The sequence below is a fragment of the Corynebacterium sp. MC3 genome, from assembly GCF_900099485.1.
Classification (GTDB): Bacteria; Actinomycetota; Actinomycetes; order Mycobacteriales; family Mycobacteriaceae; genus Corynebacterium; species Corynebacterium pseudogenitalium.
The window spans coordinates 159959-217159 of record NZ_LT622815.1 but is presented as its reverse complement, the minus strand read 5'-3'; the positions used below and the strand labels follow the sequence as shown (position 1 = coordinate 217159).

The 57201-nt window shown below is 60.8% G+C and carries 54 protein-coding genes, 1 tRNA gene, 1 pseudogene and 1 riboswitch (1 of these 57 running past the window's edge); of the genes and pseudogenes, 25 read left to right on the top strand and 31 right to left on the bottom strand.

The window, feature by feature from the left end:
* Positions 1-72: the final stretch of an Rv1157c family protein gene (locus BQ4436_RS07845; RefSeq protein ID WP_070976243.1), read on the top strand. It extends 618 nt beyond the left edge of the window; only the last 72 of its 690 coding nucleotides appear in the window; its start codon lies off the left edge, out of view; it ends in the stop codon at positions 70-72.
* 7 nt (positions 73-79) lie between these two features.
* A complete protein-coding gene (locus BQ4436_RS07840) occupies positions 80-616 on the top strand; it encodes a ribonuclease FAU-1 family protein (protein WP_070362697.1) in 537 nt (178 codons plus the stop codon).
* Here the strand turns inward: BQ4436_RS07840 and BQ4436_RS07835 are convergent.
* From BQ4436_RS07835 to BQ4436_RS07800, 8 genes are all read right to left on the bottom strand, one after another.
* Positions 613-1092: a nucleoside/nucleotide kinase family protein gene (locus BQ4436_RS07835; protein ID WP_070362698.1), complete on the bottom strand. Its 480-nt coding sequence runs from the start codon at positions 1090-1092 to the stop codon at positions 613-615. The genes BQ4436_RS07840 and BQ4436_RS07835 overlap by 4 nt on opposite strands.
* Before the next feature lie 3 nt (positions 1093-1095).
* Positions 1096-1857: an energy-coupling factor transporter transmembrane component T family protein gene (locus BQ4436_RS07830; protein WP_070362699.1), complete on the bottom strand. Its 762-nt coding sequence runs from the start codon at positions 1855-1857 to the stop codon at positions 1096-1098.
* Positions 1854-3212, bottom strand: a complete 1359-nt coding sequence (locus BQ4436_RS07825) for an ABC transporter ATP-binding protein (protein WP_070976241.1) — start codon at positions 3210-3212, stop codon at positions 1854-1856. The genes BQ4436_RS07830 and BQ4436_RS07825 overlap by 4 nt, the downstream gene beginning before the upstream one ends.
* A gap of 5 nt (positions 3213-3217) precedes the next feature.
* Positions 3218-3817: an ECF transporter S component gene (locus tag BQ4436_RS07820; RefSeq protein ID WP_070362701.1), complete on the bottom strand. Its 600-nt coding sequence runs from the start codon at positions 3815-3817 to the stop codon at positions 3218-3220.
* A riboswitch (TPP riboswitch) is annotated at positions 3813-3928 on the bottom strand. (Overlaps the previous gene by 5 nt.)
* 97 nt (positions 3929-4025) lie before the next feature.
* Positions 4026-5705: a dipeptide ABC transporter ATP-binding protein gene (locus BQ4436_RS07815; protein WP_070976240.1), complete on the bottom strand. Its 1680-nt coding sequence runs from the start codon at positions 5703-5705 to the stop codon at positions 4026-4028.
* Complete coding sequence (locus BQ4436_RS07810; protein ID WP_083290976.1) at positions 5702-6667, bottom strand: ABC transporter permease; 966 nt, start codon at positions 6665-6667, stop codon at positions 5702-5704. The genes BQ4436_RS07815 and BQ4436_RS07810 overlap by 4 nt, the downstream gene beginning before the upstream one ends.
* Entirely contained in the window at positions 6660-7586 is a 927-nt protein-coding gene (locus BQ4436_RS07805; protein WP_070362704.1) for an ABC transporter permease, read from the bottom strand. Before BQ4436_RS07805 ends, BQ4436_RS07810 begins: the two co-directional genes overlap by 8 nt.
* A 118-nt stretch (positions 7587-7704) precedes the next feature.
* Entirely contained in the window at positions 7705-9312 is a 1608-nt protein-coding gene (locus BQ4436_RS07800; protein ID WP_070479424.1) for a peptide ABC transporter substrate-binding protein, read from the bottom strand.
* Positions 9313-9580: 268 nt separating this feature from the next.
* On the opposite strand from BQ4436_RS07800, the gene BQ4436_RS07795 reads away from it, so the two are divergent.
* From BQ4436_RS07795 to BQ4436_RS07780, 4 genes are read left to right on the top strand one after another with little or no spacing between them, the layout of a single operon-like run.
* The gene (locus BQ4436_RS07795; protein ID WP_070479422.1) at positions 9581-10489 is read left to right on the top strand and encodes a DUF808 domain-containing protein; all 909 of its coding nucleotides are present in this window, start codon (positions 9581-9583) and stop codon (positions 10487-10489) included.
* A gap of 12 nt (positions 10490-10501) precedes the next feature.
* On the top strand, positions 10502-11389 hold the full coding sequence (locus tag BQ4436_RS07790) for an EamA family transporter (RefSeq protein ID WP_070976238.1): 888 nt from the start codon (positions 10502-10504) through the stop codon (positions 11387-11389).
* Positions 11390-11427: 38 nt separating this feature from the next.
* Complete coding sequence (locus BQ4436_RS07785) at positions 11428-12441, top strand: hypothetical protein (RefSeq protein ID WP_143000857.1); 1014 nt, start codon at positions 11428-11430, stop codon at positions 12439-12441.
* Positions 12442-12490: 49 nt separating this feature from the next.
* A complete protein-coding gene (locus BQ4436_RS07780) occupies positions 12491-12916 on the top strand; it encodes a cupin domain-containing protein (RefSeq protein ID WP_070479414.1) in 426 nt (141 codons plus the stop codon).
* An 18-nt stretch (positions 12917-12934) separates the two neighbouring features.
* Here BQ4436_RS07780 and selB read toward each other — a convergent pair whose 3' ends face one another.
* The 3 genes from selB to BQ4436_RS07765 all read right to left on the bottom strand — a co-directional run bounded on the left by selB (position 12935) and on the right by BQ4436_RS07765 (position 16128).
* Entirely contained in the window at positions 12935-14707 is a 1773-nt protein-coding gene (gene selB, locus BQ4436_RS07775) for a selenocysteine-specific translation elongation factor (RefSeq protein WP_070976235.1), read from the bottom strand.
* A gap of 7 nt (positions 14708-14714) precedes the next feature.
* Positions 14715-16004, bottom strand: coding sequence for an L-seryl-tRNA(Sec) selenium transferase (gene selA / locus BQ4436_RS07770; protein ID WP_070976234.1), 1290 nt, complete (start codon positions 16002-16004; stop codon positions 14715-14717).
* Between the two features lie 29 nt (positions 16005-16033).
* Positions 16034-16128: transfer RNA gene (locus BQ4436_RS07765), tRNA-Sec, on the bottom strand.
* Positions 16129-16152: 24 nt separating this feature from the next.
* Here BQ4436_RS07765 and selD point away from each other — a divergent pair.
* Positions 16153-17142 (top strand): selenide, water dikinase SelD, encoded by a 990-nt coding sequence (selD, locus tag BQ4436_RS07760; protein ID WP_070976457.1) that lies wholly within the window; start codon positions 16153-16155, stop codon positions 17140-17142.
* A gap of 85 nt (positions 17143-17227) precedes the next feature.
* Here the strand turns inward: selD and nrfD are convergent, their stop codons facing one another.
* From nrfD to fdnG, 3 genes are read right to left on the bottom strand one after another with little or no spacing between them, the layout of a single operon-like run.
* A complete protein-coding gene (nrfD, locus tag BQ4436_RS07755) occupies positions 17228-18322 on the bottom strand; it encodes an NrfD/PsrC family molybdoenzyme membrane anchor subunit (RefSeq protein ID WP_070362713.1) in 1095 nt (364 codons plus the stop codon).
* The gene (locus tag BQ4436_RS07750; RefSeq protein ID WP_070362714.1) at positions 18323-19321 is read right to left on the bottom strand and encodes a 4Fe-4S dicluster domain-containing protein; all 999 of its coding nucleotides are present in this window, start codon (positions 19319-19321) and stop codon (positions 18323-18325) included. It abuts the gene before it with no gap.
* A 9-nt stretch (positions 19322-19330) separates the two neighbouring features.
* Positions 19331-22600 (bottom strand): formate dehydrogenase-N subunit alpha, encoded by a 3270-nt coding sequence (gene fdnG / locus BQ4436_RS07745; RefSeq protein WP_255366166.1) that lies wholly within the window; start codon positions 22598-22600, stop codon positions 19331-19333.
* A 154-nt stretch (positions 22601-22754) separates the two neighbouring features.
* Here fdnG and BQ4436_RS07735 point away from each other — a divergent pair, with 154 nt between their 5' ends.
* Positions 22755-23252: a ferritin gene (locus BQ4436_RS07735; protein WP_070976231.1), complete on the top strand. Its 498-nt coding sequence runs from the start codon at positions 22755-22757 to the stop codon at positions 23250-23252.
* A 105-nt stretch (positions 23253-23357) separates the two neighbouring features.
* Positions 23358-24764, top strand: coding sequence for a DUF4185 domain-containing protein (locus BQ4436_RS07730; protein ID WP_255366165.1), 1407 nt, complete (start codon positions 23358-23360; stop codon positions 24762-24764).
* Here the strand turns inward: BQ4436_RS07730 and BQ4436_RS07725 are convergent.
* Complete coding sequence (locus tag BQ4436_RS07725; protein WP_070976228.1) at positions 24761-25714, bottom strand: Dyp-type peroxidase; 954 nt, start codon at positions 25712-25714, stop codon at positions 24761-24763. The two genes, BQ4436_RS07730 and BQ4436_RS07725, sit on opposite strands and share 4 nt — an antisense overlap.
* 61 nt (positions 25715-25775) lie before the next feature.
* On the opposite strand from BQ4436_RS07725, the gene BQ4436_RS07720 reads away from it, so the two are divergent.
* Positions 25776-27218, top strand: a complete 1443-nt coding sequence (locus tag BQ4436_RS07720; RefSeq protein WP_255366164.1) for a DHA2 family efflux MFS transporter permease subunit — start codon at positions 25776-25778, stop codon at positions 27216-27218.
* Here the strand turns inward: BQ4436_RS07720 and BQ4436_RS07715 are convergent.
* Positions 27215-27634, bottom strand: a complete 420-nt coding sequence (locus BQ4436_RS07715) for a GNAT family N-acetyltransferase (protein WP_070976225.1) — start codon at positions 27632-27634, stop codon at positions 27215-27217. The genes BQ4436_RS07720 and BQ4436_RS07715 overlap by 4 nt on opposite strands.
* A 37-nt stretch (positions 27635-27671) precedes the next feature.
* Between BQ4436_RS07715 and BQ4436_RS07710 the strand changes: the two genes are divergently transcribed.
* On the top strand, positions 27672-28469 hold the full coding sequence (locus tag BQ4436_RS07710; RefSeq protein ID WP_070976223.1) for a spermidine synthase: 798 nt from the start codon (positions 27672-27674) through the stop codon (positions 28467-28469).
* A 96-nt stretch (positions 28470-28565) separates the two neighbouring features.
* Positions 28566-29624 (top strand): FUSC family protein, encoded by a 1059-nt coding sequence (locus tag BQ4436_RS07705; RefSeq protein ID WP_143000856.1) that lies wholly within the window; start codon positions 28566-28568, stop codon positions 29622-29624.
* A gap of 3 nt (positions 29625-29627) precedes the next feature.
* On the opposite strand, the gene BQ4436_RS07700 is transcribed toward BQ4436_RS07705, so the two are convergent.
* A complete protein-coding gene (locus tag BQ4436_RS07700; RefSeq protein WP_070976220.1) occupies positions 29628-30125 on the bottom strand; it encodes a 2'-5' RNA ligase family protein in 498 nt (165 codons plus the stop codon).
* Positions 30126-30131: 6 nt separating this feature from the next.
* Complete coding sequence (locus BQ4436_RS12055) at positions 30132-30473, bottom strand: hypothetical protein (RefSeq protein ID WP_143000855.1); 342 nt, start codon at positions 30471-30473, stop codon at positions 30132-30134.
* Between the two features lie 146 nt (positions 30474-30619).
* Here BQ4436_RS12055 and BQ4436_RS07690 point away from each other — a divergent pair, with 146 nt between their 5' ends.
* The 4 genes from BQ4436_RS07690 to BQ4436_RS07675 all read left to right on the top strand — a co-directional run bounded on the left by BQ4436_RS07690 (position 30620) and on the right by BQ4436_RS07675 (position 35104).
* Positions 30620-32110, top strand: coding sequence for an HNH endonuclease signature motif containing protein (locus BQ4436_RS07690; RefSeq protein ID WP_083329498.1), 1491 nt, complete (start codon positions 30620-30622; stop codon positions 32108-32110).
* A 10-nt stretch (positions 32111-32120) separates the two neighbouring features.
* The gene (locus tag BQ4436_RS07685; protein WP_070976217.1) at positions 32121-32669 is read left to right on the top strand and encodes a DUF488 domain-containing protein; all 549 of its coding nucleotides are present in this window, start codon (positions 32121-32123) and stop codon (positions 32667-32669) included.
* Positions 32670-32855: 186 nt separating this feature from the next.
* Positions 32856-33215 (top strand): Cd(II)/Pb(II)-sensing metalloregulatory transcriptional regulator CmtR, encoded by a 360-nt coding sequence (locus BQ4436_RS07680; RefSeq protein WP_070362728.1) that lies wholly within the window; start codon positions 32856-32858, stop codon positions 33213-33215.
* Entirely contained in the window at positions 33212-35104 is a 1893-nt protein-coding gene (locus BQ4436_RS07675) for a heavy metal translocating P-type ATPase (protein WP_070479384.1), read from the top strand. The genes BQ4436_RS07680 and BQ4436_RS07675 overlap by 4 nt, the downstream gene beginning before the upstream one ends.
* Before the next feature lie 78 nt (positions 35105-35182).
* On the opposite strand, the gene BQ4436_RS07670 is transcribed toward BQ4436_RS07675, so the two are convergent.
* Both BQ4436_RS07670 and BQ4436_RS07665 read right to left on the bottom strand, forming a co-directional pair.
* On the bottom strand, positions 35183-36163 hold the full coding sequence (locus BQ4436_RS07670; RefSeq protein WP_070976216.1) for an NAD(P)-binding domain-containing protein: 981 nt from the start codon (positions 36161-36163) through the stop codon (positions 35183-35185).
* Positions 36164-36599: 436 nt separating this feature from the next.
* Positions 36600-37217 carry a TipAS antibiotic-recognition domain-containing protein gene (locus tag BQ4436_RS07665; protein ID WP_255366163.1) on the bottom strand — a complete coding sequence of 206 codons (618 nt, stop codon included), beginning with the start codon at positions 37215-37217 and terminating at the stop codon, positions 36600-36602.
* 207 nt (positions 37218-37424) lie between these two features.
* Here BQ4436_RS07665 and BQ4436_RS07660 point away from each other — a divergent pair, with 207 nt between their 5' ends.
* From BQ4436_RS07660 to arfB, 3 genes are all read left to right on the top strand, one after another.
* Positions 37425-37919: a DUF1707 SHOCT-like domain-containing protein gene (locus tag BQ4436_RS07660; protein ID WP_070976214.1), complete on the top strand. Its 495-nt coding sequence runs from the start codon at positions 37425-37427 to the stop codon at positions 37917-37919.
* Positions 37920-38384: 465 nt separating this feature from the next.
* On the top strand, positions 38385-38549 hold the full coding sequence (locus BQ4436_RS12555) for a hypothetical protein (RefSeq protein WP_255366162.1): 165 nt from the start codon (positions 38385-38387) through the stop codon (positions 38547-38549).
* Positions 38550-38861: 312 nt separating this feature from the next.
* Positions 38862-39305: an alternative ribosome rescue aminoacyl-tRNA hydrolase ArfB gene (gene arfB, locus BQ4436_RS07650; protein ID WP_070976455.1), complete on the top strand. Its 444-nt coding sequence runs from the start codon at positions 38862-38864 to the stop codon at positions 39303-39305.
* A gap of 54 nt (positions 39306-39359) precedes the next feature.
* On the opposite strand, the gene BQ4436_RS07645 is transcribed toward arfB, so the two are convergent.
* Together BQ4436_RS07645 and BQ4436_RS07640 are read right to left on the bottom strand one after the other, a co-directional pair.
* On the bottom strand, positions 39360-39620 hold the full coding sequence (locus BQ4436_RS07645) for a HigA family addiction module antitoxin (RefSeq protein WP_070976454.1): 261 nt from the start codon (positions 39618-39620) through the stop codon (positions 39360-39362).
* Between the two features lie 34 nt (positions 39621-39654).
* Positions 39655-39936 carry a type II toxin-antitoxin system RelE/ParE family toxin gene (locus BQ4436_RS07640; RefSeq protein ID WP_070976212.1) on the bottom strand — a complete coding sequence of 94 codons (282 nt, stop codon included), beginning with the start codon at positions 39934-39936 and terminating at the stop codon, positions 39655-39657.
* 129 nt (positions 39937-40065) lie between these two features.
* Here BQ4436_RS07640 and BQ4436_RS11700 point away from each other — a divergent pair, with 129 nt between their 5' ends.
* Positions 40066-40296, top strand: a complete 231-nt coding sequence (locus BQ4436_RS11700; protein ID WP_255366161.1) for a CopG family transcriptional regulator — start codon at positions 40066-40068, stop codon at positions 40294-40296.
* Positions 40297-40898: 602 nt separating this feature from the next.
* Here BQ4436_RS11700 and BQ4436_RS07630 read toward each other — a convergent pair.
* The gene (locus BQ4436_RS07630; RefSeq protein ID WP_218117854.1) at positions 40899-45254 is read right to left on the bottom strand and encodes an NACHT domain-containing protein; all 4356 of its coding nucleotides are present in this window, start codon (positions 45252-45254) and stop codon (positions 40899-40901) included.
* Positions 45255-45698: 444 nt separating this feature from the next.
* Between BQ4436_RS07630 and BQ4436_RS07625 the strand changes: the two genes are divergently transcribed.
* A complete protein-coding gene (locus BQ4436_RS07625) occupies positions 45699-46016 on the top strand; it encodes a hypothetical protein (RefSeq protein ID WP_070484391.1) in 318 nt (105 codons plus the stop codon).
* On the opposite strand, the gene BQ4436_RS07620 is transcribed toward BQ4436_RS07625, so the two are convergent.
* Entirely contained in the window at positions 46013-47659 is a 1647-nt protein-coding gene (locus tag BQ4436_RS07620; protein WP_070976209.1) for a cytochrome c biogenesis protein CcdA, read from the bottom strand. The two genes, BQ4436_RS07625 and BQ4436_RS07620, sit on opposite strands and share 4 nt — an antisense overlap.
* Before the next feature lie 158 nt (positions 47660-47817).
* Here BQ4436_RS07620 and BQ4436_RS07615 point away from each other — a divergent pair, with 158 nt between their 5' ends.
* The 4 genes from BQ4436_RS07615 (at position 47818) to BQ4436_RS07600 (ending at position 50063) form a co-directional block, all read left to right on the top strand.
* Positions 47818-48027 carry a hypothetical protein gene (locus tag BQ4436_RS07615; RefSeq protein WP_143000854.1) on the top strand — a complete coding sequence of 70 codons (210 nt, stop codon included), beginning with the start codon at positions 47818-47820 and terminating at the stop codon, positions 48025-48027.
* Between the two features lie 3 nt (positions 48028-48030).
* Positions 48031-48606 carry a sigma-70 family RNA polymerase sigma factor gene (locus BQ4436_RS07610; protein ID WP_070976207.1) on the top strand — a complete coding sequence of 192 codons (576 nt, stop codon included), beginning with the start codon at positions 48031-48033 and terminating at the stop codon, positions 48604-48606.
* A complete protein-coding gene (locus BQ4436_RS07605) occupies positions 48606-49196 on the top strand; it encodes an anti-sigma factor (protein ID WP_070976205.1) in 591 nt (196 codons plus the stop codon). Before BQ4436_RS07610 ends, BQ4436_RS07605 begins: the two co-directional genes overlap by 1 nt.
* A gap of 105 nt (positions 49197-49301) precedes the next feature.
* Entirely contained in the window at positions 49302-50063 is a 762-nt protein-coding gene (locus BQ4436_RS07600) for an SLAC1 family transporter (protein ID WP_083329495.1), read from the top strand.
* Positions 50064-50068: 5 nt separating this feature from the next.
* Here the strand turns inward: BQ4436_RS07600 and BQ4436_RS07595 are convergent, their stop codons facing one another.
* The 7 genes and pseudogenes from BQ4436_RS07595 to BQ4436_RS07565 form a co-directional block, all read right to left on the bottom strand.
* Positions 50069-51811, bottom strand: coding sequence for an ABC transporter ATP-binding protein (locus BQ4436_RS07595; protein WP_255366177.1), 1743 nt, complete (start codon positions 51809-51811; stop codon positions 50069-50071).
* 38 nt (positions 51812-51849) lie between these two features.
* The gene (locus tag BQ4436_RS07590; RefSeq protein ID WP_255366160.1) at positions 51850-53619 is read right to left on the bottom strand and encodes an ABC transporter ATP-binding protein; all 1770 of its coding nucleotides are present in this window, start codon (positions 53617-53619) and stop codon (positions 51850-51852) included.
* A gap of 5 nt (positions 53620-53624) precedes the next feature.
* Positions 53625-54305, bottom strand: a complete 681-nt coding sequence (locus BQ4436_RS07585; RefSeq protein ID WP_068538777.1) for a class I SAM-dependent methyltransferase — start codon at positions 54303-54305, stop codon at positions 53625-53627.
* A gap of 73 nt (positions 54306-54378) precedes the next feature.
* Entirely contained in the window at positions 54379-55116 is a 738-nt protein-coding gene (locus tag BQ4436_RS07580) for an ABC transporter permease (protein WP_052205195.1), read from the bottom strand.
* Positions 55113-55865 (bottom strand): ABC transporter permease, encoded by a 753-nt coding sequence (locus tag BQ4436_RS07575; RefSeq protein ID WP_070976203.1) that lies wholly within the window; start codon positions 55863-55865, stop codon positions 55113-55115. The genes BQ4436_RS07580 and BQ4436_RS07575 overlap by 4 nt, the downstream gene beginning before the upstream one ends.
* Positions 55862-56905, bottom strand: a complete 1044-nt coding sequence (locus BQ4436_RS07570) for an ABC transporter ATP-binding protein (protein WP_034666007.1) — start codon at positions 56903-56905, stop codon at positions 55862-55864. Before BQ4436_RS07570 ends, BQ4436_RS07575 begins: the two co-directional genes overlap by 4 nt.
* A pseudogene (locus BQ4436_RS07565) lies at positions 56902-57201 on the bottom strand (saccharopine dehydrogenase); the annotation flags it as partial. The pseudogene BQ4436_RS07565 and the gene BQ4436_RS07570, both read right to left, overlap by 4 nt.

Genomic DNA, 57201 nt, shown 5'->3' with positions numbered 1-57201 from the left:
AATGGTGCCGCGCGCACCGAAAACAATGTCTGTCACTTCGCCCCAGCAGCAGCACAGTTCAACGTAAGGTAGCCAGCCTATGACCGTCGATCTTCATCCAGTGAAGCAGGAAACCTTCGACATCTCCGCGAAGGTCAACACCGATCCGAAGGGGTTCCTGCGCCAGGTGGATGTCTTCACGACGACCAACTTCGGCCTCTACATGGCCCGAGGCGCAAACCACCCACGGTTTGGATACTTGGAAAGCTGGCTGCTTCCATCGCTTGGTCTCCGCGCAAACATCTTCCACTTCCGCCAAGGCATCGATGTACAACAAGATTTCTACTTCGACGTCGCAGATATCACCGAAACAGATGGCGTCTGGCAGACGCGCGACCTCTACGTCGACCTAGTGTCCCTGACCGGACGTCCGATCGAAGTCCTTGACATCGACGAGCTTGCCGCGGCGACGTCCGCAGGGCTTATCACTGCAGAAGAAGCTGAACGCGCCATGGAAGTGACCCTCAACGCCGTCGAGGGAATTACCCGCCACGGCGACGACGCGATGCGGTGGCTCTCCAGCCTCGGCATCGACCTCACTTGGGCAGAGCGCGTCACGCTCACCCCGGCTGACTAACGCCGCTCAATAGTCACGTCGAAGTAAACGGCACCTCGCCTAGCTCTGTGCTCCTGCTCCTGGGCCGCCCACATATCCCAAAACGGCGCATACCCTGGGTCACGCTGCAACGCCCGCGAACGACGCAGCGACTCTGCCGCCTCTACCCACAGCGTGTTCACACAGCCACGCGCCCGCGCCGCCGCGATCGACGCCTCGGTCACTGCACCAACGCCCTCAATAATAAGGTCGCCTTCTGGGTCAAGGCTGACCCACTCCCCGCGGCGTTGACACTCCCAGTCCCAACGCCAGTATCCCGGCTCATTGAGCGAAAGTACATCCCGCTCCACAATTCTGGATCCTTCTTCAAGCCCGCTCCAGCCAGGATAAAACTCATCGCAATGCACCACTCGAACGCTGAGCGCAGCACCAATTTGTTCAGCCAATGTGGTTTTGCCGGCGCCGGAGGGGCCGTCGATAAGCAGTGTGTAAGCCATGAGCTACGAGACGCTCCACACTGGCCGGAAGTACCCAGTGGCAACTGAAAGCCCCAGCGCGACGCACGCGACAGCGATGCATACAACCATGACAACCCAATCGCGCCTGGTAAGCCGCGACTCTCGAGCCCACGTACGCTTTTGCGGGCCGCCGAATGCGCGAGCCTCCATCGCGGTAGCAAGCTTGCCTGCCCTGCGCAGAGACATCACCAGCAAGCCGAAGGCCAACGAAAACCAATACTTCACGCGTCCCGTATCAGCAATGCCACGGGCACGGCGCGCCATTCGCATCGCCTCAACATCCTCACGAAGCAGCGTCAACATACGAAACGCAGCGACTGATCCCAGAACGAAGCGCTCTGGCAGCTTCAACACCTGGGACAGCCCATCGCCAAGATCCGTTGGATCCACGTGCGCAGACAACACAATGACGGGCAGCGCAATGGCAAACACGCGAAGCACCATTGATAATGCGAGCGAAATGGACAGCTCCGTCACATGGATGAGACCCCACTCAAGGTAGGTTTCCCCACCTGACTGGCCGTATAGCGCCATCGGGATACCCGCGAGCGGGGCAACAACAAGAATTGGTAACGCGCGTTTGAAAAACGTCCTAAATGACAGCCCGCACAGCGGCACGACTGCCAGCGTAAACGCAATGGCGACAACTGCAGAAACCCAATCGATCGTCACCATAAGCGGTGTAGTCAGCAACGCCAATCCCAGAATCCGCGTTACCGGATTCACCCCATTGAGCACGTTCATTCCCGCACCCCGCCTTCCGCATTCATCTCGTTGCGCAGCTCCTCCATATGGTCGCCCAACGAACTGACGAAGGCCTCATCGTGAGTAATTGAGATGATGGTTTTCCCCTCGTCGGCCAACTCACGGATCAACGAAACTACCTCTACAAAGGTTTTGTCATCCTGCCCAAAGGTCGGCTCATCAAGAATGAGGAGCTCAGGGGCATTCACTAGCGCAGTCGCTACCGAAAGCCTGCGCTTCTCTCCTCCTGAAAGTGTAAAGGGATTTGCTGCTACTACGTGTTCAAGCTTCAGTCGTTGCAACAGCTCATCGACGCGGTGTGCCGACGCACCCGACAACGCAACTTCATCGCGCACATTCGCGGTCACGAACTGATGCTCCGGTTCCTGGAACACATAGCCAATCCGTTGGGCCAAGTCCTTCGACTTCCAGCGGTGCGACGGTGTAGTCAGCCCGCTTCGAATCCGCGGCGAGTACTCCAAAGTGCCACTGAGTGGCGCGACGAGCCCAGCGAGCGCTTGCACTAGCGTCGTCTTTCCAACACCGTTCTTGCCTGTAATCACGGTAGAAAAGCCCTCTGGTACCGCGATGTTGCGGGGTGAACCGAATGCAACCCGGAGATTCTCAGTACGCAGCGCGCTTACCGCGCTGGCAGGGACCTTCAACGCTGGCGGCAACTGCGGTGGCATTGGGAGCTGATCCGGGCCGCTGCGCTGTAGCCCATCCGCGGTGAGGTGGTAGAACGTGTCCACGAAGCCTACCCAGTGTGCAGGTCGGTGCTCCACCACAATCAAGGTCGCCCCTGTGCGGCGACACACGGCATCGACTGCCCGCACAACATCGTCGCGCCCTTCCGGGTCAAGGTTTGCCGTCGGCTCATCCAGCAGAATGATGTCAGCGCCCATGGCCAATACTCCCGCCAATGTGAGTCGCTGCTTCTGCCCACCAGAAAGGTGCGCGGTGTTGTGGTCCAACGGCACATCCAGGCCCACTGCATCCAGCGCAGCGCGCACACGGGGCCAGATTTCCTCTGGCGGAATCCCCATATTCTCGGCACCAAACGCAACGTCGTCGCCAACGCGAGTCAAAATCGTTTGTGCCTCTGGGTCCTGCATCACCATGCCAACCGTGCCGTTGACACTCACGGAGCCAAGAATTTGGCCTTCCTCACCATCTGCCGCCAACCCAGCTAAAACGGCAAGCAGCGTTGACTTGCCAGCGCCAGAGTCTCCCGTGAGCAGCACGCGCTCCCCACGAGAGACGGTCAAGTCCACCCCGGTAAACGCAGGCTTCGGGCGAGTCGCGTGTTTATAGCCCAGGCCCTGTGCCTGGATGACCTGGTCCCCCGTAGCCACCGAGGCTACACCTCCTGTTGGAACCGCTCGCGTCCTGCACCGAAGCGGTCAAGCGCACCAGTCTTAGCCAGAGCATCAACCAAGAGTTTTGCAACAATACCAGCAAGCAACGCGCCCGATACCAGCATGCAGCTGAGGTAAATCACGTTGAACGCCAGGCCCATCGCGAAGTTGGCAGACAGGAACAGCTCAAGCACGAACGCGCCCACTGCGCTGCCCATACCGGCAAGCACCGCCACAGTCGTCGAAAACTTCTTGTAGGCGAAGATCAGGAACACGATCTCTGCACCGAGACCCTGTGCCAATCCTGAATACAGCGTCTCGATCCCCCACTGGCTTCCGATGACCGCGGACACAGACGCCGCCAGCACTTCCACGAACACCGCAGCGCCAGGCTTGCGAATTACCAACCCACCAAGCGTGCCACCGAGGAACCAGATACCGGTGAACAGGCCACCAAGACCCGGGGTGAGCGCATCAAAGGCCTTAAATCCTGCGTACCCGACGCTGTTCCACATCCAAAAAATGAGCCCGCATGCCACCCCCAAAACGGCTGCAGTAACAATATCAATGACACGCCACGAATGGCTTCCACGCGTATTCATACGCTTACATTCCTTCCTAAACGCCGGCATTACCCGGATCAGGTTCAACGGTTCGCTTGTGCATCTCAGCCTTCGCTTTTCTCTCCAACGAAGACACCCGTGTATGAAGTTGTGACAATACTGTACATTCCCTAAACGCTACGCCACAATCGCAGTATTCATCGCTGCGATTGTGGCGTAGCGCACGTAACAAATCAGCAGGTGGGACCTACTCTCCTACTCCCAATTCAATGCTGAGGCCAGGCACCGAATTAATCAGGTTCTGTGTGTACGGATCCTGAGGGTTATCGAAGATGTCATCGGCCCGGCCCTGCTCCACTGCCTTACCCTGCCGCATCACCACAATGTCATCAGCAGTCTGGCGAACCACCGCTAGGTCGTGAGTGATGAACAGATATGAAAGGCGCATCTCCTCCTGCAGCTGAGTCAGCAACTGGAGAATCTGGTTTTGAACGAGCACGTCCAACGCCGAAACAGCCTCGTCGAGGACAATCACTTCCGGACCCAATGCCATCGCGCGTGCAATTGCGATGCGCTGGCGCTGGCCACCGGATAGCTCATTCGGGTATCGACGCATCGCCGATCGCGGCATCTGCACCAAATCAAGCAACTCGGCGACTCGCGCCTCGCGCTCCTTTCGGCTACCGACCTTGTGCAGCGTCAACGGTTCCTCAATGCAGCGGTAAATGGAATACATCGGGTCCAGCGAACCATATGGATTCTGGAACACCACCTGCATCTTGCGGCGCATTTCAAACAACTCGCGCCCCTTGAGCTTCGCGATATCTTGTCCTTCAAACAAGACACGGCCACTCGTTGGCTCCAAGAGGCGAAGCGCCATGTTCGCCACCGTGGACTTACCGGAGCCGGACTCACCGACGAGCGCAAGCGTCGTGCCGCGGCGAACGTCGAACGTGACGTCGTCTACAGCACGAAGCACCTTCTGCTTGCCCTTCTGCCCGCGGACGTCGAACTCTTTCACCAAGTTCTGCACGCTCAGCACCACTTCTTCGGAGTCGTGGTGACCCGAGGCGAGTTCCTCGCTTGACTCAATGCCCTGAGCTTTCGCGCTCTGGATACGAGCGGATGCCAAGGAAGGTGCGGCAGTAACGAGGCGCTTCGTGTACGGGTGCTGCGGGTTGCGCAGAATCTGCAGGCTCGGCCCCTTCTCAACGATGCGTCCGCGGTGCATGACTAGCAGGTGATCCGCGCGCTCGGCGGCCAGTCCCAAGTCGTGCGTGATGAACAGCAGCGCTGTGCCGAGTTCCTCCGTCAGCGTCTCCAGGTGGTCGAGAATCTTCTTCTGCACCGTCACATCCAACGCGGATGTTGGCTCGTCGGCAATCAACAACTCTGGGCGTGCCGCGAGACCGATAGCGATGAGCGCACGCTGTCGCATACCACCCGAGAACTCGTGCGGGTACTGTTTGGCGCGGCGTTCGGCCTCTGGAAGTCCCGCTTCCTCGAGCAGTTGGACGACGCGCGCGTGGCGTTCAGAGCCCTCCACCACATGGTTTGCGCGAAGGGACTCCTCTACCTGTGTGCCAATCCTCCACACTGGGTTGAGGTTGCTCATCGGGTCCTGCGGTACAAGCCCTATTTTGTTACCCCGGACCTTCTGCCACCCCTTCTCATCAAGCTCGGTGAGCTCTTCACCGTTGAGCTTGATGGAACCATTGGTGACCTTGCCTGTTCCGGGCAACAATCCCAGGATGGACATCGCTGCAGTGGACTTTCCCGATCCGGACTCACCCACGATAGCGATCGACTGACCTGGGTACACCGTCAAGTCAAAGTCACGCACCGCTTCGACAACACCGGTAGTCGACTCGAATGTAACTTTCAGGTCCGCTATCTCGAGTAGCGGTTGATCTTGTAACTCGCTCATCGTTTCCTCGATTTAGGGTCAAGGGCGTCGCGTACGGCGTCACCCATCATGATGAAGCTCAGCACTGTCAGTGCCAAAGCAATTGCAGGGTAGAACAGCACCATGGGCTGGGTCCTCAGGGAGGCCTGTGCAGCAGAAATGTCGCCGCCCCACGAGACGACTGTCGTCGGCAAACCGATGCCAAGGAACGACAGCGTTGCCTCTGCGACGATGAACGTACCCAGCGCGACGGTGGCGTACACAATGATCGGTGCTGCCGCGTTGGGCAAGATATGCGAGAAGATAATCCGCACGTCACTCGCCCCCAATGCGCGGGCGGCAGTCACAAACTCGTCGTTCTTCACGCCCATCACCGCGCCGCGCGCGATTCTCGCGATCTGCGTCCATCCGAACATAGAGAGCGCGAACACCACCATCCAGATGGAGCGCTGGTTCTGGAACATGGACATCACCACGATCGCTGCCAGCACGAGTGGTACAGCGAAGAAGATATCCGTCAGGCGAGACAGCAAGGTGTCCCAGATACCACCGTAGAAACCGGCGATCGCGCCGATCAGTGAACCTAGGACCGTCACGACGATCGTAGTAAGCACACCGACTGTGACCGATGCACGCGCACCATAAATTGTGCGAGCGTAAATGTCGCAGCCTTGACGGTCAAAGCCAAACGGGTGACCGGACTCCGGCGCGCCAAGTGAGCGCGACAACATGCACTCACGCGGGTCCACGCTAGTAAACAGGCCCGGCACCAGGGCAAGCAAAATGGCGAACAAAATCAGGAGTGCGGATACCCAAAACAGCGGACGGCGTCGCAACGCGCGCCAGGCCTCTCCCCACTGACTTGTGGGAGCGGACTCGTCCTGTACTGCGTCAACAGCACCGAGTCCGGTTTCGTCCGTTTCCGCGATGAAATACTCCTGCCCAGCGCGGGCAGCTGCTGTGAGATCTTGAGAGTTATGCATAGCGGATCCTTGGGTCAAGTACTGCGTAGAGCAGGTCAACTATCAGGTTGGCAACGATGTAGATGATCACCAGCACGGTGGTAAAGGACACGACTGTCGCGGGCTCACCTTTAATGATGGCCTGGTAGATCGTGCCACCGACACCGTTGATGCCGAAGATGCCTTCTGTCACAATCGCACCGCCCATGAGCGCGCCGAGGTCAGCACCCAAGAACGTCACCACTGGAATGAGGGAGTTTCGCAGCACGTGGCGGGACATCACTGTGCCCTTAGACAGACCCTTAGCACGTGCGGTGCGCACATAGTCCGCGCGGAGGTTATCGCTGATGGATTGTCTGGTCAACCGAATCACGTACGCGCACGATAAGGCACCCAACACGACGGCAGGCATCAACAAGGCAATGAAAGACTCATTCCTGCCCACTGTCACGGGGAGCAAGCCCCACCGCACGCCCACGAGGTACTGCAGCACGAAGCCGATGACAAAGGACGGCACTGCGATTACGAACAGGGACACAACCAGCACGGTCGAATCAAAAATTCCACCGCGGCGGATTCCTGCGAAGAATCCGAAGAGAATGCCGAAGAACGCCTCAAACGCGAGTGCCATCAGGCCGAGCTTGATGGTTACCGGAAACGCATTTGCCATCACAGAGGCGACGGGCTGGCCAGAGAAAGTCTTTCCGAAGTCGCCAACCATAATGCCCTTCAGATAGAGCAGGTACTGGACGATGAAAGGTTTATCGAGGTTGTATTCGGCTTCAATGCGCGCTCTCGCGGCCTCGGTCAAGCCACGATCGCCGCCGAGGGCCTGGACAGGATCACCGGGCATGAGGAACACCAGCGCATAGAGCAGCAGCGTGGCCCCAAAGAACACGGGAATCATCTGAAGGAGCCGTCGCCCGATATATCGCAACATGGTTGCAGGCTCTCCTTAATTCTTCGTTTTGAACATGAGCTTATGGACGCACCCAAACCCAACACCCCGCATGCTTGTACGCAGGCGGGGTGGGATGGGTCAGAGCGTAGGGGTTTTGTTACTTCTTGGTGATTTGCGTGTACACCGGAACGGACTTCCAGTTGAACGCGACGTTCTCAACGTTCTCCGAGGATCCACCGTTGACGTTCGCGTACCACAGTGGAACTGCCGGCAAGTCCTTCAGGAGCTGCTCCTGCACCTTGTTGTAGATAGGTGTAGCGGCTTCGACGTCGCCTGCAGCAGCGGCTTCCTTCAGCAGGTTGTCCACCTCAGGGTTAGCGTAGTCACCGTCGTTGGAACCACCATTGGAGGCGTACAGCGGGCTCAGGAAGTTACCCAGCGATGGGTAGTCTGCCTGCCAGCCGGTACGGAATGCGCCCTTGATGGTCCTATTCGTGACGTCATCACGCAGGGACTTGAAGTCTGGGTATGCGTTGCCAACTGCATCGATGCCAAGGGTGTTGCGGATGGAGTTTGCAACTGCATCGACCCATGCCTGGTGGCCGCCATCAGCGTTGTAGGACAAGGAGAACTCGCCGGTGAATGGTTTGATCTTGTCTGCTTCAGCCCACAGGCGCTTTGCTTCCTCTGGGTTGTACTCGAGTACCTCTGCCCCGTTGAGCGAGTCAGAGTGGCCAGGGATGACTGGCGAGGTGAAGTCGGTCGCCGGGGTGCGGGTGCCCTGGAAGATCGTCTTCGTGATCTCGTCGCGGTCGATCGCCATCGAGATGGCTTGACGACGCAGCTGTCCTTCCTCACCGTTGAAGTGCTCCAGGTTCTCCGGAATGGTGAAGGACTGGAAGATAGCCGACGGCTGGTTTACTGCGCGGTCACCCAACTCCGTTTCGTAGCTTGCGAATGCGGAATCTGGAATAGCGTCGAGGACGTCCAGGTTGCCCGCGAGCAGGTCAGCGTATGCAGCATCCTGCTGTGCGTAGAAGACGAAAGTCACGCCGTCGTTCTGCGGCTTCTTGTCGCCGGCGTACTCCTCATTCGGAACGATGGTTGCGTCCTGGTTGTGGTTCCACTCCGCCAGCTTGTACGGGCCGTTGGAAATTGGGTTCTCACCGTAGGCGTCGATGTCTTCGAACGCCGAAGGGTGCATTGGGAAGAACGCGGAGTAGCCGAGGCGGGTTGGGAAGTCTGCCTCAGGCTGGCTCAGCTCGATGGTAAAGGTCTTGTCGTCGATGACGTTGAGGCCCTCAAGGGTTGGCACGCCCTCTGGGTCGTAGCCCTTGATGGATTCAAAGAAGCTCTCGCCGAGCAGCGAATTCGCAACGATGTAGTTCCATGCGTCAACAAAGTCGTTCGCCGTAACTGGAGTTCCGTCCTGCCACTTCACGCCGTCCTTCAGCGTGACTTTGTAGAGGGTGTCGCCCTCAAGGTCGATGGACTCTGCAAGGTCGTTATGGGTCTTACCCTCAGTGTCGTAGTAGATGAGGCCAGAGAAGATCTCGTCGATGATGCGTCCGCCACCGACCTCATTCGTGTTGCCCGGGATCAGCGGGTTCTGCGGCTCGGTGCCGTATGCCAGTACATAGTTGTCGCCACCGGTCGACTCACCCTGACCGCTTGCGGCCTCGTCGTTGCCGGATCCACCACACGCAGCCAATCCGAGTGTGAGGGTTCCTACCGCCAAGATCGCTGCAGCTTTTACTGTACGCACAGCGCCTCCTTCAGATTGTTGTTAGCTAGCTTCAATTACCTCCACTCAAGTGGACTACATCACACTTGATGAGATGCATTCTATTCCACCACATAAGACTGCGACATTGGTAAATAATTCAGGTTTCTGACATGGTTCTACACTTTTGGGGGTGCTTACTGACAGCCTTTTCACAGCTCCTTCGCCCTTGAGCGCACAAAGGTATCTAGAGAGCGCCGTGTAGACTTTCGGTCGCCCACCGCAACGATTCCTAGGAAGGGAAATACACATGGCCGGAGGTCTCCTCGCCCTCTTTGACGACGTCGCCCTCATTGCCAGAACCGCAGCTTCTTCTGCGGACGATGTGGCTTCCCTCACGGCGAAAACGTCCGCCAAAGCTGCAGGCGTCGTCATCGACGACGCCGCCGTCACGCCCCAATACGTTTCCGGCGTCACCCCGGCGCGCGAGCTTCCAATGATCTGGAAGATCACGAAAGGTTCACTACGGAACAAGTTGCTCATCATTTTGCCGATCGCGTTGGCACTCAACGCGTTTGCGCCGTGGGCACTGGTGCCAATTTTGATGATTGGTGGCACATATTTATGTTTCGAGGGCGCCGAGAAGATCGTGCACAAATTGACCAGTGATGTTGAGGCTGACGAAGAGGCGGCCGTACACCGTACTGCTCAGGACGAAGACGCACTGGTGAAAAGCGCAATTCGAACAGACCTCATTTTAAGTGCGGAGATCATGATCATCTCCCTTGACGAGGTGGCGGATCAATCTATTTGGATGGAAGCTGCGGTGCTCATCGCAGTGGGCATTTTTATCACCCTTGCGGTCTACGGTGCAGTGGCACTCCTGGTCAAGATCGATGACATTGGCCGTGCAATGATTCAGCGCGATCGTGCAGCGAGACTGGGCCACGCGATGGTGAAGTCAATGCCCGTTGTGCTTTCGGCGATCGGTGTGATCGGCACCGTGGCGATGTTGTGGGTCGGAGGCCACCTCATCCTTCGGGGCCTCGACGAGGTCTTTGGACTGCATGTGATCCATGAGGTAATCGAACGCGCTGTGAACGCCGTGCATAACGGTGTCCTTGGTTGGTTCGTGGAGACTGGGATTTCTCTGACCGCGGGCCTGGTAGTTGGCCTGATCGTGGTCGGTGTGGTGTCCGCGATTCGGCGCGTCCGGTAAGGGGAAGATTCCATGGCAGCGCGCTCGACCCGTACGTTGGTTCGCCCCATCGGCCTTATCTTCGTCGGATCCCTGGGCAATCAGGTCTCCGCATTGCTAGCTGCTTCCCTGTTCGTCGTCGCTAGTACCGTCAGTATTTCAACACTGCGCTTCTTACTGGGCGCCGTTATTCTTCTCGTACTTTTTCGGCCGAACCCCCGTGAGATGTCGAAAGAGCAGTGGAAGCAGGCATTCATCTTCGGCGCGTCGATCGCGCTGATGAATCAGTTTTTGTACGCAGCTATCGCGCGTATCCCCCTGGGTGCTGCAATCACTATCGATTTCTTGGGCCCGTGCTGCGTGACATTTTTTGGTATTCGGCAGTGGTGGATTCGGCTGTGGGCGCTGGTTGCTCTCGCCGGGGTTGCATTGATTGCCGGGCCTTCGTCGGGGCTCAATCCTCTGGGGGTGATGTTCGCGTTGTGCGGCGCCGCGTTCTGCGCGCTCTACACAATCTTTGCGGAAAAGGTGGGCAAGTCCTCGGGTGGAATGGAAGAGCTTGCAATCGCAATCACGATCGCAGCTCTGCTTACGCTGCCTTTTTCAATCCATGATGCAGTCAAGCTCGATGCGCATAGCTGGATGCTCCTGACGTTGGCGGGCTTCGTTGGCGTCGTCATCCCCTATATGGCGGACACGCTGGCTGCGCGGTTTACATCGGCGCAGATTGTCGGCACGTTGTTCGCGATGGAGCCGGTGCTGGGCACGGTTCTCGGCGTGGTGTTTCGCGGTGACGTGCTCACTACCCATCTGGTGTTAGGTATCTTGTGTGTCACGGTCGCGGGTGTTGTAATCGCATGGTTTGGCGCTGCTCCCCCACCTCCTGTTGAACAGGCCCCGCGGCGCTGGCCACAGCAATGAGATTGTGACTTTTTGGATGCAGATAGGAGTATGACGCTGTGGAACTCTCTCTCCCCGTGTACCCGCTTGCGCCATCGACGTGGGGCGCTGGCGAGGAGGTGACTGTCGTTGACGTCGTGCAGTCGCCTTTGTTTGCTGAATTCGGCGGCACGCGCCACACGTCATACGTGCCGGTAGTGCTCGAGCCAAACGCGGTCGAGGAAAACTGGCGGGTACGAAGGCTCGGCGCCGGTGTTCTTGGAGAGATTGCTCAATTCGACAGAGCCCGTTACGTCGACTTGGAGCGAATCCATCAGTCGCAGCTGCTACCGATGACGTTGGCTGCGGTGAAGTTCGATGCTGAGCACGGCAAGTTCGCCGTCGATGTGATTTTGCCACCGCCTCAGCTCGCTGTCCCCCGCAACAATGCGGGTCCTGATTGCCTTGTGCTACCAAGCGGTGACATGGCGATCATTGATACGGAGCGAGGCGAGTTCAGCGCGGAGCAACTCGCAAGCCTGGCGCCAGGCCAATGGTTTGTTGGACTACAAACCGCGGGCGACACCGACGTCGTAGTTACGCTGGGCGAGCGCGTGCTCGGCTGCGTCTCGGCAGCTGACCTTGACGATGTTCGTGCAATGCTTCTCGACGCCCCTTCGCCCGACAACGGATGTATAGTCGCCCGCGCATTTTTCTTGGATGGCATGGCGGCCCTCGACATTGCTGATTATTCAGACGCAGCAGACCCGATGTGGCTGCACGTGCCTGACCTCACGCACTCTGGCCCGGACGGTGGGAAACAATTCGAGACGGTTCAGTTCCCCGACGGCTCGTGGGCTGTCACCGTTGACCGTTCCCGTGCCGCAGTTCCTACCCGGCCGAGAACGAACAGTCAGGGTGCTGAGCCTGCACCGCTGGTGGACATGGACGTCGTGGAGGACGAAGGGGCGTCGATACTTGCTGAGCCAGCTACGGCTGAGCCACCTAGCAGCGACGACGGCGATTACCTGACCGAAGTTCAAAAAGCACGGCGACGCCGCAGCCAAGACGTAGGCCGACACCGCAAGCCCTAAAGCGCGCTATGCTGTGGAGTGAAACCGAACCTATTTGCGAGGAGGAATCATGTCCAAGATCTTGCGTACTGACCACGGGCCGAACCCAGTTACGTTCGACATTGAGCAGGCAACGCTTGATAACGATGCATTTCGTGACACCCTGTGGACCGGAAAGCACCTTCAGCTGACGGTGATGAGCATCCCCGCAGGCGGCGAGATTGGCGCAGAGATTCACGACGATCACGACCAGTTCATTCGCGTAGAATCCGGCGAGCTGCGCGCGATGATCGGCCCATCCGAAGACAATCTGACTGTTGATAAGGTCATCGGCGACGATGACGCAGCGTTCGTTCCTGCTGGCCAGTGGCACAACTTCGTGAACGAGTCCGACGCCCCGGCGAAGGTGTACTCAATCTACGCCGCTCCAGAGCATAAGCCTGGCACTGTCCACGAGACGAAGGCTGATGCGGACGCTGACGAACACGAACACTAGAACAGCCGAACGAGGCTGCTACGTCAGTACTCGAACACCCGCCTCTATCTGGCGGGTGATTCCGCGTGCGTCTAGAAGCTCGAGCAACGGGATGGCAACGCGGCGGGTCGTCTCGAGCGCCTGGCGCGCGTCCGTCGTGCGGAAAGGCTGAGGTAAGTCCCGCAGCCTCGCGGTTGCAAGCGTGATCGCATCCGCGGCAACGACTACGCCATCGCCGAGCCGTAGAATCCTTCCGGCCCGCTCCGCTGCCGCAAGCTCTTTCGCCCCCAGACCGAGCTGCTCGAGATCGCGCGCCTCGGGGGCCTTGAATGGATGGGCACGAAGCTGCGCCTCGAGTTTCTGGACCCCTGGCTCCGCCTCCCCGAGATCGACCTCGGCCGTGTTGCAGACGTACCCGTCGCGAGTGTTGAGTTTCGCAGCGGCGACAGCAAGCGGCAACAGCTTCGCGTCTGGCAGATGCAGAGCTTCAACGGCCGCACCAGTAGCTAACCCAGCCGACAGCGGATGCGCCGCAAGGTGTGCTTGCAATGCCTGCAGCAACGTGTCTTTCCACTCCATTACCTGCTGCGCGCGGATCCAGTACCCGGCAAACGCCACGGTACCTTGCGGGGGCTTATCGCCGACCTCAAATCCAAGGCTTACCAATAGTTCTGGCCGCACGGCCACCCGTCTGGCGATCTCCACGTTGATATCCGGCAGCGTCTCAAGCTGCGCCGAGCGCTTCCGCCCGTCGCCGCGCCGGGGAAGGGCGGGCGGGTCCACGTCGATAGCCTCTACCCCGCCGAGAATTTGCTGCGCACCGGAGCCTCGCAGCACCAACCGGTCCCCGATGCTCAGCACCAGGTCGTGCTCGAGGATGAGCCTGGCGTGCTTTGCACCGAACGGTCGCACTTTCGCGCTGACTCCTGCCGTACCGACGTGCACCACAACCTCCTGCGGCACGTCGTTCAGTGCAGCCCCGTGGGTATGGCGCACATCCACCACAGAGGTCATGTGCCACTTCTCTGGCGTGCACAGCGCCGCGCCACGCGAAACTTCGTCGACGCTCACTCCGCGAAGGTTGAGCGCGACGCGCATCGTCGGCTTGGCTTCTTCAACTGCGGTGTCCTCCGACTGGATACCACGCACGGTGACTTCGCGTTGACCTGCATCGGTCTGTAGCGTCAGCGTCTGCCCAGGTTGAATTGTTCCGTTGGTGAGCGTCCCCGTAACAACGGTGCCGGCGCCTTTGATGTGAAACGCCCTGTCGACCCACATCCGGATTCGCCCGGCGGGGTCCGCCGTCGACTGTTGCCGCAGCATCGCCACAAGCGCACTCCTGAGCTCTTCAACCCCCTCGCCCGTCTTGGCAGAAACTTCGACGACGGGCCAACGCTCCATACTGGTACCAGCGACATTCCGGCGAGTTTCTTCAGCCACAGCTTGTCGACGCCCAGCATCCGCCTTATCCACCCGTGTCATCGCGATCACACCGTGCTGGACGCCGAACGCATTGATAGCGTCCCGGTGGTCCAATGTTTGCTGCATCCAGCCCTCGTCCGCAGCGACGACAAACAAGACATCCGTGACGGGCCCAACACCCGCGAGCATGTTCGCGATGAAGCGCTCGTGCCCAGGGACGTCCACGAACGCGATGTCTTCGCCATCGACGTTGGTCCACACAAACCCGAGGTCGATCGTGAGCCCCCGGTCTTTCTCTTCATCCCAGCGGTCCGGTTCCATTCCGGTAAGCGCTTTGACCAGGGTGGACTTTCCATGGTCGACGTGGCCAGCTGTCGCAACTACAAACACGTAACACTCAGTCCTTTCCTTGGGCCGCTCGAATCGCGGCTGCGATCTCATGGTCGCGCTCGGGTGGCACACAGCGCAGGTCAATCAACAACTCATTCTCGTGGACACGTCCGAGCACAACCGGGGTACCTGCCCGTAGCGGGGCTGCCAACGACTCATCAAGCGCAACAGCCCAACCGGGCAGTGGGAAGCCCGGCGCGCCGCCTCCTCCAACGCGGCCGTCGTGCGGAACCACACTGCCTCCAACCTCCGCTGCGAGCGCTTCTGCGCGGGCTTTGAGCTGGTCGGAGTTTGCGTGCAGGTAGTCGTGGACTGGTGTGCTGGCGATGTTCAGGCTTGCCTCCAACGCCGCGAGGCGCAGTTTGTCGATGCGCACTGCGCGCGCCAGCGGGTGCCGCTTCAGCTTCGCAATGGCGTCCTTCGTTCCGACCATAACGCCCGCCTGCGGCCCACCAAGTAGTTTGTCACCGGAAAACAGCACCACGTCCGCGCCATCGCGCAAAGCTGTAGTGGCATCTGGCTCGTCCGGCAGCAGCGGATCAGGGTGAAGCAGGCCCGAGCCGATGTCAGCGATCAGGGCGCAGCCGCGGGGCCGGACAAGCTCGCGAAGCTGCGCAATAGTGGTCTCCGCGGTAAACCCGTGCACCCTGTAGTTCGAGGGATGCACCTTCAGCACCGCTCCCGCGTTGTCGAGCGCCCGCTCATAGTCGAAGGGATGCGTACGGTTTGTCGCGCCGACTTCAGCCAAAGACACTCGTGCGCTCTCAATGAGCTCAGGCAGGCGGAACCCCGCCCCAATCTCGATGAGTTCGCCGCGCGAGATAACGACGTCGCGCCCCTCGGCGAACGTAGCCACGGCAAGGAGTAACGCCGCTGCGCCATTATTTACTACCAGCGCGTCCTCCGCCGCTGGACATGCAGCCAGGATTGCATCCGTGGCGGCCCTGCCTCTATCGCGGGATCGAACGCCTGCTGCGAGATCCATCTCTACATCCACATATTGCGCGGCATCCACCATCGCGTCTATTGCCTGCGGGGCAAGCGGTGCTCTACCGATGTTGGTGTGCACAACCACGCCTGTTGCGTTGAGGACTGGCGTCAGGGACCCGGGGTGGCGTCGACAAGCGTGGAGAAACTCCGGGGTGACCTCTTCAGGGGTGATCTCGCCGTCGCGGGCGCGCTGTTGCAGCTTCCCTGCGAGCGCCTTAAGCGCGTGTGGCGCCAACGCGGTGTGCTCCTGCGCTGCAAGCGCAAGCAGTGCGTCTGTGCGAGGGATTCGACGGCGAGGATCATTCATGTGCTTCCCCTTACAACAACACAACGTTTTGGCGGAGACGGACAGGAATCGAACCTGCCAGGCCGAGATGCTCGACCTCACCAGTTTTGAAGACTGGGGTGGCCACCAGGACACGTACGCCTCCGAAAAGCAACGCTACCATGTAGGTATGACTGCTGATAATTCTAAGATTCGTTTGACCCAGTACGCATCCGGTGGCGGGTGTGCGTGCAAGATTCCACCCGGTGAGCTCGAAGAAGCCGTCCAGGGACTGGTTGGATTCGCTGACCCCAACGTGATCGTTGGCCTCGACGACGGCGACGACGCCTCCGCGATTCACGTCCGCGACGACCTCGCCGTCATCTCCACAGCCGACTTCTTCACCCCGGTCTTCGATGACGCCTACACCTGGGGCAAGATCGCGGCCGTCAACGCGCTCTCAGACGTCTACGCGATGGGCGGCACCCCAATCACCGCCATCAACCTGCTCGCCTGGCCACGGGATGTCCTCCCCTCAGAGCTCATCCGCGACGTACTGCACGGTGGCCTGGACGCTGCCACCGCAGCCGGCATCAGCGTGACCGGCGGGCACTCGATCACCGCACCCGAGCCGATCTACGGCATGGCTGCCACCGGCATCGTGGACCCGGCCAAGCTCATGCGCAACGACGCCGCAGAGGCCGGCCTGCCCATCACCTTGACCAAGCCGATCGGCTCTGGCCTACTGAACAACCGCCACAAGGCAACCGGCGATGTCTTCCCGCAGGCCATCGAAGTAATGACCACGCTGAACAAGGAAGCCTCCGAAAAGGCAGTCGCCGCCGGTGTGAAAGCCGCCACCGACGTCACTGGTTTCGGACTCCTCGGCCACTTGTTCAAGATGGCACGCGCTTCCGGGATCGACGCCGTCATCGACCACACGAAGGTCCCATTTATCGACGGCGCCCGTGAAACGCTCGAGGCCGGCTACATCCCTGGTGGCTCGAAGCGCAACCTTGACTGGGTACGCCCCAACATCGACTCTGATCTGGACGGCGACGAGCTGCTGCTCCTTGCGGACGCCCAGACTTCCGGCGGGCTGCTCGTCATCGGCGAGATCCCCGGCTACCCCGTCATCGGCGAAACCGTCGCCGGCACTGGCCGCGTTCAGGTGAAGTAGCCGAAATACCAAACTAGAAATACAACACTGCCCCTCCAACACGGTGTGTGAGAGGGGCAGTGTTGCGTCTTAGCTCCAGTAGCAGCTAGGCGGTAGTGATGCCGTCATCAACCTTGCCCGCTTCACGGCGCTTGCGCAGGCGCTCCCGCTGCGGTTCAACGACGTACTTCGGGTCCTCGGTGGACTGCTTACCGGCCTCGAGCACCGCGAAACGAGTCAGGCAGGACCCCGCCATCAACGCGACACCCGAAATACCTGCGAGTACTCGACTCTTTTTACTGAACAGCGCGCCAACGCCACCAACCGCGAGGCAAACCTCGGAAGCCTTGAAAAGCTTGCCTGCCTTGCCCGTGGAAAACGCTTCCTTAGAGACGTCGTCCAGTTGGCTCGTCATGTAGGACGTCGCTGCGACATCGGCGGCTGCGCCCACGACACCGAGTGCTCGCGGCACAGCAGCATTCTCCGTCGAAGTGGTGAGCAAGCCCATGCCACCCGTCGCTGCGGTCGCAGATGATACGAACACGAACGGTAGGTTCTTGCCCGCCTCCTGCCATGCAGGCACCGACGTGTTGCCGATCAGCACCGCGGTGTACGCCGCGAGCGGCGAGGCAAGCACACCGCCAGCAATACCAGCCGGGGTCGCTGCGAACTCAATAAACGAGCGCAGCGGGCTTGGCAGCGGCAGCTTCTTGCCAGTCAGCTCGTCGAGTTCCGGAAGCATAGCAAGCCCCTGCAACGCGGAGAACGAGCCCAGCAGCCACGAACCGACACTCATCGGAGATGACAACTTGAACACGCGGAACATGTTCAGCAAGCGCTCCGGGCGACCAAGGTCGAGCACCAGGCAACCGGAGCCCACCGCGGCGGCAGCCATCGAACTAATCCGCATGTTGCGACGCAGCTCCTTGTTGCCTGTCGCGTCAGCTCCCACGGCCAACAAGGAGGAACCTCCGGCGAGGCCGCCGAGGAAGAAGTAGACACCAATCGGCCACTCCCACGGCGGGAACTTCACAATCGGCTTGCCGTAGTAGGAGTCAAAGTGCTCGAAGCTTGCCTCCGGCACCATCAGCTCTTCGCCACGACGCTTCTTCGGGCCCCGTGGGCGCTCGCCTTCCGCTTGATCACGTCGCCGCGGACGACGCGGCTCCTGCGGTGGACGGTAGCTATCAAACTCAGCCATTTACTTCCTACCTCCGATCAGGACCGCGGCTGCAATAGTGCCAACCATTCCGGCTGCGGCAATGACGCCGCGCTTCGCCAGCTCCGGCAAGTTCGCCGTTGGAACCACTGGGTCTGGTGGAAGCCCGTAGACCTCTGGCGCATCCAGCAGCAGGAAGATTGATCCTGTACCGCCTACGCCGTCGTTCTGGTTTGCGCCATACAGGCGAGCTTCCGTCATACCCTGCGCGTGCAGTTCCTTCACGCGCGCCTTCGCAAGCGCGAGCATTTCATCGTAGGTGCCGTACTTGATTGACGTCGTCGGGCAGGTCTTGGCACACGCCGGCTGCTCGCCCACCTGAAGGCGGTCGAAGCACATGGTGCACTTCTGAGCCACCCCGATGTTCTTAATCGGCGCGCTCTCACCAGGTGTGAAGTCCTCACCCTTGCCGGAACGCTCGTTGCGCTTGCGAACGCCACCATCGCTACGACGCTCAATGACGCCGAACGGGCAGCCAGCAACGCAGGTACCGCAGCCATTGCAGACGTCATCCTGTACGACGACGGTGCCGTGCTCGGTGCGGAACAACGCACCCGTCGGGCACACGTCCAAGCAACCAGCGTTCGTGCAGTGCTTGCACACGTCGGAGGACATCAGCCAGCGGAAATCCGGAGTATCCGGCAATACCGCGCGGGTGGAAGCCTCTTCGGCAGGCTTGACGCTCGGCATTCCAAGCCCGACGAGCTTTGCACCCTCTTCACGAGCCTGCAGAATCCGGTCCTCGCCCTGCTCAATGAACGCCACGTGGCGCCACGTGTCCGCGTTCAGCGAACCGGTGTTGTCGTAGGAGTTACCAGACAACTTGTAGCCGTCCTGCGGGTTTCGGTTCCATTCTTTACATGCAACCTCACACGCCTTGCAGCCAATACAAATCGACGTATCCGTGAAGAAAGCCTTGCGAGCCTCCTTCTCGTACCCGATGTTGGCTGGGGATTCGGTGATCTGATTCTTCGTTTTCATCGTCAAAACCTATCCTTCCCCGTTCGCCATATTCTTCTTCGTCGAGTCGTACTTCGCCGCCTCGGTGTCACCGAGCTGCTCACCAACGATGACGTCTTTCGACTCGTCGGTCAGCTTGGTACCGGTGTCCTCCGTCAGGCGCGCACGGCGCTGGTACTCACGCACCAGCTTCATGCGGTCCTCGCCGCGCGGGCGTCGGCCCGGCCGGATATCAACCGCGGAAACCTTCGACGCCTGGATGTTGACGTTCGGGTCCAGCATGATGCCCAAAAGGTCGTTCGGTCCATCGCCTTCGACCTCGGCGTAAGAACCTGCGCCGAAGTGGTACGGCATACCAATCTGCTGGAACTCGTGACCGTCAATGACCAGAGTCTTCATGCGCTCCGTGACCAGCACTCGCGCCTCGATGGCGTTGCGCGGCGAGATGATCGTCGCCCAGTCACCATTCTTGAGACCGACCGCTTCGGCCAGCTTATGCGAGACCTCACAGAACAGCTCCGGCTGCAACTCCGCCAAGAACGGCAAGCTTCTCGTCATCGAACCAGAGGTGTACGCCTCCGTCAGACGGTAGGTGTTCAGCATGTACGGGTACACGCCAACACCCGGCTCGCCAAAGTTCGGCGCCGAGAGGTTGTCCTCCCCACGCATCACAATTCGCGACGGCGACTGCTGCTGCTTGTACAGCGGGTTCGCAAACGGGGACTCCTGCGGTTCGTAGTGCGTCGGCATCGGGCCGTCAACCATTCCGGTTGGCGCGAACAGCCAAGCCTTGCCGTCAGGCTGCATGATGAACGCATCATCACCGGCAAGCGCCGCAGGACCAACCGCGTCGCGCTCTGGCTTAAACCCAGGTGCGCGGTTGACCGGGAAGTCCACAACATCGTCGGACTCCCACAGCTCCTTGTCCTCGTTCCACCAGACCAGCTTCTTGCGCTCCGACCATGGCTTGCCATCCGGATCCGCAGAAGCACGGTTGTAGAGCACGCGGCGGTTCATTGGCCATGCCCAGCCCCACTCCAACGCCATCGCGTTCTGCTCCTGGCCTGGGCGCTTGTTCGCCGAACGGTTGACGTCGTCGGCGTACACACCACAGTAAATCCAGCAGCCGGAGGAGGTTGAGCCGTCAGCCTTGAGATCCGCAAACTTGTCTACGAGTTGTCCCTTGCGAGGACCGTCGAGGTAGTAGCCGTTGATCTCCTTCAGCACCGACTCCGGCAGAATCTCACCGTGCTCATCGCACTCGTAGTCCCAGGTGATCTTCTGCAACGGCACGTCGCGCGGGTCGGTCGAGTCCTTGACTCGCTCCTTCAAGCGAAGTCCCAAGTCGTAGAAGAACTCGAGGTCACTCTCGGCATCGCCCGGCGCATCCTTGGCCTTGTAGCGCCACTGCAGCACGCGCGAGGTCTGGGTAAACGTACCTGCCTTCTCAACGTGGTTCGCAGCTGGGAAGAGGAACACCTCAGTGTCGATCTCCTCCGGCGAAATCTCACCGGACTGCACCTCTGGAGAGTCCTTCCAGAACGTTGCCGTTTCGATTTCAGAGAAATCACGTACGACGAGCCACTTCAGCTTGGTCAGCGCCATGCGCTGAATGCGACCGTTCGACTGCGCAACCGCAGGGTTCTGGCCGAAGACGAAGTAGCCGTCGACAAGCCCCTGGTTCATCAGCTGCAGCGTGTGGTACGTCGAGTGCGCACCAGTCAACCTTGGCATGAGGTCCATGCCCCAGTTGTTCTCCTCGGTTGCGGCGTCACCCCAGTAGGCCTTCATCAACGACACAGCGAAGGTGTCGCCGGTCTGCCAGAAGCCCTTCTGATCACGCTTCGACACTGCTGCCAAGTACTCGTCCCACGTCTGGTGCGTGGACTGCGGCATCGGCAGGTAGCCAGGCAGGATGTGGAACAGCGTCGGCACGTCCGTGGAGCCCTGAATCGATGCGTGGCCACGCAGCGCCATGATGCCCGAACCCGGACGGCCGATGTTGCCCATCAGCGTCTGCAGGATCGCACACGTACGGATGAACTGTGCGCCCAACGTGTGCTGAGTCCAGCCAAGCGCGTACGCGAAGCAGGTAGTGCGATCGCGGCCAGAGTTCTCCGCAATCGAGTTCGCGAGGAAGTAGAAGTCCTCCTCGGAAATACCACACGACTCAGCAACAACCTGCGGGGTGTAGCGGGAGTAGTGGCGCTTCAAAATCTGGAAGACTGTTCGCGGATCCTGAAGGGTTTCATCCTTCTCAACGTCCCACGAAGTCTGCGCATCCCATTTCTTGCGCGCCTGCCACGACTCGTTGGAGTAGCCGCCCGTTTCAGGGTCGTATCCAGAGAACAGACCTTCGAGGTCCTCGGTGTCCTGGAACTCCTCACTGATCAACGTCGAAGCGTTGGTGAATGCCTTGACGTACTCCTCGAAGTACAGGTTGTTTTCCAGCACGTAGTTGATGACAGCACCCAACAGAATAATGTCGGTACCACCACGAATCGGGATGTGCTTATGCGCCATCGCCGACGTACGCGTGAATCGAGGGTCAACGTGGATGATTCGTGCACCACGCGCCTTCGCCTCCATGACCCACTGGAACCCAACTGGGTGCGCTTCGGCCATGTTAGACCCTTGGATGACAATGCAGTCCGCATTCGCCATGTCCTGCAGTGGCTGGGTCGCTCCACCGCGTCCAAACGAGGATCCCAAACTGGGAACCGTGGAAGAGTGTCATATACGAGCTTGGTTTTCTACCTGCACCGCGCCCGCTGCAGTCCACAGCTTCTTGATCAGGTAGTTTTCCTCGTTATCCATCGCGGCGCCGCCCAGGCCTGCGATGCCCATGGTTCGACGCACAGGGCGCCCCTTGTCGTCGAAGTCCTGCCAGCCGTTTTCACGGGCTTCGAGGAACCTGTCGACGACCATTTCCATGGCGGTTTCGCGGTCAAGCTTGACCCATTCCTTGGAGCGCGGTGCTCGGTACAGAATGTCGGTCACGCGGTTTTCCGCGTTGACGAGCTGCTCGGAAGCTGCACCCTTCGGGCACAGGCGTCCGCGTGAGTGCGGAGAATCCGGGTCGCCTTCAATTTGAATGACCTTATTGTCTTTTACATATACGCGCTGGCCACAGCCAACAGCGCAGTACGGACACACGCTCTTGACAACGCGGTCCGCTTCTACAATGCGGCCTTCCATTTCTTGGCTGCGCGCAGATTCGGTGTTTTCGCCTCGGGCGAAGGCGTCACCACCGCGTATCTGGCGCACAACCGGCCAATTTAAGGGACTAAAACGAGACATACCGGCAAGGATAGCCCATTTTGCGAAGGTTCCCCATCGACATACCCCCAGGTCATTGATTAGGATACCCTTACTTTTGATGCATTTTTGCCTCGCAGGCGTAAAATAGCGCCGTAACATCAGTTTTCAACTACACCTTCAAAGGAGCTTGACTATGGACAAGAAATTGCAAGATGCAATGAACGAGCAGGTCACTGCGGAATACCAGGCGGCACTGCTGTACCGCCAGCTCGCCTACACCATGGAGGCACAGTCTTTCCCGGGCTTCGCATCCTGGTTTGCTGAGCAGGCGCAGGAAGAGTGCGACCACGCAGAGAAGTTCGCAACGCACCTCATCGACCGGGGTCACGACGTCACCTTGCACACCGTCGCACTCGACGCACCTTCGATCGATTCCCCACTGGCGGCGTTCCAGGCGGCGCTTGAGCACGAGCGCAAGGTCTCCGCGATGATTCGAAACATCGCTGGCATCGCCGATGAGGTCAAGGACTTCGATTCCCGCTCCCTCATCACGTGGTTCCTCGACGAGCAGATCAGCGAAGAGGCAACGGTTTCCGAGATTGTTGACCAGCTGACACTTGTCGGCAATGATGGTTCTGGACTGCTGCGCCTGGACTCGGGTCTTGGTCAGCGCAACGATTCTTCGAACTAACCCAATATTCGCCCAATAATTATCGACGTCCACTTCCCCACAGCCTGCTGCGGTGAAAGGGGACGTCGAATATTTTGCCTCACGACGTTTCATCCCAGGAGCCCCATGCCTTTGCCGCCTTTGACCCGAATTATCGCCTGTGCCACTACTCTTGCTCTTGCTGCGACCGGTCTTTCGATTCCTGTCGCACACGCACAAGCGAACTCGATTTTGCCTGCCTGGCCTACGATCCGGCCGCATGGCCCTGAAGATCTTCCGACGAAGCCAAAGCAAAAACCGATGAAGATGCCAGATGGCACCGTCGTCCAAATCATGGGTGATGTGCTCGGCCCGTGGGCTGCACATGTCGGCATTGGGGCCGGCGACTTGGGCGCCATGACACCGCTCAACGGTGACGAATTCGCGATGATCTTCGGCGACTCATTCCGCGGCAAAAAGTTTGGGGAAGGCGACTGGATCAGCCCCATTGGCGTGGTTGCGCGAATGAATAACGGACAGATCGAAATCCTTCGCCCGCTCAAGGGGCACCGTGACGCATACGGCCTGATCAACTACTACCGGAAAGAAGGCGACAACCTGACCCTCATCCCGTCCGATGTGATCAACATCAACGGAACGCTGTACATGCAGGGCATGTGGAACCGTGGCATCGGCAATGTGCTCGAGACACAGACATGGAAGTCCACAGACGAGGGGAAAACCTGGAAGAGCATCGGGCGCACCCCTAACTACTACCTCAATGGCCTTGGCCAGCTCATCTCTTGGGAAAAAGGGCCAGACGGCTACATCTACGCAGTGATGTCCGGCTTCCAGCGCGAGCACCCGGTGTACCTGGCTCGCTTTACCGAGGAGCAGATTGGCAGTCAAGAGAGTTGGGAGCTATATAATCCCAACACCGACGAGTGGGGCAACGAAGCTGGCGCGATCCTGCACGGTAACAAGATCAAGGCCGGCGAGATGAACCTGCGATACATCGACAACCACTGGGTGTTCGTGATGTTCAACGAGGCCACGCTCGCCGTCGAGGTCCGCATTTCGGATACGCTGCCACAAAGCTGGAACGACGTGCCTGTCGCGACAATCGCCAAGAATGGCTACTGGGACTTTCAGCAGACGCCGATGAATTTCTCCCAACCTTACGGTGGGTACATCGTACCGGGTTCCACGATCGCGAACCTCGACGTCGTCATTTCGCAGTGGAACACGAACACCAACGAACGCTACATGTCGACGCAGTTCAACGTCAAGGGCCTGGACACGTTCTTCGGTATTGACCCTGAAGCGATGCGCCCGCACGACCAAAACGATGTCGACGTCAACGTCACACCAAACCCACCGCAGACCGATGACATGGACGCCGAAGATAACCTGATGTCCTCGGAGGGCAGTTCCAAGACGAAGGCGGCGCTCATCACGGTTGGTGTGCTCGCCGGGCTGGGCTTAATCGCTGCGGTGACGTGGCCCACCATCCGCCAGTACCTGCCACCGCAGTTACAGCAGCTTGTGGGTTAGCGCAGTTCTTCCTTGACGTAATCCCCGACGTTTTCCATGAATGTTTTCGGCGGGGCAAAGAAGTTGCACCCGGTGAGTGCCGTGGAAAAGTCGAGGATTCTGTCATAGTTGCCAACTGGCTCTCCGATGAACATGCGGCGCAGCATCCGCTCGGTGATGGCGACGTCCTTCGCGTAGCTCATAAAGAATGTGCCCTGCTGGCCGGCTGCGTCACCGAAGGTGAGGTTGTTGCGGACGATCTCCAACGATTCGCCGTCTTCATCTTCGATCGAGTTCACAGCAACGTGACTGTTGGCCGGTTTCGCGTCGTCGTCGAACTCGATGTCTTCGTGCTTCGTTCGGCCGATGACACGCTCCTGCTCCTCGACGGGTAAATCGTCCCAGGCTTTCAGATCGTGGACGTACTTTTGCAGCACGATGTGGCTGCCACCCGCCCACTTTCCTTCGCGGATAATCGCCGTTGCGATGCCGTCTTGGCCGCGCGGGGACTCAGTGCCGTCGACAAACCCGAGAGGGTCGCGGAAGTCCTGGTACTGGAAAGCGTGCGTCTCGTCAAAGTCTTCGATGGCGTCACCGAGCTGTTTCGTGATGCGGCGAGCAAGCTCGAATGCGACGTCATATTCGTCGGCACGGATGTGGAAGAACAGGTCGCCTGGTGTCGACGGCGCGTGGTGCTTCTCCCCTTGCAGTTCGACGAATTCGTGGAGGCCTTCGGGCTTTTCCACGGTAAAGAGGCGGTCCCACATCGAGGCGCCAATGCCGAGGACCGCACTTAAGTGAGCTTCTGGCCAGCGGAAGCCGACACCGTTGACGAGCCCTGCAAGGCCACCGATGATGTCTACTACGTCGCGCTCGTGCCCTTGTGCGATGGTGAGCGTCAAAAAGATTGCGTCTTTTGACTGCGGGAGGATGACGTTCTGGGAGACTTCTGTCGAATGTATATCGCTCATAGGTGCCATCATATGCCCTATGCTCTTTCGCCACTGGCGACCACCCGGTAGAGTCAGTGCGATGGAGACTCCCCGCAGCACAGGGCCCTGGGCGGCGTTGTGGTCGATGATGGTCGGGTTTTTCGTGATTCTGGTGGACTCAACGATCGTTGCCGTCGCTATTCCTGCGATTTCCACCGCGTTTAACGCCACCTACAGCCAGATTATCTGGGTGAACAGTTCGTACTTGCTGGCGTACGCGGTGCCGCTGCTGATTACGGGGCGGCTCGGAGACAGGATCGGACCGCGGACCGTGTACCTGTGTGGCTTGAGCCTGTTCACGGTCGCCTCGCTGGCGTGCGGCTTGGCAACCTCAATCGAGGCACTGATTCTTGCCCGGGCTGTGCAGGGCTTTGGCGGTGCCCTAGTGACACCGCAGACGATGTCGGTGATGCTGCGCACGTTCGCACCGCAGCAGCGGGGTGGCGCCATGGGCGTCTGGGGCGCAACGGCAGGGGTAGCGACAATCGTTGGGCCGCTGCTCGGCGGCCTCCTCGTCGACGCCTGGGGCTGGGCGTGGATCTTCATCATCAACGTCCCGGTGGGCATTGTTGGCATCGCATTGGCGTGGGTCTTCGTGCCGAGGCTCGAGCAAAATGCACGGACGTTTGACTGGGTTGGCGTCGCTCTGTCGGCTTCGGGCATGTTCTGCCTGGTGTTCGGCATCCAGGAAGGACAGACATTTTCGTGGAGCTTCGCCATCGTTGCACTCATTTGCGCCGGCGCCGTGTTGCTGTCGCTCTTCGTATGGTGGCAAGCGAAAACCACCCGGGATCCATTGGTGCCGTTGGAGCTGTTTTCTGACCGAAACTTTTCCCTCGCCTGCGTAGCAATTTCTACGGTTGGGTTTGCAATCTCCACCTACGTCATTCCGTGGATGATCTACGTGCAAAACGTGCAACACTACTCGCCAACCCAAGCAGCGCTGCTCCTGCTTCCCGCGGGATTGATTTCTGGATGCTTCTCGCCTTGGGTCGGCAAGCTCACCAACACGCATCAGCCCAAGCCGTTCGCGATCGCAGGGCTCTCGCTCGTCGCGGTCGCGATTGGTGCCGCGGCCTTCATTACCGACCCGAGTGTCTCCCCAATGTGGTTACTCGTGGTCTCCGTGATCAACGGGTTTGGCAACTCCATGGTGTGGGGGCCATTGTCCATGATCGCGACACGAAACCTCGATCCCCGCCTGGCCGGGGCGGGTTCCAGCGTGTATAACACCGTGCGACAGCTCGGCGCGGTCATTGGCTCGGCGGGGATCGCGGCAATGATGTCGCAGCAGCTCACGCGCCAGCTCGGGCCAGCAGCTGCCGACTTTTCCGGCGGCGGGAGCGCCCAAGCGCTCCCCGACGTGCTTCACCAACCATTCGCGCAGGCGATGTCCACGTCTATGCTTCTGCCGTTGAGCGTCGTCATCGTTGGCGTACTTGTTTCCACCAGGTTTGTGCGCACCCAGTCTTGGAACGATTAATCTTCCAGGGAAATCATGTACACAGGTGGCTCAATCTTGAAGTAGCCGAGGTGCTCCCAGAAAGCACGCCCTGCGTCGTTGCCTTCTGCCACCATCAGGTGCACTGCTGGGGCTTTACGTTCGCGCAGCCATTGCACGCAACCGTCGGAAAGCAAGCGCCCCACGCCGCCTCCCCGAGCGCTAGGGCGCACTCCTGTCATGTGAATCCACCCGCGGTGGCCGTCGAAACCTACGATGGTCGCGCCGTCGACGACACCTTGGGGCGACTCCGCTACGAGTACTGTGCTGCCGGGGCTTTCCATCGCAAGATCGAAGTCAGTCGGCGGGTCATTCCATTCCTGGGTAATGCCAGATTCGTCCCAAACATCCACGACCGCCTGGCGGTCCTCAGGGCGGGCTTCACGCAATGTGTACATAACAGGTAAGAATAAACGCTGAAAGGTAGAGCATGAAATGCGACGTAAACCCCGCACCCCAAAGAAATCCATTACGGGAACATTCCCCGTAGACACCGGCAGAGCGACCATCATCGCCGACAAACTTCGCGACGGCGGCTACACCCTCGAACTCAACCGCGTCCCCAGCTCCTACGTTGTACTCGGTGCGCCGGAGGTGCTCACCTTCGACTACATGCAGTGGATCACGGGATTCATCCGCCCCGGCGACACCGTGCCCTCAGACTTCCGGGCAGTACATCTCGGCGGGGCCGCGTGCACCCTGCCTGCGCATTTCGCGCACCGCTACCCCGAAAGCCATCAAACGGCGGTGGAGATCGACCGCAAGCTTGCGCAGCTCGTGCGTTGGGCCTTTCACGAAAACGTCGAGCCTGTCACGATTCGCTGCGCAGAAGCACGCGCGTTCACTCATGCCTGCCAACCACGCAGCCTCGACGTCATCATTCGTGACGTCTTCAGCGGCCCCGACACTCCACGCCCACTGACCACCGTCGAGTTTTTCCGCGCGTGCACCGTGGCACTGCGCCCGGGAGGCATCTACATCGCGAACATCGGCGATAGGCAGCAGCTTCCCAACACCCGAGCCGAAATAGCCGGGCTCCTCGAGGTCTTCCCCCACACCGCGGTTGTCGCACCACCAGCGATGCTCGACGGCCACGAGTACGGCAACGTCATCGTCGCCGCGAGCAACGCCCCCTTAGTTTTCGACGCCACCACCGCCCCCACCGTGGCCGTGAAAGATGGCGCGACAATGCTCGTCGATACTTCCGATCGCCGCCTTGCCCGGCGCGACTAACGTTTGCGTCCGCATCGGACAGACTGAGCGTTTTTGGGGCTCGCAGCAGAGGACTAAGGTAACCATTTTGTCACGTCTGGGAGAAAGGGCTGATCTTTGAACCATTTTCGCGCCATGTTCACGATGGCACCCGCACGCCGGGACCATATCCCTGCCTTCCGCACAGCCGCCGGAGTAGCCATCCCACTCCTACTCCTGCTCTGGATCGGCCGCTTCGACCTTGCCATCTACGCCAACTTCGGCGCGTTTACGGGTGTTTATGGACGCCATGAAACCCGACAGGATAGGGCACGCCACCAGCTCCTTGCAGGTACCGCCATCGTGGTCGCGATCGCAATCGGCGCGACAATGTCTTGGACCCACGCAAACCAGTGGCTCATTATGATGATCTCCGCCATCGCGTCCTCCGTGTGGGCGACCATCGCACTGTGGTCAGGCACACGCCCAACCGGGTCCGTATTCGTACTCTTCGCAATCGCCGCGGTAGGTTCCCTCGCCCACCCCGCACACCCGCTGATCGCGACAACGGTAGCTGCGGCGACTGCGGGACTGTGTTTTGCACTCGGGAAGGTATCGCACCTCATTGGCGAAGGCCCCAACGTGCGAGAACCACGAGGGGAAGAAGTGGGCGTCGATAAGCAGGCGCTGAAGCGAGAGGCAACGCGATTCTTCCTCGCTCCCCTGCTCGCTGGAACGATCGGCATCATCTCAGTCGCTCTCATTGACCCGCTGTCGCACTTCTACTGGGCGATGGTCGCTGCGGTAGTACCGCTGGTCAACAACCGCTACCGAGTGCAGTACTTCCGGGCGCTGCAGCGCATGCTCGGTACCCTTTCCGGCATTCTCGTCGCCGGGTTCCTCCTGTCGCATCACATGCAGGAATGGCAGTTCGTGATATGGATCATCATCCTGCAGTTCTTGACAGAAACCTATGTCACCCGCAACTACACACTGGCAGCAAGCTTCATCACCCCGACCGCCCTATTGATGATCCAAGCCGTCGAACCTGCCCCCGTCGCGCCAATGCTCCTTGCGCGCAGTGCGGAAACCATCCTTGGCGCAGCGTCAGCGCTCGTAATTATCGCCATCGGGTACACGAAAACGAATCCGCACCTGGTGCGCCAACGCTTCAAGGTTGCCGCACCGAAAGCCTAAGCACTAAACCTCAAACCGGTACTCGGAGCCATACCGCGGCTGGTACAGCGCCGCATACTCCACATCAACAGCCCTGAAGTGTGGCGATGTCACTTCCGCGAGCGCCTGGATGTAGTCTCCTACGATTGCTTTCGGCAGGCGTAGACCCATCGTCAGATGCGGTATCCACCGAGCACCACGGCCATCGGGATTGAGTTCGCTGAGTTCCCGTGCTGCCCGCTCGAGCTCGTCCGAGCCTTGCAGCAGCCACGCCACCGTCTGCTTCGACTTCGTCCCGAACAGCACCGTGCCTACCCTGTCCAGACGCGCAGGCAATAACTGGGGCAGGAGTTCCCCTGCTCGGGCGATCACCTTTCGAGCCATCTGAGGAGCGAACGTCACTGACACGTGCGGGCGCTGCTGCTGAACGGGAAATCCGCGCTGCGCCAGCTCCTCATAAATCTTGCGAATCTCCTGCTCCTGCGTCTTCGGCAAGCGCAGCAAAATGTTCTCCGGGGACATACGACCTCACTCGTTGATGTCTTTCAGGTCCACGATAACGTCGGGGTTGCCGAACGCCTTGCGGACACGCTCGAGGGCATCGGGAAGGCTCAGCCCGTCGGCGGCAGCGCTTAAGATCACGTCTTGTAGGTCGCCTCCTCGGCCCCAATCTTTGTAGTCATCAAACCCATATCCAGTGCCGGTGAGCACTTTGTCATCGTTGAGCTTCAGCGCCATGACACCGTTTCCAACCCGCCACATCCACCCCGTCCCTAGGCAAGGCTCACTGGTTTTCGCTTTGCAACATGGCGTCGGAATCATCTCGAGACCCATGTACCGGTAGCGATCATCACTGTCATTGCTTGCCATGTTCGTCGAGCGCCTCCACCCTCAAGTGATTGTCTGCCACGTCTCAACGTACCAAACCGCCAGAAAGTTCGTTCATTTGTTCGAATCGTGCCGATCTGTGTCGGCGGGGGTTGATAGGGTGAGAGCAACTCACGAAAAGAGGGGGCATGACCAGCACAATCACCCGATGCGTCAACGATATTTCGGCAGCGCTGCGCACGTTAAGTGAGCTTTTCGCCGACCCCTCCGCCCTCACATTCAGTGATATCCGGCACGAAATGGAACGCCTCGAGGAGCAATTCAAAAAGAAGGCAACTATCGACGCCGCGTTCGCCTTCATCGCCGAGCGCGAAGAAGCTGGCCGAATTGTCGGCGCTAACTACCCCAACGCGTACCTCCAGCAGTGCCTCGACCTGTCAAAGGGCGAAGCCTACAACCGCCTTGAACGCGGCCGACTCCTCTTCGGCCAGCCGCCAGCACCTAGCATTCCCCCGGCCAGCGAGGAAAGCACCGAGGAGCTTTTCGCTCGCACCCATGAAGTGGAGCAGCAGCAGGCAACTGCCAGAAGAACGTCTTCCCAGGTTAGTGCAGAGAAGCAAAACATCATCCGGCGCGAACTCGACAAGTTGCTCAAAGCTGGCGTGGACGAACGCACCCGCATCTACTCCGCAGCCATGACCGAGGGCTTACGTCGCAACCCCGAAGACCTCCGGCAGTTCGTTCGCCGCGCAGTCAGCGACGTCAACCGGAAACACGCCCCACATACCAACCCTAATGCCGGGTATGAAAATCGTGGCATGTCCATTGGTCGTCGCAAATCGGATGGCACTGTAGACATCTACATCAACGCTACGGCTGGAGATGCCGCCCTGATCAAAGCGCACACAGACAAGGGCCTCGCGCCAAACTCCAACCTTCCAGCAGCGATGCACGACGAAGTGGACTCCCGCACCCGGCAGCAACGTCGGTTCGACCAGTTCTTCGCCATTTTCAAACAACACGAGCAATCGCACCAGAAGGCGAACGGCGGCGCTGCCTCGGTGGTCATTGCACTTACTCTCGACGACCTCGCCGACGGCGATGCTTCCATGCTTTACGGCACCAACACCGGCATCGAAGTCGACTGTTTCGATCTTGTACGCCTCGGCATGGACGGAACTACAGACTTCCTCCTCCAAGTGGACGGCGTCACCTCAGTACCACTGTGGATGGGGAGAACCACCCGGCTCGCATCGGTCGAACAGCGAATCGCAATGTTCGCCATCCAAGGAGTATGCTCCTGGCTCGGCTGCACCACCCCTATGTCAGAATGTGAGGCACATCATATCCTCGCCTGGATAAAGGGCGGACACACCGATATCGAAAACCTCACTGGTCTTTGCCGCGAGCACCACAGATACAACAACGACAACAGAGACGGCTCCTTTAACAAGGGCTACATGGATTTCGACCCGCAAACAGGCAAAGCGGGATACCGAAAGCACCCGTCCGATCCAATGAAATTCAACCAATCGGTGCCTGCGAAACACTCGGCAGTCAGCAGAATCTACGCCGCAAAAGGCAGGTGCAACTGCGTACGGACCGGAGAGCGTGACCCCGCCTTGTATCCGCCAGGCCTCTCACCTCCCGTTACGGCTCCACTATCTCAAAGCGCCTAGGGTCGGAGGCATGAAGATCTTTACCGTCGGCCATTCAAACCTCGAGTTTGACCAATTCGTGGGCATGCTCGAGGCTTCCGGCGTGCGTGCAGTCGTGGACGTGCGCAAGCTTCCCGGCTCCAGGAAGTACCCCTGGTTCAACGACGATCAACTTGCCCAACACTTACCTGGGCACGGCATCGAATACTCCCGAAACGAAGGGCTCACCGGGCGGCGCAACGTGTCCAAAACAGTCCCCTTCGAGGTGAACGGCAACTGGCGCAACCGAAGCTTTCACAACTACGCGGACCACGCCCTTGGCGACGAATTCGCACAGTCACTCCAAGCGCTCAGGGAACAAGCCAGGACATACCCAACAGTAATCATGTGCTCAGAGGCAGTCTGGTGGCGTTGCCACCGACGCATCATCGCCGACCACCTCCTGGCCCACGGCGACAACGTGCAGCACATCATGGGAATGACGCAGCATGGCCCCACCCTAAGTGCAGCGAAGCTTAACGACGGAGCTGTCGTCGGCGAGGATAAGAAAGTACGCTACCCGGAGCAAGAGACCAAGTAGCACGTTTCAACTACCCACCGCTGCCCCCGTTCCCATTTCCGCAGTACGCGCCCATTTTTAGCTAGAGGGGCGCTAACCTCTCAAAAGCCTCCCAAAATGCATTGATTGAACAGGTGGCAAACTCTTCGCTTCAATGTCAGTTCAGTGCGTTTGAAATAGTTCAGTATTGACTGTATAGTTCAGCACATGCTGACTATTGCTTCGCGCCTCGATGTCATGAACCGGCTCGGCCGGGCCATGGCGGATCCGACGCGCTCCAGAATCCTGATGACCCTACTCGACGGCCCGAGCTACCCGGCTGTGCTTTCGCGCGACCTGGACTTGACCCGCTCGAACGTCTCGAACCACCTGACCTGCTTGCGTGACTGCGGCATCGTCGTCGCCGAGCCGGAGGGTCGCAAGACACGCTACGAAATCGCCGATCCGCACCTCGCGACAGCGCTCAACGCGCTAGTGAACGCGACGTTGGCTGTCGACGAGAATGCCCCGTGCATCGACCCTGAGTGCTCGGTGCCCGGCTGCGACGAGAAAGGAACGGACGCATGAGTTCAGCGTGTGGATGCGAACACGAACCAACCACGGAAATCGAAGATCTCGATCGGCCATGGTGGAAGGACCCCGAGTTGCTACTGCCGATCTTCTCCGGCGTAGCCCTCTGCATAGGTCTGGCGCTGGGCTGGTCCGGGCTAGAGGCACCCGCGACAGTACTGTTCTGGGTCGGCCTACTGTTGGGGGCGTATACGTTCGCGCCCGGCGCTACCCGGAACCTTGTCACGAAGCGCAAGCTCGGCATTGGCTTGCTGATGACAATCAGCGCGGTCGGCGCGGTAATCCTCGGTTACGTCGGAGAGGCCGCGGCGCTAGCGTTCCTGTACTCGATCGCCGAGGCGCTGGAGGACAAGGCGATGGACCGGGCCCAGAGTGGACTGCGAGCACTGTTGAAATTGGTACCACAGACCGCGACGGTGCAGCGCGACGGTACGGCGGTCGAAGTCGCAGCGAAGGACCTCGTGGTTGGCGAGCTGATGCTCGTTCGCCCCGGGGAGCGGATCGCCACGGACGGCATCATTCGTTCCGGACGCTCCAGCCTTGACACCTCAGCGATCACCGGAGAATCCATTCCGGAGGAGGTCGCACCGGGCGACGAGGTGCCCGCGGGAGCGATCAACTCCGCCGGTGTGCTGGAGGTCGAGACGACCGCAGCTGGAACTGACAACTCGCTGACCACACTCGTGGACCTGGTCGAGCAGGCACAGGCGGAAAAGGGCGACCGCGCCCGGATCGCCGACCGGATTGCCCGACCCCTAGTGCCCGGGGTGATGATCCTGGCGGTGCTGGTCGGCGTGATTGGCTCGCTGCTGGGCGACCCCGAGACGTGGATCACCCGTGCGTTGGTGGTTCTGGTCGCAGCGTCGCCGTGCGCGTTGGCAATCTCCGTGCCGCTGACGGTCGTGGCCGCGATCGGCGCGGCCAGCCAGTTCGGCGTGGTCATCAAGTCCGGCGCGGCGTTCGAGCGGCTCGGCGGCATCCGTCACCTGGCGGTGGACAAGACCGGAACCCTTACCCGCAACCAGCCCGAGGTTACCGGGGTGGTCCCGGCGGACGGATTCGATCGGGCCCAGGTGCTTTCCTTCGCAGCGGCAGTTGAGCAGCAATCGACGCACCCCCTCGCCGCGGCGATCGCGGCAGCGGCGCCCGAAGCACCCGCCGCCTCGGACATCAGCGAGGAAGCCGGTCATGGCATCGGCGGCACCGTCGAAGGTCGACGGGTGCTGGTGGGCAGCCCCCGGTGGATCGACGCCGGGCCACTGAAGGCAGACGTTGAGCGCATGGAGTCCGAAGGTCAGACCTGCGTCCTGGTCACCGTCGATGACACCCTCGCCGGAGCGATCGGGGTCCGCGACGAGCTGCGTCCCGAGGTTCCCGAAGCTGTGCAGACCCTGCACGCTAACGACGTGAAGGTGAGCATGCTCACCGGCGACAACACTCGCACCGCCCGGGCGCTAGCTGAGATCGCCGGGATCGACGATGTGCGCGCCGAGCTACGCCCAGAGGACAAGGCAAGCATCGTCGCCGAACTCTCCTCCAAGACACCGACGGCCATGATCGGCGACGGCATCAACGATGCTCCGGCACTGGCGGGCGCAACGGTGGGTATAGCGATGGGAGCGACCGGCTCTGACGCCGCGATCGAGTCCGCTGACGTCGCCTTCACCGGCCACGACCTCCGGCTGATCCCTCAGGCACTGCAACACGCCCGCCGAGGCAGCAGGATCATCAACCAGAACATCGTGCTGTCTCTGGCTATCATCATCGTGTTGATGCCGCTGGCGATCAGCGGCGTGCTGGGCTTGGCCGCCGTCGTATTGGTTCACGAGGTCGCCGAAGTCATCGTGATCTTGAACGGCCTGCGGGCTGCACAAGCGAAGCGCTGAGCCACACTTTCGTCCAGCGCGCTGGCTCCCCAACGCGGATCTTAGAAGGATCGTTCTGCTCAGGGACCAAGCGTCATCTCAAAACTTTTGATGCCGAGCTTTATCGACACGGCCCGCAACAACCTGGGCAGTGTGTTTGGCAAAAGGCCCCACACCCATCAGCGTTGCCGAGCCGTCGCCGGTCCAGTTGCCATAACCGACTAGATGCAGATTCTTCACCGCGGCTTCGCGGCCGCGCATGAGGTGGCGGAATGGACCGAGGGTTGGGCGAAAACCAGTGCACCAGATCAGGTGGTCGTGGTCCAGCTCGTTCAAGCTATCGAAGATGGGGGTAGCGGTGAGCTGACCGGAGTTGCGGAGCTCACGTAGATGAGGCAATGCGACAATGTCCCCGAGGTTCGGGTCGGCATCGCCACCGAGAATCCGGCGGCGGCTGCGGAGAAAGAGATCGCGACCATCGACATCATCAGGCATCCAGCGCGGTTGCTCACGTGTGAACCATGTGACCTCCGACGTCCCGATGAGGTCCGCGGCGATCTGAGCACCCGAGTTCGCCCCACCGACCACCGCAACTTTCGCATCGCGGAATGGTTCGGGACCAGGGTAGGTCGACGAATGCCACTGGCGTCCGTGAAAAGTGCCGGGATAGTAGGGCACGAAGGGCGCGGACCACGTGCCTGTGGCAGCGACAACGTGTTCCGCCGTGAATTGACCGGCGGTCGAATCTAGGGTGAACGTCCCTCCCTCGTGGGACGCGCTTCGAACGTGCACTGGGCGCCTCACCGGGAGGTCGTACCGTTTTTCGTAGCTTTCCAGATAGTCGATGACATGACTTGCAGGCGGGTACCCCGGGTAGTGCGGCATGGGCCAGCCGGGCAGATTGGAGAATTCCGCGGCGGAGAAAAGCGTCAATGACGGCCACGTATGCAACCACGCTCCACCAGGTTCCTCCTGGTTGTCTAGGACCAAGAAGTCCACTTCGTAGCGTCGCAGGTAGTACGACGTGGCTAGGCCGGACTGGCCACCACCGACGACGATCGCCGTATGATGCTCAGCCAATCGATCATCCCTCCAGAATCTCCCGGAAGCGCCACTCAGTGTCGTTTCTCATCGGGCTCATGCCCGCCCAGGTGTGTCTCCGCGAGTTCACCAACGCGGGAGCTTGTCAATGGTAATCAACGATCTCCACCTTAATACCCCGCGTTACACGTTGAACTTGAGCTCGACGACGTGTCGTTTGTAAATAACCATTCCGCGAAAGACAGTAGGTATATCCAGAGAAGTACCGCAGGATGCGGCCATGACGCTACCGCTCCGGGAACCTCTAGCAACTCAGGTAGCAACAGGGCACGGTGTGGTGTCTGCTGCGCGGTTTCGTAAAAATACGCAAAAAAGACGTGGTGCTCGCTGGTCATCGCATAGGCGCGACAACACTAGACCTAACCAAACCGTGACCTTTGCTCCAGCAAGAGTTGGAAGGATCACTGCTCCGTTTCTAACCCCACTGCGGGTTGCCCACGTCCACGCCTTCGGCCGCCGCGTGGGCGGTGACCAGCTCGAGCAGGTAGTCCTGCGCGCCGCCGTAGGCTTCGTGGAAGCATGCGTCGTCAACGTACATGCGCGCGAGGATGAGCTGACGAGCCGGGGACGCCTCGTACCACTGGGCGATGCTTGCGCGGTGGCGCTCCACCAGTGCTGCGGCTTCCTCAGAGCCGGGATCCACGCCGGAATCGCGTGCGGCGATCAGATCCGCGGCGAGCGCTTCCTGTTCTTCCTGCAAGCGTTTGAAGTCACCTTCGCCCATTTGAGCGAGCTTTTTCTGGGACTGCGCCCACTCCGGGGTATCACCCCAGCGCTGCTCAGCCTCCTCCTGGTAGGCGGGCATATCTTCGCCGAGGTACTTCTTCATTGCGTCCATGTCGATCGATCCTTTCGTTGCGTTGTCAATGAGGTGCTGGACCGATGTGAGTTGGGCGTCGAGCGTGCGCCGTCGAGAAGCGAGTGCTTCTTGGTGGTGTTTGAGGGCGCGGGTGCGGGCGGCTCCAGAGGCGTCGAGAAGCTGCGCGATCTGCGCAAGCGGCACGTCGACTCCACGGTAGAGGGCGATGGCCACGCCGCGCTCTAGGTCCGCCTCGCTGTAAACGCGGTGATCGGCCCACGTGCGCGCGGGTGTGATGAGGCCGAGCGCCTCTCAGTGACACAGCGCCTCGGTGGAAACGTCGAGGGCCTCCGCGGCTTCGCCGATCGTGTATTTGATACCATCTACCATGGTTACGATTGAACAGCTTACCGCAGGGGCAAGTGCAAGTTGGGAGCATTAATGGACGAAATCCGCGTGGGCGACGCCGAGCGTTCGGAAGCGCTGGACCGGCTGGGCACACTGTTCGCAGACGGTTACCTGGACGTGGGAGAGTTCGAAGAACGCACAGGTCAGGCTGCAGTTGCGCGCACGCGCGGGGAGCTTTCCATGCTTTTCGACGACCTCCCGACCGAACCGGCCTCACTGGAGAAGCGGACGCCGTCCGAGCTAGAGCTAGATGAGAAACTCTCGGCGAAGCGGAAGCTGGACACCGCGATCTACACCACCCTCATCGGCGGTTTGGCGGTATTTTTTGTGCTGCGGCTTGGGTTCGACCTGGACTACGCCTGGGTGGTGTGGCCGGTGATGGGCATGCTCGCGGTCGGTTGGTACACCGTCTTCGACATCTCCGACGAGGAGGACGAGATTCTCGAGGACTTGTTAGAGAAGGAACGTTCCGATCGTGCCGAGCGGTTGAAACTCGCCGCCGAGCGACGCAAGGAGCTTGGGAAGTAGCCGAGAATTCCTGCGCGCTCCGATTAGAATGGGAGCATACGTTTTCGTCGCGCGGTCGCGCTTGTTGTAGCTAGTTCTGTCGGGGTGGTTACGGGTTGCGCCGGAGGTGGCGTGCCGAGACCGTGGTGGTCACTTCCACGCAGTGGGTGGACCCGGATTCGGGCGCGGTTGTGGAGTCTACGGAGGTTGCAGAGCCTGGCGGGGAGGCTGAGACGTCGGCGGGTACTGCGGAGTGACGAACCCGATTCGTGCTCGCCATATCACCGCGTACGCGAACGAAATTCATGACATTATTAGTGCGTTTGCGCAGCATTTGTGGATGAGCGTGGAGGACGCAGAGCGTCTCCAGGTCCAAGGATGGCGTCAATCTGTGGTGTCGCTAGCGGGCGACACCATCGATGCCGCGAACCGCGCCCGCCAATCGGCGGTGGGTCAAGCGCAAAAGCCACCGAGAAAATTCGCGACATGAACGACGACCCGCTGCTTGCAAAGGCCGCAGAAATCGAAGCGCGACGGGAGCGGGAGGAGCAAAAAGCGCTCGAGTCGACCGGCGACGAAGATCAATCTGCGACCGAAACCCGCACAACGCGACGCGGTTTACGTTTCCGTCGAGACGAGAAGAAAGCATAGAGGTTTTCTCCACGAGATAGGTAGCAGTTATGTTCCTGAGAATCCGTTTGAGCAGCGAGGAAGCATCATTCGTAACGAAGCTTGCGCGCGCTGAGGGCGTAACTGTTTCCGAGTTTTGCCCGAGCCGTCATCGCGGAAAGAATCGAAGATCTTCAGGATCTGCAGGAACTTCGCTCAGCCGTCGAGATCGACTCCGGTAGGAAGTTCACGATGGATGAGATTTACCGGGAGATCGGTCGCTGAGACTTACGTTGGAACTGGGCTGCGGTCTGGGTTGGTTGACGCAGGACGCAAGAAGGTAGTGTGGGCGGCATGCAGAACCTGACCCTCGCGCCTGGCCCGGGGATCCCCGGTGGCCTCGTCGTCGCCGCGGCGGACCTGTCGGAGCGGTTCGCGAAGGCATCGGGCCCGGGCGGCCAAGGCGTCAACACCACCGACAGTAAGGTGCAGCTGTCCATCGACATCGCGGAATGCGCATCGCTTTCCGACGCCCAGCGTCGCCGCGCCCTCCACAACCTCGAACACCGCCTGGACGGCACGGTACTCACCGTGAGCGCATCGACGCAGCGGTCGCAGGTCCGCAACCGTGCCGAGGCGCGGGAACGCATGGCCATCTTGTTGCGCGAGGCTCTCGCCCCACCGCCTCCCCCGCGGCGGAAAACGAAGCCGACGCGCGGCTCGGTGCGGCGCCGTCTCGAAGCGAAAAAGCGGCGCTCGGAACTCAAGTCCACGCGTCGGCGGCCCCAAATTCCCTAGTTCGAACCATCCGCGTGCATATCCTCACGCTGACGGACCTGGTTCGGGTAACTGCTACGCCGAGACAGCGTGAACCGGCAGAATCCTCTCGATCTCGGCGAGGATTTTGTCTTCTGCCACATCCAGGTCGTACTGGGTCTGTAACCCGAGCCAGAACTGGGGGCTCATTCCGAAGAACTTAGCCAAGCGAAGAGCAGTGTCCGCGGTTACAGCGCGCTTACCGTGAACAATTTCGTTGATCCGGCGGGGCGGAACGCCGATGGAGACTGCGAGCTTGTGCTGGGTGATCCCCATTTCCTTGAGAAAGTCCTCCATGAGGATCTCACCGGGGTGAATCGGAGGGAGCTTGTCAGTGGTAGTCAACGATCTCAACCTCCTCTGGCCCCGCGGCGGACCACCGAAAACAGATCCGCCACTGGTCGTCGATTCGAATGCTGAACTGACCCCGCCGATCACCTTTCAACGCCTCAAGCCGGTTCCCCGGGGGAATCCGTAACTCATCAAGAGTCTGCGCGTACCCAAGCTGGCGAAGCTTGCGCAGCGCTACTGAGTGAATGCGGGAATCGATCGAGCGAACTCGCTCTCGATTCCACAGACGTTCAGTGTCCTTGTCAGCGAACGACTGGATCATGCTTCACCCTATCCCCCATAACGCGAAGCGTCAATAACGCTACACGTTAAATTTGAACTCGACGGATTGTCGAAAGAATATAACCTCCCCCTAGCCGCCAAGCCCTTTTACCGTATTACGATTACGTGCATGAAAACTATCAACGGGAAGCTAGTCAGCGAAGAGCAAATCGATGCGTGGGTAACCGAAGCCGAGAAAGGCTACGACGTAGAGACACTTCGTCGACGTGGAAGGAAACCTCGAAACGAAGATGCTGCGAAGGTTATCTCCATTCGGCTTTCCCCGGCGAGATATCGGACCTCGACAAGTTTGCGGCTGAAAACGGATGGTCACGCTCTCAGGCAATCCGCGAAGCGCTAAAGAATGCTATTTAGAAATGGACGTACGCCGAAGCGCCACGAAACACGGCTTCTAGCCAGACGACTCCGTTACTGCCGCGACTTCAGGCTGCGTTTTTAAGACCCCACTCGATGAGGAACACCCTCAAAGGGAACTGCGCCTCGGGTTCGACGGCTCAATGAGACTACTCGAGATCGTCGTACTCATCTGGGATGACGGCACCGAAACGATCATTCACTCCATGAAGGCACGCAAACAGTACCGCGCCCTGCTCGACTAGGCACGAATATCTTTGAAGAAACCCGGTGTGCTTACGGGATACAGCAATCATGCGCTCGCCAAGGCATTGCAAGTGTCTCAAAACTCGGCGAGTTTTGGTTCGCCGCAACCGGTTGCGAAATCGCCGCGGATTACGGCGATTTTGTGATGGTTGATTCCATCCCGGCGCCGGGATTGGTGTGGACTGTCATGCAGGACCCGGAAGGCAACGAGTTCTGCGTGAGTATCCCCGGGGCCTAGCTACACATTGAACTTGAACTCGACCACGTTACGAATCGGATCAACCTCTCCCGCCAGGAGACATTGGCTCCAATGAAACCCGCGGCCCTTTCGAGCGCTATCGGTTATAACCGCTCTGAATCCGTTATGGCCTCACTGATGCCGTACGCGCCAAGCTCTAAGAGAGAGTCCAAAACGTCGAGCAACTCCGCTCGGTGGGTACGATCCCGGCACTGCGCTAGCCCACGCACCACCAGTTCACTGATGTAATGCGCATCTCCAGCTGCGCCGGTGCGAATGTCCGCGGCATCGTGCCCGAAGACATCGACGAACCGTTTTGCAGCTCTCAAGACCAGTTCATCGACCTTATCCGGCGCGTACTGTAGCGTGACCAGCAACTGGGGCGTGGCGTGTTCGTAAGCCGGCGAGTCGATCAAAGCCGCGAGTAGTTTAACGAATGGCTGGAGCGGTTGCTCGCGGAGGTGAAGCGCCACAGTAGCCGCTTCCTTACGCACCCCATCCGCCTCGTCGTTCATAAGCCGGGTTAGGGTCGCCGTGGCCAGTTGGACATTCGAAGTGCGATCGACACACTGAACACAGGTTTCAGCGATGCCCTTTCGGGCGTGAAAGTCTCCCGACAGCGCTTGTTTCATAAGATCGGGGCGGTCCCATTCCATCGCCGCGAACGCCGCGACGGCGCCACCAGCCTCACGAGCTTCGGCATCATCCGATGCCAACATGCGCTGAATTACCGGATCTATAACCTCGGGATTCACGTTGCCGATGTAGACCATCAAATGCTGAACAGATCCGGCGGCGAGGAGACGATCGTCAGTATTGATCAGGGTTGAGAACGCCCTCATGACCTCTGGGCGAGCATGCCGTAGCGCGGCGGCGAGGGTGTAGGCAACGCACGAACGGACACTGAGTACCGGATCGCCGGCCATCGCGTTGAGATATGGCGCGACCAGTGCAGTTCTCTTGCCGTCACTGTCGGTAACCAAAAGATCGCCGAGAGCTTCGGCCAAACTCCCTCGTGCCGTGTTGATGCCGTTCAATTGCATATCCACGGCACTTGGTGCGTCCGTTCCATCCCGAACGATCACAGGAGAACAATCGGCCGGATCCAGCGCGTGCACAGCGCTGTCTCTAATCAGTTCGACCAGTTCAAGCGGCACTTCGCGGTAGTATTTTTGTAGCGCCATCCCGAGCCACCGATCATTTTCTGCCTGTCCCAGCGAAGCAATGTGACGGACAGCGTCGAAGATCAGCGGCGCGGTGCTATCGCTCGCATCGGCCTCGCCAAAGCCCCTAAGCATCGCACCGGAGTAAGCCGCATTGAACTCTGGGGACAGCCGCAGCGCCAGCCTAGCGAAGCGCTCGGGGTTTGCGGCTACTTGATTGCCCAGCACGCTGGACAATTCATGGGCTCCGCCGGTGAAGGTCGCCCAATTCGTCTTGTCAGTGTCATACTTTGACATAGCCCTCAGCCACTGTGAATCGCTCATTTTCTTTGCGGCACCAAGTCCGATCGGCGAACCGATGGAACCACCGGTAATTCCCTGTGGCTCTGCGGGGGCGTCCTCCCCAAACTTCCGTCGATATTCCCCGAGGAGTCGTTGACCGACCGTAGTAAGCCGCGCTTCTTCCAGGGCGGATAGAAACGTGAAAGCCGAGCGTCCCGAGCCGCAGTTACTCCCCCACTCGCAGGGCAAATCTCGAAACAACTTCTCGAGCCGCTGGTGAATTTCGTCGGACACGTGTGGTGCAATCGCCAGGACAAGCTCCCGTGCAACCCATAGGGAATCGGAGATATAGCCGCAACGGAGACGACGTCCGCCTTCGAGCAAGAGACTCGCCGCCCACCCGGCAAAATGCTCTGCGCCCGCTGACAATGCTCGGTAGAGCAAGAATTGCGATCCGTCGTAGGGATCGGAAGCCAGTTCCTCGAGAAGGAACCGGATCTCCTCAGGGGCGCTCTTTGCCACACTCTCCAGCGCTCGGACCGACGCCGCCAGCAGGATGCCATCAAGCCGGTAGCTGCCGAGGTCATCGTCCTTGATGCGAAAGCTGAAGTGCAGATCGCGAATCAGGCCGTCGACGCCAGGCTCGATCGCGGTCCTCGCCATGACTCGTCGGAGATACGGCACCGTGACCAGCACGAATGCCAACGGTTCAGCATGTGCGGTATACCTAACGAGTTCGGCGGCGCTGTACTCTCGCATGCCGAGCACAGTCACCTTGCCTTCCTCGTTAAGCGTCAGGGCATCCCCGTGATCGATCAGCCGAGCCTGCAACAACTCGATCGCCCAAAGTGGTTCGTGCTTAGGCAGGTTGTGCATCGTTAGCCAAAGTTCATGCTGTGCCCCATCGTAGGCGCCTTCGCGAACTCCTTCGAGCACCAAATCGAACAAATCTCGGTTCTGAAAGACATCCGAAAAACGGCTGACCCAACGCAACCAGCGGTGATATTCCGGCTGGGCCTTGCGGTCCCCTAACAGCTTTGCGATCGATACCGGGTGCTCTTTGACCGCACTAGCCATCATATTCAACGCGTGATTCCGCATACCCTCGTTCGGGCCATCGAGCCAAGCAGCAATCTGACCATCCTCAAGGAATCGCCTGAACCACTGTGGTCTACTCAACTGCTGCCAGAGCCGGTCTTCAAAGCTCGGATGTCCCGCGGCGATCCGGACCATCACTTCGGCATCGGCAGTCGTCGGCGCAAGAAGATTAGCTACGACGGCAAGGACTGTCTCCTTTATGTGAAATCGGATGGCGTTAGCGGTAAGTACTGATTCGACCTCGGTATGGAAACGATCCGGCGCTCGCTCGTAGAGATGTTGCAGGATCTGGCGAACCTGGGCACGTCGAAAAAGTGCCTGCTCGTCACGGAGAAGGAAGTCAACGAGTGACTCCCCGCGTGACACCCACAGACGTGCGAAGGCGTAGTCGAAAAACGTTTCATGGAAGAACGCGATGCGACCGCCGTCTTGCGCAAGCAAGTGTTCTGAAACGAGGACGTTGGCGTCTTCAATAAGGTCCTCATCGTCCAGAATCTCGATTGGGACAGACAGCGCTTGCAGATCGCTTGCAGCGTTGGCGATCCGACTGACCACGTCGTTGAATCTGACATTCACTCGCCGCGAACGCACTGCTTGTCGCTTGCGCTCCCAAAACGCTTCAAAGAGCGATCCGCGCGAATGGAAGGCCAGCGCGTCAGCCTGAGTCGAAATCGTTTGCAGGAGTACAAGGTGCAGCGGCGTCTGCAAAAGGGCTAGTTGTGATGGATTTAACCGCGCTAGGTCGAGTCCCATTCTTGTCACTGCCGCTTCGACTTCCTCCTTCGACAATCGGTCGACTTCCACCGTTGTTACCTCGGTACGAGACGCAAATGCGCGGATACGGTGATCATTATCGATGTCGAACTGGCGACATGCCATAACAACACGGATTCCGCACACTGACAGTGCTTCGTCGATGAGATCCATAACGACATCGAAACTCTCCGGCATACGTCCGGAGGCAAGACTCACCGCGTCGAGTTGGTCGATAATCAGGAAGGCGTCGCGATCGTCAGCCGCCCTCGCCAAAGCGACTGCGGGAGAGACTTCGAACCCGAACTGATGCCCCAACTCGACAGTCGACGCGAACGGACCACATCGGTCCAATCGTAGCGCCAGCACCTCGGCACCAGCCGATTCAAGAGCGGCAGCAGTTTGTTCGAGAACGGAACTCTTCCCACCTCCCGCCGTACCTGCGACGAGCCCGATCCGATATTTATCAAGCGCCTCCACTAGGTGGGCGGCCTCTGCACGCTTAATCGGTGGTTGCAAGAGTTCACGTTCAACGGACTGACGCCAGCTTTTCGTGATCTTAAACACCTGCTGGTGCGACGTCAGATGCGACCCAGGTTCCAGTGGCTTGATGCCCCTTTGAGCGAGAAGAGCAAAAAGTTCAGTTCGAGTCAACCGCTTACCGAGGTTGTCGAGAAGGATATCCCCTATAGCAAGAGATATGAGGTCGCCGCTAGCTCCCCTCAGACTGCACACAGCAAGCATACTGTTCGTGCGGACGATGTCGAGTTCATCTTGAACTAAGAACCGCATTCCGCGAAGTGTGTTCCAGGCCACTTGGGGATTGCCCAGGATTTCGGCCGCCGCCAATTGGTTAAAGACCGGTGTTAGCTCTTTAGAAAGCCAGCAGTCGGTGAAACTCGTTAGATCATCTGACTTGCGAGCACGATCGGACAATTCTTGTAAGGGCCGGCACGGCACCAGGGAGACAAAATGGTAACTTCGGCCCGCCGCCACATGCTCCGCAGCCGCCTCGAAGATCTTTTGATCGGCGAGAGCCTTGACTGTCCAACTGTTACTAGTGCCGTTCTGTCGTTTTAACTGGTGCACTTCGGTAACGAGACCGTCGTCGTAAGTGAACTCGGAACCTCGATTTAGCTCGGCGTCGATGTCTTCCGCAGTCAACGCCCGTCTATCGTCGACGATGCAATATAAGGCATGGCGGATAGCCCATGCAAGCTCGTACCTATTTCCAAGCTTGTCTGTTTCTCCGCCAGGTCTAGGCGACATCAGACCTCCGAGATCACTTTCAACGTGGGATGCCGTATAGCGACACTCATAGCAGACTAGTGCAGGCTCGGCCGAGTGTGGGCACCGAGTGTGAGGCACTTGCGTCTATTTAAGTACACTCAAACGACTACGGGCCAAAATGCGATTACAACTAAAAGTAACCCTGTCCAGGAACTACACGTTGAACTTGAATTCAACGGCGTGTCGGCGCAAAGAAACCTTCCCGCTAAAGACAGCAAGTAAATCCAGAGAAGTACCGCAGGATGCGGTCATGGCGCTATCGCTCCCGGAACATCTAGCAACTCGGGAAGCAGTAGGGCACGGGAAGATGCGCGTCAAATGTACACCGCCCGCCAGGTCGAGTTGGGCACCAAGGTGCGCAAGCTGCTGGCGGACAAAGGCTACGTCTCCGTCGCCGCCCCCGGCTTCGAGGCCACCTCCATCGTGGTCATGTACGCCACCGCCCCGGAGCAGGCCAACGGATCCGCGTTCAAGCAGGCCGGCGTCCAGATCGCCAGCGGTGTTCCGCTGCAGGTCGGCGAGCCGGAGGGCTTTTCCGCCTTCCGCATCTGTCTGTTCGGCTTGGACAAGTGGGGCGATGTCGACGGCACCGTCGCGCGGTTCGCCGAGACGCTGGACAAGGTTGTCTCTGCCTAGCCGAAGGTCAACGAATACAGTTTCACGCCTGCCGTGGGCCGGATGTGCAGCACTCCCTCGGTGGGCGTGTCGCTTTTCGCAAGGTCGAGGGTTCCATCTGTGACCGGGAACGACTTTGTCGCACCGTCCGGATACTCGACCTCGATCTCGCCTTCACCCGAAACCACGAGCTGGACCCACTTGGCGAAGACGTTGATGTCCAGGTGTCCTCCACTGGTGGTCTGCACTGATTCCTCCTCGAGAATCCACGTCCCGTTCAAAGTGAACATGCCGCGCTCCGGAGCGGCCGGTTCACCGATGTCGTGCTCGCCGTCGGTGTAACCGGGCTGCTTGGTGTACTCGGCGCGCGCAGTGCCGAGATAAGTTTCCGGGTTGCGGCCCTTCGTACCGCCTGCTGCTTCGCCGCTTTCGACCGGTTCGGGGAGGTCGACGTCGGGGTTGGCGTCGATGAGCAATTCACGCACGAGCTTTTCTGTTTCGGCGTAGCTTCCCTCCCCTTCCACGATCTGCCGGACGTTGCCGTGCTTGTCCACCAGGTAGCGGGCTGGCCAGTAGCGGTTGTTGAAATTCCTCCATGTAGCGAAGTCATTGTCCTGCGCCACCGGGTAGTGGATACCTTCCTTTTCTACGGCGTTGCGGACATTGCCCAGGTCGTGCTCGAAAGCGTACTCAGGGGAATGGACGCCGACGACGGTGAGGCCGGAATCGCGATAAGTGTCGTAAAGCTTGGTGATGTGCTCCCCCGCACGCTGACAGTTGATGCAGGCGTACGCCCAGAAATCAACGAGCATGACACCACCGTCCTGCGGGCTCGGCGGCTGGTCGGTGTTGATCCAGTTCGTCAGCCCCGCGAATTCCGGTGCCGGGCCACAATCCTGCAGCTGCGCGGGGTCGGCACGGCGGCACGACTGCAGTGAACCGCTCCCAGTTGGGCCGACCTTGCTGAGAGCGTCATTGGCCAAGTCCGAATTCTCAAAACGGTTCGACAGCGACGACGTCCAATTCGGCAGGGCACGCTGGATCGCCGCCGGCGCGTCGAGAGCCAACGCCACAGTGAAGACCAGGATGAGCACGCCGATGGCCTTACGGTGGCGCTGCACCGCGTCTACCTTGTCACCGATCTTGTTGCCCGCCAGGGCGAACACGAACAGCGGCAGCGCGGACCCAATCGCGAACGCGACAGTGAGCACCACCGTGTTCCAGCCGATCTGCCCAGTCGAGCCCGCCACCGTCACCGCTGCAAGCACCGGGCCCGCGCACGGAACGTACACCGCGCCAAGGGCCAGACCGATGAGAAAACCTCCCTTGCCGCGCGTTTTCTCCTGCAATGCCGTGGGGCGCGGAAGCGCGTCAAAGGGCTTCTGCAACACCTCCCCCACTGGCGGGAAAATCATTCCCAGCCCCACCCATGCCAGCAACACCACTCCCGCCCAGCGCAATACCGACTGTGGCAAATGCAGCGCACTAAGCAGAATCGTACCCAGCAGCGCGATCGCGGCGAAGCTCACGACCAAACCTGTCACCACGTGCGACGGTTTACGCCCGACGCTGACCCCCAGCACCACCGGCAACACTGGCAAAATGCACGGCGACAATGCCGTGATCACACCTCCGATGAATCCGACAAGAATCACGCTGATCATGAGTTTCCTCTACTTTCCGGTTGCCTTTCCTACACCCAGCACTACGGAGTGAGCACCCGCACCGGATTGGTCCAATCCGCATCAGCCCCCGGCTCCGTAGTACTCAGTGACGGGCCAGAAACACTGCGCCTGCGAACCGAAAAAGTGAAGGAGACGCTATGTCTATCAACCGCGCAATCGCCAGCGCCAGCGCCATCGTCATCGCCGCCGTCGGCCTCGTCGCATGCAACGACTCCGAGGAGAATATGGAGGACAAGATGGACGGCTCCATGACCCCGTCCTCCGATGCCATGATGAGCGAAGATTCCATGGCACCGTCTTCCGAGGCGATGATGAGCGAAGACAAAATGATGGAAGAATCCAAGTAGCACATGACCCAGGTGTTAGATTTAGAATCCGTGGATCCGGACCGTCTCTTAGAAAGCGTGCGCGCGGGCGATAAAGTCGCCTTCGCCGAGCTTTACGACGTTCTGGCCCCACAGATTCTAGGTCTCACCACCCACATCTTGCGTGACCGGGCCCAAGCGGAAGAGGTCACCCAAGAAGTCTTCGTGGAGGTATGGCTAAGCGCCCACACCTTCGACCCACACCGCGGCAGCGCCAAGTCATGGGTACTGCGGCTCGCCAAATCGCGCGCCATCGATCGGCTGCGGAGCTGGCGCAGCTCCCAAGCCCGCGACACCGACGATTTCAACAGTCAACTGACCACGTGGGTCGCTGCCGCTGAGGACGAAGCTCAACAGCGACTAGAGTCTGAGGAGCTACAAGAACTCATTGATTCAATCGGAGAGCCTCATCGAAGTGCGCTCATGCTCGCGTGTTTTGGGGAACTCACCCACCAAGAAATCGCCGATGCCACTGGCGTCGCTCTCGGAACAGCCAAAACCCGGGTACGCGACGGGTTGCAAAAGCTTCGCAAGGCCGTGTCGTTGAAAGGAGGCCTGTGATGGATAAAGATATCGAGGACCTCTTCAATTCCGCAGCCACGCCGGTCACTCCGCCACCGGAGCTCAAACGCTCAATCATGGAGCGTATCGACGCTACCGACCAGGTCACAGACTTCGACACCGCGCGGAAGAACCGGTCCTGGCGACGTCTCACAACCGCCGCAGCAGCCGCCGTTGTGCTCATCGCCGGTGGCGGGTTCGCGGTCACCCAATTCACTGTCGACGAGTCACGCGAATCCGTGGCAGCCCAAGGCGTCGACGAAATGCACGCAATTATGGAGGCCGACGACGCGCGTCAAGGTCAGGCCGACGCGATGGGCGCGAGCCTCGACATCGCGATCAGCTCTGACATGGGCAAGGGCGGCGCCATGGTCAACGGCCAGCCAGCTCTCAACGACGGCATGGGTGCACAAGTGTGGGCAGTCATGGCTGACGGCGCCGTGGAATCGGCTGGAGTCATCGGCCAAGAACCCCACGACGACGTGTGGATGCCGCTGCCCGGTGGAACTGCTTCAGTCCTGGTAACCGAGGAAGTCGCCGTCGGCGCGGCGCAACCCACCGGCACGGTGCTGGCCAACGTGACGCTCTAGTGCCGGCTGCCTCCCTTGGCGCGCTTCAGGCCATTCGCGTTCTAAAAACCACAAAGCCCCGACCCAAAGTGGATGAGACGCGGTGGCAGGCCTAGCGTTAGTCCTATGACGTTGCCAAAGTTCGGTCCCGCTTGGGCCGGCGCTTTAATGGGAACCTCGATTGCGTCGAGTTTGACTGGGTTACATGGATTTCATGTAGCCGAGCTCGTGTTTGCGCTCATCGCGGCGGGCCTCCTCGTTGTGTTCACGGTCGGCGTGCGCAATGAGCCACCGCGGCACCAGAACATGGCGGCGTGGGGCATGTACGCGATGGGGCTGCTCGCGTGCGGCTCGGCGTGGACGGCACTCACGGGCAACGATGCGTTCCAGCTGGTCAGCTGGTGGATCGGCGCGCCACTGGCCATCATCGTGTGCTTGTGGCAACTCTGGGGTTTGTGGAAGCAGTCCGCGCACTACACCGAGCCAGCGTTCCCGTGGGGCTTGGCGCTCGTGTCCCCGATGGTCGCCGCGACATCCGCCGAGCAGCTCGCTACCCATCACGGCGAGTTTTATCACTACGCGGGTGAGCTGTGCTTCTTCCTCACGTTCTTCACCGCGATCCCACTCTTCCTCTACTGCTACTGGACCGGCACGCGCCCGCGTGGCGCCGCCGCGGGTACAGCGTGGATACCCCTCGGTGTTGTCGGCCAGTCGACGGCAGCATCGACATTGCTTTTCGACGCTCACCTTTACGGCCTCATCATGTTCACCCTCGGCGTACCGTGCGTCCTCTACGCCATGTACTGCTTCTACGAGGCTGTCCTCCATTGGGGTGTCTGCGCGGTGCGCTTTGGCTCCTGGGAACTAAGCCAATCTGGCGCTAGATGAACTAGTTAGCCGCGCTTCTCCGATGCCGTCGTCGTGGTGGTCCACGACGAGCTGGATCTGGATCCCGGGGAACTCCCCGTCCGGCACGCCCAAGACTCGGCGTAGCGGCCGCCCTTCGCCAGCAATTCATCGTGCGTGCCCCGTTCTGCGACCGTCCCTTCCTCCGAAAGCACGACGATGAGGTCGGCATCGCGGATGGTGTGCAGGCGATGGGCGACGACGATCACAGTGTGATCGCCGCGCAACGCCTCAATCGTGCCGACGATCGCCCGCTCAGTGGCCGCATCCAGCGAGGACGTCGGCTCGTCGAGAAGCACCACCGGGGAATCCTTCAGAAGCGCCCGGGCGATGGCGAGGCGCTGCCGCTCACCTCCCGACAGCAGCGTCCCCTCCTCCCCCACCGGGGTATCCCACCCGGAAGGCAGCAGCTCCACGATGCGGTCCACCCCGGAACGCCGGGCGGCCTCGCGCAAGCGGTCCCCGTCACCGGGCCTGGAACCGAATCCGGGGTCGGCGAAGACCACGTTGTCCCGCACGGACGCGTCGAAAAGAAACGTCTCCTGGAACACCGGGGTCACCAGCGAGTTCACGCCGTCGGTGCCGATCCGAGGCAAGGGCACCCCGCCGATGAGGATCTCCCCCGAGTCCGGATCATGAAACCGCGACAGCAGCCGCATGACCGTCGTCTTGCCCGCCCCCGAAGGTCCCACTATGGCAACCAGCGCTCCCTGAGGTGCACGGAAGCTGACGTCGTCGAGGACCTTCTTCTCCCCGTACCCGAAGCTCACGCCGCGGAACTCCACGTCATGCCCGTCGGGCAGCTCCGGTGCGGCAGGTTCGGGAAGGGCGGGGATTGCCCGCAGGTCACGCAACGCAGCTAACGTGTTGCGGCCCGCACCGAAACCGCCGGACAACGCTCCCGCCGTGGTGATCGGTCCGGTGAACTGGACGAGCACGATGAGTATCGACGCCAAATGCGTCGGCGCCATCCCACCCGTCGCGGCGACTGCCACGGCGACGATCACCGCCGCCGTGAACACCGCATGGACGACCGAACCCAACCGTCCGATGGCCGCCCCCTGCGTCGATGTCGCCTTCGCGAACGCATCGTGTTGGGCCTGGATAGCCTCATCCACCATCGCGTCCGCCGCCGAACCGTCGCCCGCGGCGCGAATCGCCTGCTGGCCGCGGGTGAACTCGATCAGCCTGCTGGAGACGGCAGCGACGGCCTCAGCATGCGCTTCGTCCGACTCCCCGCCGACCCGGCCAATGGCCCGGTAGGCGAAGAAGAGCACCGGCGCTGACGCGACAAGAACCAAACCGACGCGCCAATCCACCGCCAGAATTCCGAAGGCGATGACGGTCGGCGTAACCACCGCGGCGATGACGGGCCGCAGGATCACGTGCGGCACGGACGCCGCGAACGCGATACCCGACGACGCCATCTCCGAAAAGCGGCCGGCCGTGGACTTGGTGACGTACCCGAGTGGCAACGTCAGCACGCGTTCGCCCAGGGAATGCAGCAGGGACGACAGCACCGCTGCGGAATTCGCCCTGCCGACTGTCCCCGCGGCGAGGGACAGCACCGCATGGGCGGCCGCGAGGCCGGCTATGACGCCGGTGAAACGCCACGCCGTCGCATCATCTCCCTCGGCCAGAGCCGACAGCAGCGGCAGCAGCGCGACGAACGCCGCTCCCTGGGCCAGCGCGGCAAGCGTGGCCAACGCAATGAGCCACACCAGCGTCATTCTCGAGCGCCGATCCGTCATCGACCACAAGTCTCGAATCATCGGTTTCCCGCCTTTTCATCGTCTGATTCAGTACCCCGCGGGGCGGATGGTTCGTCGTCGAGCGCGAAGGCGCGCCACAAATCCCGGTAGCGGCCACCGCGCGCAAGCAACTCGTCGTGGGTACCCGCCTCCGCGACCGCTCCCCCATCGAGAACGAGGATGCGGTCGGCGTTGCGGATCGTGCTCAACCTGTGCGCGATCACAATCACCGTCCGCGAACGGGCCAAACGCTCGATTGCGGACTGGATGAGGGCCTCGGAAGCCGGATCCGCGTAAGCGGTTGCCTCGTCGAAGATGAGCACCGGCGCGTCCGTGACGATCGACCTCGCGATGGCTACGCGCTGCGCCTCACCACCGGAAAAGGTCACGTCGACGTTGACCACCGAATCCAGGCGCTTCGGCAGCGCCGCGATGACCGCATCGAGGTTCGCGAGCTTCGCGGCCGCCATGATTTCGTCGTCGGTGGCGTCTCTCCTGGCCAGCCGGATGTTCTCCCGCAACGGCAGCGTGAACAACTGCGGATCTTGGAACACCACCGACACCGAGCGGTGCACGTCGCGCACGGCGATGTCGCGAAGATCGACGCCGCCCAGTAGCACCGAGCCTTCAACGGGGTCGTGGAAACGCGCCAACAGCCGGGCGACGGTGGACTTTCCGGAACCGGAGGACCCCACCAGCGCAGTGAGGGTCCCTGGTTCGAACGTCGCGGACATCCCGTCGAGGACCCGCGGCCCATCGCCGTAGGAGAAGACCAGGTTCCGGACCTCGAGCGCGCCTCTGCGCGCGGGCACCGGCTCGGCGGGCTCGGCGATCGGCGGCGTGCTCAGCACCTCCGCGATGGATTTCAGGGCAGCGATCCCCGCGATGATGGGTTCGGAGTTCATGGCCACCCGCACGATCGCCGCGGAGAGTCCAAGGCTGAGAACCAGCCCGGCGACGAGACCCTCCGGTATGCCGCCCGCGGCGTCCCTCAGTGCGAGGCCGGCCCCGCACACCACCGCAAGGACTGTGGTCGGGGACGTCACCACGTCGATGAGCCCGAGATAGATGTTCGACTGCCGGGACCAGGCGGACCACGCGCGGACGAACGACAACGCCGCGGCATCGTAGCGACCCGCGCCCTGGTTGGCGCGTCCGAAGGACTTCATCACCGGGATACCGCGCACCAACTCGATGACCGCGGCCGTCACTTTTTCGGAGGCTCGCTCGTAGTCGCGCTGAAGACCGGCTCCGCGCGAAATCATCACGCCCATCAGGGCGAAGGTGACCAGCACCGGGACGACCGCCACCGCCGCGATCCGCCAATCCACCGCGACGAGCGCGATGAGGGAAAGCAGGGGAACCAGCACCGCCACCACGGTCTCACCGACGGTGTGGCCCATGAGCTGGTGGACAGCCGCGACGTCCTTCTCAACCGACTCGATGATTCCCGACGAGCGCCGGGCGTCCAGCCAGCCCAGCGGTAACTTCCGGATTTGGGCGACCAGCCGGCGCCGGAGGTGGAGCTGCAGGTCGTTATCCGCCCGGTGCGAGAGCATGCCGGCGGCGCCGTCCGCGGCCATGCGCACCGTTGCGGCGACGACGATGACAGCCACGGCCAACCACGTCCGATGCTCCGGGGCCTCCGGGTACGTCATCGCGATGTCGATGATGCCGACCAGCGAAGCGACGGTAGCCACCGACGACAGGACGGATAACGCGACCACCGCACGCATCCGGGTCCGAATCGGGGCGAGCAGCGACCACGGGCCTACGGTCCCGTCCACGGCGCTCACTTGCCCGCCTCCCCGATCGCGCTTTTCTTCGTGAGAGTGCAGAAGTACACCATGCCGGCGTGTGAGGCTCCGCCCAGCTTCAGCCCGTTGGCTTCGGCGAGGTCCTCGACCTCGCTGCCCCGGAACACCCGGTGGCCCATCTTCGCAACGACGGCCATGTCCACATGCTCGTTCACGTCGGGATCCTCGACGAACGTCTGCACGTAAGCGATGCCTCCATCGGCGAGCAGCCCGGCGACCCTGCCGAGCGCGGCTCCCGCATCCTTCATTTGGTGGAGCGCGCCACACACCCAGATTTCACAGGCCCCGCCGGGCTCTCCCGCGAGCGGCGTGAGGATGTCGGCAACGTGGAATTCCGTCCGGGCCCCAAGCCCGTCGGCGGCGGCGCGTTCGCGGGCGATGCGGATCGCATTGGGCGACAGGTCGTAGCCGACGATGTTCGCCCTGCGATAGCGAGACTCAGCGGCGAGCGTGCGGGCGAGCCACCCGGTTCCGCAACCGAGGTCGAGGACCCGGGCCGGCGCATCCGGCCCGGGATCCAGCGCACGGAGCTTCCGGTACACGGCGGCGTCCATCGGTTCGCGCGCATAGCGGCTGAGGAACCTCGGCTGGACCTTGTCCTCGTAGGCCGCGAGGAGCCTGCGGTTGTTCTGGACGATCTGGGCAATCGACTTCATCTGGTTCTGTCTCCGGGTGTGTGGGCCGCATCCACGCGGCGGTTTCGGGTTAGATGCTCGGATTCGCGGGCCGTCATGCAGACTCCCCCGGCCTCGTTTTCACGGCGATGCCCCACGCCGCGAGCACAGCGATGCCTAAGAACCAGGCCGCGCAGACCACCAGACCCGCAGCCCCGGTGCCGTTGACGGCCTCGCCGGCCGCGGATACGGGGGTGTGCCCGGCGATTCCGCGCAGGAGGGGACGGAAGTGGTCGGCGGGCATGAGCACCGTGTTGACGAACATCGCAACGATGATTAACGGGATGAGGGCCACGGAACCCTGGGGGCTGGTGATGGAGAACGCGATGTACGTGCCGGTGCATGCGGCCGCCGCGGCAACCATCGCGCCGGTCACCGCGATCCTCCACCACCAGGACACCTCCGGTGGGCCGTCGGAAAGCAAGGCGGCCACCGCCGCGACGACGGCCGTCATCGCCATGATCCGGATGAACTCGGCAATGATCCGTGCGGCCGGCACGGCCGCGTACGGCGCCGGCATGGTGATCAACCGCTCGTGGAAGCCATTGCTGCGTTCAACGAACACGGTGGATGATCCCGTGATGGCCAGGATGAACGCCCACGCCGTCACGACCAGGATGACCGCGTTCCGGAGTTCGAACTCTCCGGTGAGCTGCCTGACCAGGCCACCGAACATGCGGTTGACGATGAACAGGTACACGAGCGGAGCAATGAACGTCATGAACCAGAAGTCGGGGCGCCGCAGCCAAATGTGGGCGATGCGCCGCAGATGCACGAAGATGGCGCCAATCATGATTCGCTCCTCGAGGTGAACCGGCGGATGAACAGGACGATTCCGGCGACCGCCGCGACACCGAGCCACAGGGCGGCCTCTTCCCCGGCGCGATCCGGGAAGGCGTCCGGGGACGCCGCCCTAATCACCTCGATCACCGGCGAAAAAGGCATGTGGCGCACGACGTCGCGAAGGGAGCCGTCCAAAGCGGTCGCCGGAATGAACGCGGTGGAGAACATGAGCAGCAGCATTTCCAGCGCCTGGATCGATGAGGCCGTCGACACCGGGGTGGGCACCATCAGGATCACCCCGTCCGTGACCAGGGACAGGACCGCCGCGGCGAGCAGCGACCACAGGACAGTCCACGCGACGTCACCGACAGCCATGTCGAGGCCGCAGGCCCACGCGACGACCAGCAGCGCCGCGATCGACGCGGACATCCGCAGCACATCGGTGACGAGCCTGCCGGCGACATAGCCGCCTGTGGCCCCGGGCAACACGCGCACGCGGTCAACGAGCCCGGATTCGACGTCCTGTCCCACCGCCATCGCCGACGCCGCGGCGGTGAACATCGCCGCCTGGAACAGGCAGCCGCCGAGCACGAAACGCAGGTACCCGAAGCCGGATTGCTCCGCCGAGTACCCGAACACCGCGTACAGGCACAGCAGGAAGAGGGGCGGAACCACGAACATGGAGATCAGCGACGCGGTGTTGCGTCGCAACAGCAGCAGATCCCGACGGAGAAACGCCGCGACCGACGTCGCACTCATCGCGCCGCACCCCCTGCGTTCATCGATATGAACACCTCGTTGAGGGTGGGCGGCGACACGCTCAGCGAATCCGGCAACGCTTCCGAGGCCTCCATCGCCTGCGCCACCGCCTCGAGGACCCGCGGTCCGGGGTCGACGTCGAGGGACACCGACTTCCCCGCGACGCGGGCGCCGTCCAGGCACGTTCCCCCGAGGCAGCGGGCGAACGCCTCCGCCTCGGCGGCGGTGGCGAAGGACACGCGGAGCACGTGCGACCCGAAGGCGCGGCGCAATTCCTCCGGCGTTCCGCTGGCGACGATGCGGCGATCCTTGAGCAGATGGACGTGGTCTGCCAGCGCCTCCGCCTCTTCCAGGTACTGGGTGGTCAGCACCAGGGTCATTCCGTCGTCCCGCAGTTGCCGGATGAAGCCCCACAGCTCTTCGCGGCTGACCGGGTCCAGCCCCGTCGTGGGTTCGTCGAGGAACAGCAGCCTGGGCACGACGCACAGCGACGCGGCGATGTCGAGGCGGCGCCGCATGCCACCCGAATAGGCCGACGCCAGCGTCGAGGCACTGTCTGCGAGCGAGAATTGCGCGAGCAGTTCCGTCGCGCGGGCGGCCGCGGCGGCGCGGTCGAGTCCGCGCAGCCGCCCGAAGAACTCCAGGTTCTCCCGGCCGGTGAGGTTCTCGTCGATCGCCGCGAATTGGCCGGTGGTGGCAATGTCAGCGCGCACGCCCGCCGGGTCCTCTTTCACGTCGCGCGAGAAGATGCTCACCTCGCCGGAGTCGGCGGTGATGAGCGTCGACAGGATTCGGATGAGGGTGGTCTTGCCTGCACCGTTGTGGCCGAGGAATGACACGATCGCCCCGGTGGGCACGGTGAAACTCACGCCGTCGAGCACATGCTTGCGCATCCGGGCACCGCGCTTTCCCTTGCGCCCGCCGTCCGGCGGGGCACCTGCCCCGCCTTCGGGCGGGGTGCCCGCTTTGCCCGCAATCGGGTAGCTCTTCGTGAGGTCGCGGACGACGATCGCCGCACCTCGTTCAGCTTGATCCGTCATCGTTTCCCCTTTTCTTTGGTATCGCAGTGGGCCGCTGTCGGCAGCGGCCCCGTGGTCGGGTTGTCATGTGGCACCTCGATATGGATGCCCGCATCGCGGGCGAAGGCGAGGACCGGTTCGAGGAGCCGGGGGTGGCCGACGAGATCCCGGCACCCCGGCGCGACCGGCTCCCCCGCGACCGCCACAACGGTGGCGGCAGCAATCGCCGCGGTCATTTTGTAGGAACCCGGGCCGGTCGCCCGGACGACGGTCGTCTCGGCCGCCGGCCCCGCATCGCCCGCGCCGGCGGAGGACAG

Coding starts and splice junctions, on each gene's coding strand:
- BQ4436_RS07810 (WP_083290976.1), bottom strand. CDS start 6,667: ATGCATAACTCTCAAGATCTCACAGCAGCTGCCCGCGCTGGGCAGGAG.
- arfB (WP_070976455.1), top strand. CDS start 38,862: ATGCAGAACCTGACCCTCGCGCCTGGCCCGGGGATCCCCGGTGGCCTC.
- BQ4436_RS07580 (WP_052205195.1), bottom strand. CDS start 55,116: ATGATTGGCGCCATCTTCGTGCATCTGCGGCGCATCGCCCACATTTGG.
- BQ4436_RS11700 (WP_255366161.1), top strand. CDS start 40,066: ATGAAAACTATCAACGGGAAGCTAGTCAGCGAAGAGCAAATCGATGCG.
- BQ4436_RS07750 (WP_070362714.1), bottom strand. CDS start 19,321: ATGAAAACGAAGAATCAGATCACCGAATCCCCAGCCAACATCGGGTAC.
- BQ4436_RS07575 (WP_070976203.1), bottom strand. CDS start 55,865: ATGAGTGCGACGTCGGTCGCGGCGTTTCTCCGTCGGGATCTGCTGCTG.
- BQ4436_RS07595 (WP_255366177.1), bottom strand. CDS start 51,811: ATGACGCTGGTGTGGCTCATTGCGTTGGCCACGCTTGCCGCGCTGGCC.
- BQ4436_RS07605 (WP_070976205.1), top strand. CDS start 48,606: ATGGATAAAGATATCGAGGACCTCTTCAATTCCGCAGCCACGCCGGTC.
- BQ4436_RS07835 (WP_070362698.1), bottom strand. CDS start 1,092: ATGGCTTACACACTGCTTATCGACGGCCCCTCCGGCGCCGGCAAAACC.
- BQ4436_RS07790 (WP_070976238.1), top strand. CDS start 10,502: ATGGCAGCGCGCTCGACCCGTACGTTGGTTCGCCCCATCGGCCTTATC.
- BQ4436_RS07585 (WP_068538777.1), bottom strand. CDS start 54,305: ATGAAGTCGATTGCCCAGATCGTCCAGAACAACCGCAGGCTCCTCGCG.
- BQ4436_RS07720 (WP_255366164.1), top strand. CDS start 25,776: ATGGAGACTCCCCGCAGCACAGGGCCCTGGGCGGCGTTGTGGTCGATG.
- BQ4436_RS07685 (WP_070976217.1), top strand. CDS start 32,121: ATGAAGATCTTTACCGTCGGCCATTCAAACCTCGAGTTTGACCAATTC.
- BQ4436_RS07840 (WP_070362697.1), top strand. CDS start 80: ATGACCGTCGATCTTCATCCAGTGAAGCAGGAAACCTTCGACATCTCC.
- BQ4436_RS07570 (WP_034666007.1), bottom strand. CDS start 56,905: ATGACGGATCAAGCTGAACGAGGTGCGGCGATCGTCGTCCGCGACCTC.
- BQ4436_RS07640 (WP_070976212.1), bottom strand. CDS start 39,936: ATGATCCAGTCGTTCGCTGACAAGGACACTGAACGTCTGTGGAATCGA.
- BQ4436_RS07715 (WP_070976225.1), bottom strand. CDS start 27,634: ATGTACACATTGCGTGAAGCCCGCCCTGAGGACCGCCAGGCGGTCGTG.
- BQ4436_RS07815 (WP_070976240.1), bottom strand. CDS start 5,705: ATGAGCGAGTTACAAGATCAACCGCTACTCGAGATAGCGGACCTGAAA.
- BQ4436_RS07690 (WP_083329498.1), top strand. CDS start 30,620: ATGACCAGCACAATCACCCGATGCGTCAACGATATTTCGGCAGCGCTG.
- BQ4436_RS12055 (WP_143000855.1), bottom strand. CDS start 30,473: ATGGCAAGCAATGACAGTGATGATCGCTACCGGTACATGGGTCTCGAG.
- BQ4436_RS07710 (WP_070976223.1), top strand. CDS start 27,672: ATGCGACGTAAACCCCGCACCCCAAAGAAATCCATTACGGGAACATTC.
- BQ4436_RS07820 (WP_070362701.1), bottom strand. CDS start 3,817: ATGAATACGCGTGGAAGCCATTCGTGGCGTGTCATTGATATTGTTACT.
- BQ4436_RS07795 (WP_070479422.1), top strand. CDS start 9,581: ATGGCCGGAGGTCTCCTCGCCCTCTTTGACGACGTCGCCCTCATTGCC.
- BQ4436_RS07700 (WP_070976220.1), bottom strand. CDS start 30,125: ATGTCCCCGGAGAACATTTTGCTGCGCTTGCCGAAGACGCAGGAGCAG.
- BQ4436_RS07660 (WP_070976214.1), top strand. CDS start 37,425: ATGGACGAAATCCGCGTGGGCGACGCCGAGCGTTCGGAAGCGCTGGAC.
- BQ4436_RS07730 (WP_255366165.1), top strand. CDS start 23,358: ATGCCTTTGCCGCCTTTGACCCGAATTATCGCCTGTGCCACTACTCTT.
- BQ4436_RS07680 (WP_070362728.1), top strand. CDS start 32,856: ATGCTGACTATTGCTTCGCGCCTCGATGTCATGAACCGGCTCGGCCGG.
- BQ4436_RS07600 (WP_083329495.1), top strand. CDS start 49,302: ATGACGTTGCCAAAGTTCGGTCCCGCTTGGGCCGGCGCTTTAATGGGA.
- BQ4436_RS07725 (WP_070976228.1), bottom strand. CDS start 25,714: ATGAGCGATATACATTCGACAGAAGTCTCCCAGAACGTCATCCTCCCG.
- selD (WP_070976457.1), top strand. CDS start 16,153: ATGACTGCTGATAATTCTAAGATTCGTTTGACCCAGTACGCATCCGGT.
- BQ4436_RS07615 (WP_143000854.1), top strand. CDS start 47,818: ATGTCTATCAACCGCGCAATCGCCAGCGCCAGCGCCATCGTCATCGCC.
- BQ4436_RS07780 (WP_070479414.1), top strand. CDS start 12,491: ATGTCCAAGATCTTGCGTACTGACCACGGGCCGAACCCAGTTACGTTC.
- BQ4436_RS12555 (WP_255366162.1), top strand. CDS start 38,385: ATGAACGACGACCCGCTGCTTGCAAAGGCCGCAGAAATCGAAGCGCGA.
- BQ4436_RS07620 (WP_070976209.1), bottom strand. CDS start 47,659: ATGATCAGCGTGATTCTTGTCGGATTCATCGGAGGTGTGATCACGGCA.
- BQ4436_RS07625 (WP_070484391.1), top strand. CDS start 45,699: ATGTACACCGCCCGCCAGGTCGAGTTGGGCACCAAGGTGCGCAAGCTG.
- BQ4436_RS07805 (WP_070362704.1), bottom strand. CDS start 7,586: ATGTTGCGATATATCGGGCGACGGCTCCTTCAGATGATTCCCGTGTTC.
- BQ4436_RS07610 (WP_070976207.1), top strand. CDS start 48,031: ATGACCCAGGTGTTAGATTTAGAATCCGTGGATCCGGACCGTCTCTTA.
- selA (WP_070976234.1), bottom strand. CDS start 16,004: ATGAATGATCCTCGCCGTCGAATCCCTCGCACAGACGCACTGCTTGCG.
- BQ4436_RS07830 (WP_070362699.1), bottom strand. CDS start 1,857: ATGAACGTGCTCAATGGGGTGAATCCGGTAACGCGGATTCTGGGATTG.
- nrfD (WP_070362713.1), bottom strand. CDS start 18,322: ATGGCTGAGTTTGATAGCTACCGTCCACCGCAGGAGCCGCGTCGTCCG.
- BQ4436_RS07675 (WP_070479384.1), top strand. CDS start 33,212: ATGAGTTCAGCGTGTGGATGCGAACACGAACCAACCACGGAAATCGAA.
- BQ4436_RS07645 (WP_070976454.1), bottom strand. CDS start 39,620: ATGGAGGACTTTCTCAAGGAAATGGGGATCACCCAGCACAAGCTCGCA.
- BQ4436_RS07735 (WP_070976231.1), top strand. CDS start 22,755: ATGGACAAGAAATTGCAAGATGCAATGAACGAGCAGGTCACTGCGGAA.